The sequence below is a fragment of the Longimicrobium sp. genome, assembly GCF_048594345.1.
Taxonomy (GTDB): Bacteria; Gemmatimonadota; Gemmatimonadetes; order Longimicrobiales; family Longimicrobiaceae; genus Longimicrobium.
Genome location: NZ_JBMDXM010000035.1, coordinates 1 through 56,741, shown reverse-complemented (window position 1 = coordinate 56,741; position 56,741 = coordinate 1). Strand labels below are relative to the sequence as shown.

Annotated in this window: 49 protein-coding genes and 1 riboswitch (1 of these 50 running past the window's edge); of the genes, 23 read left to right on the top strand and 26 right to left on the bottom strand. The window is 69.1% G+C overall.

Annotation, left to right across the window (positions count from 1 at the left end):
- From ACOJUJ_RS03660 to ACOJUJ_RS03635, 6 genes are all read right to left on the bottom strand, one after another.
- Positions 1-678, bottom strand: the 5' portion of a protein-coding gene (locus ACOJUJ_RS03660; protein WP_420125489.1) for a DUF2911 domain-containing protein. Its footprint begins 495 nt before the window's first position; the window shows 678 of its 1,173 coding nt (coding positions 1-678); the start codon lies at positions 676-678; its stop codon lies beyond the left edge, outside the window.
- 566 nt (positions 679-1,244) lie between these two features.
- The gene (locus ACOJUJ_RS03655; protein WP_420125488.1) at positions 1,245-1,697 is read right to left on the bottom strand and encodes a hypothetical protein; all 453 of its coding nucleotides are present in this window, start codon (positions 1,695-1,697) and stop codon (positions 1,245-1,247) included.
- A gap of 152 nt (positions 1,698-1,849) precedes the next feature.
- Positions 1,850-2,275, bottom strand: coding sequence for a hypothetical protein (locus ACOJUJ_RS03650; RefSeq protein WP_420125487.1), 426 nt, complete (start codon positions 2,273-2,275; stop codon positions 1,850-1,852).
- 42 nt (positions 2,276-2,317) lie between these two features.
- Positions 2,318-3,421: an aminotransferase class I/II-fold pyridoxal phosphate-dependent enzyme gene (locus tag ACOJUJ_RS03645; RefSeq protein WP_420125486.1), complete on the bottom strand. Its 1,104-nt coding sequence runs from the start codon at positions 3,419-3,421 to the stop codon at positions 2,318-2,320.
- Positions 3,418-4,761, bottom strand: coding sequence for an APC family permease (locus tag ACOJUJ_RS03640; protein ID WP_420125485.1), 1,344 nt, complete (start codon positions 4,759-4,761; stop codon positions 3,418-3,420). Before ACOJUJ_RS03640 ends, ACOJUJ_RS03645 begins: the two co-directional genes overlap by 4 nt.
- A gap of 258 nt (positions 4,762-5,019) precedes the next feature.
- Entirely contained in the window at positions 5,020-6,426 is a 1,407-nt protein-coding gene (locus tag ACOJUJ_RS03635; RefSeq protein ID WP_420125484.1) for an ankyrin repeat domain-containing protein, read from the bottom strand.
- A gap of 217 nt (positions 6,427-6,643) precedes the next feature.
- Here ACOJUJ_RS03635 and ACOJUJ_RS03630 point away from each other — a divergent pair, with 217 nt between their 5' ends.
- Together ACOJUJ_RS03630 and ACOJUJ_RS03625 are read left to right on the top strand one after the other, a co-directional pair.
- On the top strand, positions 6,644-7,069 hold the full coding sequence (locus ACOJUJ_RS03630; protein ID WP_420125483.1) for a hypothetical protein: 426 nt from the start codon (positions 6,644-6,646) through the stop codon (positions 7,067-7,069).
- Between the two features lie 245 nt (positions 7,070-7,314).
- Positions 7,315-9,036, top strand: coding sequence for a right-handed parallel beta-helix repeat-containing protein (locus tag ACOJUJ_RS03625; protein ID WP_420125482.1), 1,722 nt, complete (start codon positions 7,315-7,317; stop codon positions 9,034-9,036).
- Between the two features lie 265 nt (positions 9,037-9,301).
- Here the strand turns inward: ACOJUJ_RS03625 and ACOJUJ_RS03620 are convergent, their stop codons facing one another.
- Together ACOJUJ_RS03620 and ACOJUJ_RS03615 are read right to left on the bottom strand one after the other, a co-directional pair.
- Positions 9,302-10,267, bottom strand: a complete 966-nt coding sequence (locus tag ACOJUJ_RS03620) for an aldo/keto reductase (RefSeq protein ID WP_420125481.1) — start codon at positions 10,265-10,267, stop codon at positions 9,302-9,304.
- 200 nt (positions 10,268-10,467) lie between these two features.
- On the bottom strand, positions 10,468-11,487 hold the full coding sequence (locus ACOJUJ_RS03615; RefSeq protein WP_420125480.1) for a DUF2332 domain-containing protein: 1,020 nt from the start codon (positions 11,485-11,487) through the stop codon (positions 10,468-10,470).
- 178 nt (positions 11,488-11,665) lie between these two features.
- Here ACOJUJ_RS03615 and darT point away from each other — a divergent pair, with 178 nt between their 5' ends.
- The 3 genes from darT to ACOJUJ_RS03600 all read left to right on the top strand — a co-directional run bounded on the left by darT (position 11,666) and on the right by ACOJUJ_RS03600 (position 15,629).
- Positions 11,666-12,355, top strand: a complete 690-nt coding sequence (gene darT / locus ACOJUJ_RS03610) for a type II toxin-antitoxin system toxin DNA ADP-ribosyl transferase DarT (RefSeq protein WP_420125479.1) — start codon at positions 11,666-11,668, stop codon at positions 12,353-12,355.
- Between the two features lie 12 nt (positions 12,356-12,367).
- Positions 12,368-13,459, top strand: coding sequence for a type II toxin-antitoxin system antitoxin DNA ADP-ribosyl glycohydrolase DarG (darG, locus tag ACOJUJ_RS03605; RefSeq protein ID WP_420125478.1), 1,092 nt, complete (start codon positions 12,368-12,370; stop codon positions 13,457-13,459).
- A gap of 340 nt (positions 13,460-13,799) precedes the next feature.
- A complete protein-coding gene (locus tag ACOJUJ_RS03600; RefSeq protein ID WP_420125477.1) occupies positions 13,800-15,629 on the top strand; it encodes a DUF885 domain-containing protein in 1,830 nt (609 codons plus the stop codon).
- A gap of 399 nt (positions 15,630-16,028) precedes the next feature.
- Here ACOJUJ_RS03600 and ACOJUJ_RS03595 read toward each other — a convergent pair whose 3' ends face one another.
- A complete protein-coding gene (locus ACOJUJ_RS03595) occupies positions 16,029-16,208 on the bottom strand; it encodes a pinensin family lanthipeptide (RefSeq protein WP_420125476.1) in 180 nt (59 codons plus the stop codon).
- A gap of 317 nt (positions 16,209-16,525) precedes the next feature.
- Between ACOJUJ_RS03595 and ACOJUJ_RS03590 the strand changes: the two genes are divergently transcribed.
- Positions 16,526-17,422: a DUF5715 family protein gene (locus ACOJUJ_RS03590; RefSeq protein ID WP_420125475.1), complete on the top strand. Its 897-nt coding sequence runs from the start codon at positions 16,526-16,528 to the stop codon at positions 17,420-17,422.
- A gap of 312 nt (positions 17,423-17,734) precedes the next feature.
- Here ACOJUJ_RS03590 and ACOJUJ_RS03585 read toward each other — a convergent pair whose 3' ends face one another.
- The 11 genes from ACOJUJ_RS03585 to ACOJUJ_RS03535 all read right to left on the bottom strand — a co-directional run bounded on the left by ACOJUJ_RS03585 (position 17,735) and on the right by ACOJUJ_RS03535 (position 28,323).
- A complete protein-coding gene (locus ACOJUJ_RS03585; RefSeq protein ID WP_420125474.1) occupies positions 17,735-19,270 on the bottom strand; it encodes an RtcB family protein in 1,536 nt (511 codons plus the stop codon).
- Between the two features lie 180 nt (positions 19,271-19,450).
- A complete protein-coding gene (locus ACOJUJ_RS03580; protein ID WP_420125473.1) occupies positions 19,451-20,563 on the bottom strand; it encodes a hypothetical protein in 1,113 nt (370 codons plus the stop codon).
- Positions 20,564-20,618: 55 nt separating this feature from the next.
- Positions 20,619-20,756, bottom strand: coding sequence for a hypothetical protein (locus ACOJUJ_RS03575; RefSeq protein WP_420125472.1), 138 nt, complete (start codon positions 20,754-20,756; stop codon positions 20,619-20,621).
- 348 nt (positions 20,757-21,104) lie between these two features.
- Positions 21,105-21,431: a hypothetical protein gene (locus ACOJUJ_RS03570; protein WP_420125471.1), complete on the bottom strand. Its 327-nt coding sequence runs from the start codon at positions 21,429-21,431 to the stop codon at positions 21,105-21,107.
- Positions 21,431-22,354: a site-specific tyrosine recombinase XerD gene (gene xerD, locus ACOJUJ_RS03565; RefSeq protein WP_420125470.1), complete on the bottom strand. Its 924-nt coding sequence runs from the start codon at positions 22,352-22,354 to the stop codon at positions 21,431-21,433. The genes ACOJUJ_RS03570 and xerD overlap by 1 nt, the downstream gene beginning before the upstream one ends.
- A gap of 630 nt (positions 22,355-22,984) precedes the next feature.
- The gene (locus ACOJUJ_RS03560; protein WP_420125469.1) at positions 22,985-23,638 is read right to left on the bottom strand and encodes a DedA family protein; all 654 of its coding nucleotides are present in this window, start codon (positions 23,636-23,638) and stop codon (positions 22,985-22,987) included.
- An 87-nt stretch (positions 23,639-23,725) separates the two neighbouring features.
- Entirely contained in the window at positions 23,726-24,247 is a 522-nt protein-coding gene (gene ispF / locus ACOJUJ_RS03555) for a 2-C-methyl-D-erythritol 2,4-cyclodiphosphate synthase (RefSeq protein ID WP_420125468.1), read from the bottom strand.
- 127 nt (positions 24,248-24,374) lie between these two features.
- The gene (locus tag ACOJUJ_RS03550; protein ID WP_420125467.1) at positions 24,375-25,172 is read right to left on the bottom strand and encodes a hypothetical protein; all 798 of its coding nucleotides are present in this window, start codon (positions 25,170-25,172) and stop codon (positions 24,375-24,377) included.
- Positions 25,173-25,842: 670 nt separating this feature from the next.
- Positions 25,843-26,694, bottom strand: coding sequence for a GNAT family N-acetyltransferase (locus ACOJUJ_RS03545; protein WP_420125466.1), 852 nt, complete (start codon positions 26,692-26,694; stop codon positions 25,843-25,845).
- Between the two features lie 520 nt (positions 26,695-27,214).
- The gene (locus ACOJUJ_RS03540; protein WP_420125465.1) at positions 27,215-27,484 is read right to left on the bottom strand and encodes a hypothetical protein; all 270 of its coding nucleotides are present in this window, start codon (positions 27,482-27,484) and stop codon (positions 27,215-27,217) included.
- A gap of 257 nt (positions 27,485-27,741) precedes the next feature.
- Entirely contained in the window at positions 27,742-28,323 is a 582-nt protein-coding gene (locus ACOJUJ_RS03535) for a hypothetical protein (RefSeq protein WP_420125464.1), read from the bottom strand.
- A 1,095-nt stretch (positions 28,324-29,418) separates the two neighbouring features.
- Between ACOJUJ_RS03535 and ACOJUJ_RS03530 the strand changes: the two genes are divergently transcribed.
- Genes ACOJUJ_RS03530 through ACOJUJ_RS03515 form a run of 4 tightly spaced genes read left to right on the top strand, consistent with a single transcriptional unit; the run spans position 29,419 to position 33,798 of the window.
- A complete protein-coding gene (locus ACOJUJ_RS03530; protein WP_420125463.1) occupies positions 29,419-29,844 on the top strand; it encodes a helix-turn-helix transcriptional regulator in 426 nt (141 codons plus the stop codon).
- Positions 29,841-30,251 (top strand): gluconate 2-dehydrogenase subunit 3 family protein, encoded by a 411-nt coding sequence (locus ACOJUJ_RS03525; RefSeq protein ID WP_420125462.1) that lies wholly within the window; start codon positions 29,841-29,843, stop codon positions 30,249-30,251. The genes ACOJUJ_RS03530 and ACOJUJ_RS03525 overlap by 4 nt, the downstream gene beginning before the upstream one ends.
- Positions 30,248-31,936 (top strand): GMC family oxidoreductase, encoded by a 1,689-nt coding sequence (locus tag ACOJUJ_RS03520; RefSeq protein ID WP_420125461.1) that lies wholly within the window; start codon positions 30,248-30,250, stop codon positions 31,934-31,936. The genes ACOJUJ_RS03525 and ACOJUJ_RS03520 overlap by 4 nt, the downstream gene beginning before the upstream one ends.
- Positions 31,933-33,798 carry an ABC transporter ATP-binding protein gene (locus tag ACOJUJ_RS03515; RefSeq protein ID WP_420125460.1) on the top strand — a complete coding sequence of 622 codons (1,866 nt, stop codon included), beginning with the start codon at positions 31,933-31,935 and terminating at the stop codon, positions 33,796-33,798. Before ACOJUJ_RS03520 ends, ACOJUJ_RS03515 begins: the two co-directional genes overlap by 4 nt.
- Before the next feature lie 382 nt (positions 33,799-34,180).
- On the opposite strand, the gene ACOJUJ_RS03510 is transcribed toward ACOJUJ_RS03515, so the two are convergent.
- Positions 34,181-35,221, bottom strand: a complete 1,041-nt coding sequence (locus tag ACOJUJ_RS03510) for a hypothetical protein (protein ID WP_420125459.1) — start codon at positions 35,219-35,221, stop codon at positions 34,181-34,183.
- A gap of 75 nt (positions 35,222-35,296) precedes the next feature.
- Complete coding sequence (locus tag ACOJUJ_RS03505) at positions 35,297-37,777, bottom strand: ABC transporter permease (RefSeq protein WP_420125458.1); 2,481 nt, start codon at positions 37,775-37,777, stop codon at positions 35,297-35,299.
- A gap of 274 nt (positions 37,778-38,051) precedes the next feature.
- On the opposite strand from ACOJUJ_RS03505, the gene ACOJUJ_RS03500 reads away from it, so the two are divergent.
- The 5 genes from ACOJUJ_RS03500 (at position 38,052) to ACOJUJ_RS03480 (ending at position 42,302) form a co-directional block, all read left to right on the top strand.
- A complete protein-coding gene (locus ACOJUJ_RS03500; protein WP_420125457.1) occupies positions 38,052-38,318 on the top strand; it encodes a PqqD family protein in 267 nt (88 codons plus the stop codon).
- Positions 38,305-38,757: a lasso peptide biosynthesis B2 protein gene (locus ACOJUJ_RS03495; RefSeq protein WP_420125456.1), complete on the top strand. Its 453-nt coding sequence runs from the start codon at positions 38,305-38,307 to the stop codon at positions 38,755-38,757. The genes ACOJUJ_RS03500 and ACOJUJ_RS03495 overlap by 14 nt, the downstream gene beginning before the upstream one ends.
- A gap of 16 nt (positions 38,758-38,773) precedes the next feature.
- Positions 38,774-40,702: an asparagine synthetase B family protein gene (locus tag ACOJUJ_RS03490; protein ID WP_420125455.1), complete on the top strand. Its 1,929-nt coding sequence runs from the start codon at positions 38,774-38,776 to the stop codon at positions 40,700-40,702.
- 127 nt (positions 40,703-40,829) lie between these two features.
- Positions 40,830-40,973, top strand: a complete 144-nt coding sequence (locus ACOJUJ_RS03485; protein ID WP_420125454.1) for a lasso RiPP family leader peptide-containing protein — start codon at positions 40,830-40,832, stop codon at positions 40,971-40,973.
- Positions 40,974-41,132: 159 nt separating this feature from the next.
- The gene (locus tag ACOJUJ_RS03480) at positions 41,133-42,302 is read left to right on the top strand and encodes a P1 family peptidase (RefSeq protein ID WP_420125453.1); all 1,170 of its coding nucleotides are present in this window, start codon (positions 41,133-41,135) and stop codon (positions 42,300-42,302) included.
- A 361-nt stretch (positions 42,303-42,663) separates the two neighbouring features.
- On the opposite strand, the gene ACOJUJ_RS03475 is transcribed toward ACOJUJ_RS03480, so the two are convergent.
- The gene (locus tag ACOJUJ_RS03475) at positions 42,664-43,608 is read right to left on the bottom strand and encodes an SMP-30/gluconolactonase/LRE family protein (RefSeq protein WP_420125505.1); all 945 of its coding nucleotides are present in this window, start codon (positions 43,606-43,608) and stop codon (positions 42,664-42,666) included.
- A gap of 292 nt (positions 43,609-43,900) precedes the next feature.
- Between ACOJUJ_RS03475 and ACOJUJ_RS03470 the strand changes: the two genes are divergently transcribed.
- The 4 genes from ACOJUJ_RS03470 (at position 43,901) to ACOJUJ_RS03455 (ending at position 47,913) form a co-directional block, all read left to right on the top strand.
- Positions 43,901-44,476: a hypothetical protein gene (locus tag ACOJUJ_RS03470; RefSeq protein WP_420125452.1), complete on the top strand. Its 576-nt coding sequence runs from the start codon at positions 43,901-43,903 to the stop codon at positions 44,474-44,476.
- A gap of 330 nt (positions 44,477-44,806) precedes the next feature.
- On the top strand, positions 44,807-45,445 hold the full coding sequence (locus ACOJUJ_RS03465) for a DUF4337 domain-containing protein (protein ID WP_420125451.1): 639 nt from the start codon (positions 44,807-44,809) through the stop codon (positions 45,443-45,445).
- 267 nt (positions 45,446-45,712) lie between these two features.
- Positions 45,713-46,417, top strand: a complete 705-nt coding sequence (locus ACOJUJ_RS03460; RefSeq protein ID WP_420125450.1) for a hypothetical protein — start codon at positions 45,713-45,715, stop codon at positions 46,415-46,417.
- A gap of 422 nt (positions 46,418-46,839) precedes the next feature.
- Complete coding sequence (locus ACOJUJ_RS03455) at positions 46,840-47,913, top strand: PA0069 family radical SAM protein (protein WP_420125449.1); 1,074 nt, start codon at positions 46,840-46,842, stop codon at positions 47,911-47,913.
- Positions 47,914-48,456: 543 nt separating this feature from the next.
- Here ACOJUJ_RS03455 and ACOJUJ_RS03450 read toward each other — a convergent pair.
- The gene (locus tag ACOJUJ_RS03450) at positions 48,457-50,034 is read right to left on the bottom strand and encodes a hypothetical protein (RefSeq protein WP_420125448.1); all 1,578 of its coding nucleotides are present in this window, start codon (positions 50,032-50,034) and stop codon (positions 48,457-48,459) included.
- Positions 50,035-50,069: 35 nt separating this feature from the next.
- Positions 50,070-50,145, bottom strand: a riboswitch (cyclic di-GMP riboswitch).
- Positions 50,146-50,550: 405 nt separating this feature from the next.
- Between ACOJUJ_RS03450 and ACOJUJ_RS03445 the strand changes: the two genes are divergently transcribed.
- Positions 50,551-51,360: an IS5 family transposase gene (locus ACOJUJ_RS03445; protein WP_420125447.1), complete on the top strand. Its 810-nt coding sequence runs from the start codon at positions 50,551-50,553 to the stop codon at positions 51,358-51,360.
- A gap of 491 nt (positions 51,361-51,851) precedes the next feature.
- On the opposite strand, the gene ACOJUJ_RS03440 is transcribed toward ACOJUJ_RS03445, so the two are convergent.
- Positions 51,852-52,610, bottom strand: a complete 759-nt coding sequence (locus ACOJUJ_RS03440) for a hypothetical protein (protein ID WP_420125446.1) — start codon at positions 52,608-52,610, stop codon at positions 51,852-51,854.
- A 134-nt stretch (positions 52,611-52,744) separates the two neighbouring features.
- On the opposite strand from ACOJUJ_RS03440, the gene ACOJUJ_RS03435 reads away from it, so the two are divergent.
- The 3 genes from ACOJUJ_RS03435 (at position 52,745) to ACOJUJ_RS03425 (ending at position 55,687) form a co-directional block, all read left to right on the top strand.
- Positions 52,745-52,933 (top strand): hypothetical protein, encoded by a 189-nt coding sequence (locus tag ACOJUJ_RS03435; protein WP_420125445.1) that lies wholly within the window; start codon positions 52,745-52,747, stop codon positions 52,931-52,933.
- A 105-nt stretch (positions 52,934-53,038) separates the two neighbouring features.
- Complete coding sequence (locus ACOJUJ_RS03430; RefSeq protein WP_420125444.1) at positions 53,039-53,995, top strand: YihY/virulence factor BrkB family protein; 957 nt, start codon at positions 53,039-53,041, stop codon at positions 53,993-53,995.
- A gap of 513 nt (positions 53,996-54,508) precedes the next feature.
- Positions 54,509-55,687: a hypothetical protein gene (locus tag ACOJUJ_RS03425; RefSeq protein ID WP_420125443.1), complete on the top strand. Its 1,179-nt coding sequence runs from the start codon at positions 54,509-54,511 to the stop codon at positions 55,685-55,687.
- 255 nt (positions 55,688-55,942) lie between these two features.
- Here ACOJUJ_RS03425 and ACOJUJ_RS03420 read toward each other — a convergent pair whose 3' ends face one another.
- Positions 55,943-56,329 (bottom strand): hypothetical protein, encoded by a 387-nt coding sequence (locus ACOJUJ_RS03420; RefSeq protein ID WP_420125442.1) that lies wholly within the window; start codon positions 56,327-56,329, stop codon positions 55,943-55,945.
- Positions 56,330-56,741 lie beyond the last annotated feature (412 nt).

The window sequence follows — 56,741 nt, the reverse complement described above, 5'->3', positions numbered from 1 at the left end:
CCAGCGCGTGGCCACCCCGTCGATCTCCACCCACGGCTGGCGTGTGACGATCACCTTGCGCGTGGTGCCGGCCGCGTCCAGCGAACGCAGCCGACCCTGCGCGTCCACCTGCGCCACCGACGGGCCGCGGAACGGGTGCGTGAGCGTCCAGCCGCCGCCCTGCGTAGGGGTGACGGTGTAGGCCAGCGGCCGCCCGCCGGAGAGGAGAGGCGCCGCGCCTCCCTGCCCTCCCCGGGCGCGCATCAGCACCAGTTCAAACGGCCAGTGCACCAGGTCTACCCACGGCAGCGACTCCGCGGGCGCTTCCACGCGCGCGGTCGCCACGGAATCGCCCTGCGACAGCGTGCGCGTCCACCCGTCCTCCGCGGCCTCGTACACGTCCGTGCGCACGGGTGCGCCGCCCGCCTGCGCGGGGTCGAAGGTGCGCTCCTCGAAGCGCCGCATGCGGCCGTCCGGCGCCAGGTCCAGCACGTAGCGGCGCACGGTGGTGCGCGGCGAGCGGACCACCGCCTCGGCCGTCACGCGCTCAGGCGTGCGGACCCAGCGCTCCAGCGCCAGCGTGTCGCGCCCCAGCACGGTCACCAGCGCGGCGCTGTCCACCTGCGCCGCGGCGGGGGCGGCGGCAAAAAGCCCGGCAAGCAGCGCCGGGCGCAGACAGGCGGTCACCTTCAGTCGCATCGTTGGGCTCCTCATCCTTCGCGGGTCCTGGTGGGTGTAGCCCCGCAACCTAAGCGCACGGGCCCGCCGCACAAGCCGCCACGGCCCCGCGGAGCCTGTCCGAGCGGGTGCTGCCCCATTTCCCGGTTGTTGATTTCCCGGACGAGGCGCCGCGCCGCGGCCCCTCGGTACGATGCCACCCGGCGCCGACAACCATGGGGCTGGCCTCCGCTTTCCGAAGCCAGCCCCGCGATGAAGCAGACGAGGTCATTCGCCGCGCGCAAGCGATTGCGCACGTGACAATTCGGTGCGGCGCTCCCGCAGGGGGATGCCACCCTCGCCTGCTTCCACCAGCCCCACTGTCATCCTGAGGGAGCGCACACCCCTAACTTTCATGAACACAAATACTTGTGCGCGACCGAAGGATCTTTGTCGGGTCGCGCAAAGCCCAGCCCCCGGAGCCGTTCAGGCTGCTCAGTCAGGCAGACGAGATCCTTCGGTCGGCGCCAATGCTTTGCGTGAAAGCAATCTGCGGAGCGGCGCCTCCCTCAGGAAGTCAACGTTGTTGACGGTGTTGGCAACACCTCTCAGGAAATCAACGCGCTGGGTCCAGGATCCGCCAACGCCTTTTCGGCGCCGGACGAGGCGCCGCGAGGGTAGCGGCTGCGCAGCGCGATCGTGGAGATGCCGAATCCGGCCATGCCGTAGAACATCGCGACCACCGGGTCGGCGGTGACGAGCAGGCCGATCCCGCCGCTCACCAGGGTGCCGAGCGTGCTGCCGCCCACGGCCACCCCCAGCGGAACGTGCCGCATCAGCACCCAGGCGGAAAGCGGCCCCAGCACCGCGCCCAGCCCGCCCCCGAAGAGCATGCTGGCCTGCAGCACCACGCTCAGATCCGCTGGCGTGAATCGGATCATGTCCCCACCGCCGATCTGGTTCCACGCCAGCAGCACGGCCATCCCCGTGATCGTGCCGAAGACCGCGCCCGCCACCGACAGCCCCGCCGTCACGGCGGCAATCCGCGTCCACCGCTGCATAGAACTCCTCCGCTCGTAGTACGAAATGGATTCGAATGAGCACCGCCCCGCACCTGTGGCGCGGCGATGATTTCGTAGTTGGTCCCGGTCAAGGGGTGGCGTTCAAACGCGTTTCGTTGGACGTGGGCGACTGGCGCCGCACCGCGCGTCGGTCACGGCGCTGGCTGGAATCGTTTGAGGCGCTGCAGCCCGTAAATCAGCGTGCCGAGGAACACGCCTGAGAGCAGGCTTCCCAGGAGCCAGATCTCCAGCCAGTAGCCCAGGGACCAGCGGGCGAAGTCGTCGACGTCACCCCCGTTGAGCGCAAGGAACAGGGCCCAGGCCAGGCACATGCGCAGCCATCCTTTGGGAGGCCAGCCCACCGCGTAAATCCCGGCGCCCACGCACGCACCCGCAACGACCCGGATGGTCAGGTAGTTCACCCACGCCTGCCCGGTTGGGAGGGGGGCATCAGCGATCCGGAGCCCGATGTAATATCTGGAGAGCAAAGCGCCGATGACCGACACCGCAATCCCCGCAACGACGGCAAGGGGAAGCGAGCGAAGCACGCGCACGGGCGGATCGGGCCGGTGTGTCATCTGCTCTCCTCCGGTGGATGTGGCAGCGGGTATCTCCCCGTTTCACCTGCGCGACCGTGGACTCCCGGACAGCTCCTCCAGGGCGCGGGAGACGCGATTCAGCCCTTCGGCAAACGTCGTGGGATCCACACCCAGGCCGATGCGGATATGGCCGGGCGCGCCGAAGAAGCGGCCCGGGACCACGGCGGTGTCGTAGCGGTCGACGAGCACCGTGCAGAGCGCGTCCGCATCTTCCCCGCGCAGGCGGGGAAAGCTGACGGTGCCGTGGACGCGCGGCATGGCGTCCAGCTCCGGGCGCGCGGCGTAAAAGGCGTTCAGCGCGGCTGCGTTGGCGTCCAGCACCGCACGCGAGCGCCGGGCGATGGCGTCCAGATTCTGGAACGCGATCACACTCATCCGCTCCGCCACGTGCACGCCGATGTTGTTGAACAGCTCCGTCATCCGCCACATCCGCTCCGCCAGCGCCGGCTCGGCGAGAACCCATCCGCAGCGCAGGCCGTTGAGCCCGTACACCTTGGTCAGGCTGTTGGTGGATATGAACGCCTTGCCCAGGTGGAACGCGGTGCGCGGCGCGGGCTCCCACAGCGCGTCCAGGTACACCTCGTCCACGATCACGCGGGCGCCGGCTCGGGCCGCGATCTCGCCGACTTCACGCAGCGCGTCGTCGTCCGCCAGCGCGCTGCTGGGGTTGTGCAGGTTGGTGATGACGACGGCGCGCGTGTGGGGCGTCATCCCCCGCTGCACCGCCGCCGGATCCAGCCGGAAGCCGTCATCCGCGCGACGGGCAAAGTGGCGCACCTCCGCGCCCAGGTGGCGCGCGGCGGCGATCAGTGGCTCGTAGGTGGGGTGCTCGATCAGCACCTCGTCGCCGGGGCGGACGAGCGCGGCCAGGGCCAGGTAGTTGGCCATCGACGTCCCCATCGCCGCGACCACGCACGCGTCGTCCACGCGGTAGCGGGCCGCGATCGCCTGCTGCAGCGCGGGATAGCCGTACGCGCCGGTGCCGCTGATCTCCAGGTCGTCCAGCGTGACCGGCAGCTCGCGCAGCGGCAGGTAGGGCACGCCGCTGGAGGTGAGGTCCCAGCGGGCCGGCGTGCGCGTCTTGGCCCAGCGCAGGTACTCCGAGCCGAACGGGTCGTCCGTCATGCCGCGCGCCGGCGCCAGATCAGGTAGATGGGGACGCCGGTGAGCATGATCCCCAGCCCGATGGCGCTGTCCACCGGCGCCGCCAGCACGGTGCTGATGACGATGAGCGCCGCCGCGGTGATGAACAGCGCCGTGGTGAGCGGATGGCCGGGGACGCGCGCGGCGCCGTCGTCCGCGGCCCCGCCCCGCCGCCGGAAGAGGAAGATGGCGCCCGCCGTAAGCCCGAAGAACACCCAGTCCACCGCCACCACGTAGCTCAGGATCTGCTCGTAGCTGCCGGTGAGCGCGATCAGCAGCGACAGCGCGCCCTGCAGCACCACGGCCACCACGGGCGCCTGCGTCCGGGGCGACACCCACGCCACCTGGCGAAAGAACACGCCGTCTGCCGCCATGGCAAAGTACACGCGCGGCGCCGTCAGCATCCCCTGGCTCAGGAAACCCAGCGTGCTGATGGCGATGCCGGCGGCGATCAGCGTAGCCCCCACGTCGCCAAAGGCCAGGCGCATCACGCTGGATGCGGGCGCCGTCGTCTGCGCCAGCCCGGAAGCGCCCAGCGCGTGGATGCAGGCCAGCGTAACGCCCACGTACAGCGCGATCACCCCCAGCACGCCGATCAGCAGCCCGCGCGCCAAGTCCCGCCGCGGGTTGCGCATTTCGCCGGCGACAAAGCTGGCCGTCTGCCAGCCGCCGTACGAGAACATCACCGGCGTCATCGCCGCGCCAAACGCCAGCAGCAGGCTTCCTTCCGGCGGCGCGGGGGCCGGCACGAAATCCTTCCACGGCGTGGAAAAGGCCAGCCCCGCGCCCACCAGTGCGACGATGGCGACGATCTTCAACACCATCAGCGCGTTCTGCACGGTGCCGCCGCTGCGCACGCCCAGGCAGTTGACGGCCACCAGCAGCGCGATCCCCATCCCCGCCACCACGGGTTCGGCCAGCGGAACCTGCGTCACCTCGCGAAAGTAGCGCGCAAAGGTCACCGCCACGGCCGCCATGCCGCCCGTCTGGATCACCAGCAGGAGCGCCCAGCCGTAGACGAACGCCACGGCCGGATGATACGCGTCGCGCAGGTACGCGTACTGGCCGCCCACGTGCGGGCGCCGCGCCGCCAGCTCGGCATAGACGAACGCGCCCGCCAGCGCGATCAGCCCGCCCGCCAGCCACACGCCCACGATGAGCGCCGGCGTATTCACGTGCCGCGCGACCACTGACGGCGTGACGAAGATGCCGCTGCCCACGATGCCGCCCATCACGATCATCGTCGCGTCGAACAGCCCCAGCCTGCGGGCCAGCTGCGGCGCGTCCGGCTGCGCGGGTGCGGCGGGTGTCGGGTTCGCCATCGGGTGGGGGATGCGGGGATGGGGATGGATCGGCGGGATGCGGAAGAATCAGGCGAGCGCGGCCCCGCGGCAAGGCCCCCTCCCCGCTCGTTCCTCGCGGAGAGAGAATCCGGTCGCGCGTCGACAAAGCCGGCCGAGCGCCACAACCCCTCCCCCGAAGTTGGGGGAGGGGTCGGACGCCGTCGCGAGGAACGAGCGAACGGCGGTCCGGGGGAGAGGGCCCGCGGGTCGCGCCGGGCCCGCCCCTGCGGGGCCCTGCTACCCCGGCGTACCCTCAGCGATGTGCGCGGCGAGCAGTTCGTCCACCGCCGCGTAGCCGGACGGATACGGCACGCCGCCAATCGATGCGCCAGCGTCCAGCAGCGCGCGCACGGAATCGGGCGAGCGGCGGTGGGTCCAGTACGAGTCCACCGTGGCGCGCACGGCCAGCATCAGCGCCGTGCGGCCCCACCCGTCCAGCGCGTCCACCGCGGCCCCCCGGCCGATGAGCCGCCGCACCACCGCGGGCCATGCGCGCCACGCCGCCACGTGCAGCGCCGTGCTCCCCGGCGCGATGGCGAAGTAGCCGTCGCCTTCCTCGTATTCGGCGGTCACGGGGACGCCCAGGTCCAGCAGAAGCCGGACGCCCTCCGCGTTCCCCGTACCCGCGAATTCCGCCAGCAGCTGGCCCCCCTGGGCCCGCATCTCCGCGAGCGCCGGCGGCTCCGCCTCCGCGATGGCGCGCGCGGCCGGCTCGTCGCCTTGCGCGCAGGCCGCGATCAGCGCGTCGGCGCCGCGCAGGCCGATGGGGATGCCGCGCCGCTCCAGCAGGCGGAGAACGTCGCCGCGGCCGCGGCGCGCGGCCAGGGCGGTCGCGGAACGGCCGTGTACGGGGACGGCGGGGTCTGCGCCGTGGTCCAGCAGCAGCGCGATGGTTTCCAGCGCGTTGTCCCGCGCGATGGCGTGATGGAGGGGATTCCACCGCCGCGGTGCGTTGAGGTCGATCTCCTGCTCCAGCACCAGCCGGACGCCCTCCTCGTCATGCCAGTCGTGCTTGCGGACCAGCATGACGGCAAGGCTGTCCTGCGTGAGCCTGCCGGAATCCAGCAGGGCCTTCAAGACGGCGTTGTCGTAGCTTTCGGGGGCGTGGTAGGGGACCTCGTGGTCGTTGGGATCGGCGCCGTGTGCCAGCAGCAAGCGTGTAAGCTCCGCGTGGTGCGCGACGCCCGCGGCGCCGTACAGCGCACTCTCCCACTCCGGCGTGGGGTGGTGATTCGTTTCCCACCAGCCGGTGTTCGCGCTAGCGCCCGCCTCCAGCAGCGCCGCCGCCGACCGGACGAAGCCTTGCGAGCGCGCTGGATCCAGCCGCAGGTATCGCGAGAAGCACAGGTGCGTGAGCGCGTCCCACGCGCGCGGGCCACCCTTCGCCGTCGCGTTCGCGGGATCCTGCGCAAGGAAGCGGCGCACGGGATCGTCATCGCCCAGGATCGCCGCCGTGTGGACGCTGCTGGCCGCGACGGACGGGTGGGCGGCGAGGATGGCGTCGGCCTCCGCGAGCGTGCCGGATACGTGCGCGCGGTCCAGCGGCACGCAGGCAGCGTGGATGAACGCCGCCGCGGGATCCTGGAGCTCGCCCGCGGGCGTGGAGGCGGGCGGGACGGGACGATGGGGATCGATGGAGGTCATCGGGGTGGCATCCCGAGGTCCGGCGCATACGGCTGGTGCTGCATGCTAGCACCGGAACGCGCACTCCGCACGTTCGTACAGGCGGGCCCCGTCGCCAGGAACGAGCGAAAGGCCGTTCGGGGGGGCGGCCCGGCGGGGACGCGCCCACTCTGTTGTCGCACGCAGCCGCGACGTACCATGTGTTCCCTCCGCCGACTTTTCCTCACCACCCAGGCCCATGCGCTGGCTCCTCGACGACATTCTGGCTGTCAGCCGCCAATGTGACCTTGAAGTCCGACTTCTCGCCGCCGCGGATCGAGATCGCCTTCGCGAGCGGGTGGGTGTCCGCTGGGGCGCTTCGAGCCGGATCTGGGAACGGGCTCCTGGCTGCGAATCCGTTCAGGACGAGGATGGATGGCAGTGGATATCCGGCTTTGTGGGCGCGCGGCCGTGTATCCTCTTCTTCAATGCGGACGAAGAAGTTGAGATGGCCGAAGTTTCCTCCGGAGATGCGTTGCGGAGCCTGCTCGCAAACAGCTATCACTTCGAGTTCTATGTGACGGACGTCGACGCGAGCTACCTGATCTGCTTCAATCACCACGACTTCGTCATCGCCTGGGGAACCGCCTGTCCATGGCTGCGGCAACTGAAAGCGGCTCTCTGACGCTTTTCTGCGAGTTTGGGTCGCGCCCGTAGTGAGACAAACAATTGCGGGCGGCGGCGGGTTTGGTTATCCTTCGGTCACGCGAGCGGCCGCCCGATAATCGGGCGTGCGTCGCGCGCCGTCCCTCCCCGTGCTGGTCTCTCCCGTTCATACCGCGCCGTCAGCCGCGCAGCCGCACCGCATCCCGGGCCCGGCCGCCGTTCTTGCGCGCGACCTTCCAAGCCCTTTCATCGAGTTGACCGGTCATGCAGAACCCGACAGCCATACTCGTGCGGACCACCGCCGTCGCCCTTGTCGCGGGCGCCGTGCTGGGTGGATGCGACGCGCCCACGGCGCCCGGCGCACGCGCATCCGCCCCCGGCGGCCCGTCGATGCTCATTACCCCTGAATGCGCCGGTACGGGCGGAGAGGTGCACCCTGGCGGATCCATCACCACGCCGCAGACCTGGAGCCGCAGCGGCAGCCCGCACCGGGTGACGGGTACCATCGTGGTAAGCCCAGGTGGGCGGCTGAACATCGCGCCCGGCGTGACTGTATGCTTCGAGCAATACACGGGCGTGTACGCCGACGTGGGACAAGTGGTGGCGCGGGGGCGCGACACGGCGCGCATCCTGTTCACGGCGAGCGATCCCGCGTCCGGCTGGGCCGGGATGTCCTTTCACGGCAGCGCCGCCGCGCCCAGCTACCTGACCAACGTTCGCATCGAGCACGTAGACCACGACTACGTGGCCATTACCACCGGCGACGAGCATCCCGTGTACGTGGACAGCTCCGTCATCCGGCAGAGCGGGCGCGCCGTGGAGTTCGGGTCACCCGGATCGCGGATGATCCGCAGCCGCGTAGACACCACGACCTCCAGCAACTTGCCGGCGGTGACGCTCGCCACCGGCAGCCTGGAGAGATCGGTGGTGCGCGGCGCGGCCGGCGTGGGCGTGCGCGTGACCGGGCCCGGCGTGCTGCTGCTGGGCGGGCGAATCGAAGGGAGCGGCGACGTGGGGCTGCAGCTGTCGAACCTCACCCTGAACGGCACCAGCCGGGCCTTGCGGATCGTGGGCGGACAGTCGCATGCGGCGGAGATGTCCGTGGCCACGCTGGCGAAGCTGTATCCCACGCCCGCCGAGCAGGACAGCCTTCGCGGCAACGCGAGCGACAGCATCATCGTGTGGGGCGGAACGCTGCGGTCGCAGCTCACCGTCGACGAACGGCTCCCTCTGCGCGTAATCCTCCCCATCACCGTGGACTCGGCGGGCATGCTGGCCGCCAGGCCCGGAGCGAGGATGATCTTCGGGCGGGCCGTGTTCATAGTGGCCACCAACGGAGGCCGGCTGCAGTTGCGGGGGACCGCCGCGGCCCCGGTGCTGCTCACCGCCGCCGATCCCGCCGTGCGATGGGGTGGCCTGCGGCTCGATGGGCCGGTGGCCAGCACGAGCTACGTGACCAACACCCGCATCGAACACACCGCGCTGACGCACGCGGCGCTGTCCACCAACTGGAACCACCGGGTGATCGTGGACAGCACGGTGTTCCGCCTGGGTGGCGCCGGAGTGGACATGGACAGCCCGAACTCCCGCCTGAGCCGCTCGCGCGTGGACTCCATGATGAACAGCGAGCTTCCCGCGGTGCAGCTGGGGTGGAACGTGCTTCTCGAGAGCACGCTCATCCGCGCGTCGGCCGGGACGGGGCTGCGGGTCCAAGGGTATCAGACGGTGGTGGCGTCGTGCGGGGTGCGGGACGGCGGCGGTGACGGGATTCAGCTGATCGCCCCCGTCACCGTCAGCAACTGCAACCTGGTGAACAACGCCGGCGTGGGCTTGCGGTACATGTTCGACGGGCCGGCCGCCACCGCGACCGGCAACTGGTGGGGGAGCACGGGCGGTCCCATGGGCGCGGGCGGCGACGGCGTAGCCGGCAACGTGAACTACACTCCCTGGCGCACCACCCCGAACGTGCTGAAGTACGTGCGCTGAGGGCCTGCCCGGGACCGGGAACGCTGATCATCGAAAGCCCCGTCGGCCAGTTACGGCCGGCGGGGCTTCGTCGTTATGTGGGCAGGCGATCATCGACGTTCCGGCATGCCGCCCCCCGACCTTTCGGCTACCCAAACCTCCCCCAGGGTTTTTTGGGGAAGGTGCGAGCCTCAGCGAGCGGAGGGGGCACCGGCCGACACAGCGTGATGCGCCCACTTCTCCCAGAATCCGTCCCGCTATTCCCTATTCCCTATTCCCTGCCCCTCTACTCCGAGCCCCGCAGCGCTTCGATCCGCGCGATCTCGTCGTCCGACAGGCGGAAGTCGCCGCCGCTCATCACGCCCGCCACCTGCTCGGCACTGCGCGCGCCGACGATGGCGCCGGTGACGGAGGGCAGGCGCAGCGTCCACGCGATCGCCACCTCGCCCGCCGAGCGGCCGTGCGCCTGGCCGATCTCGCGCAGCGCGTCGGCGATGGCTAGATTGCGGGAAAGTCGGGGCTCCCGGAACTCGTCACTCCTGCTCCGCCAGTCGTTCTCGGGCAGGCTGGCCGCGCGCTCGCGCGTCATCCCGCCGGTCAGCAGGCCGCTGCCCATCGGCGAGTAGACGATGGTGCCAATGCCGTTCGCCTCGCAGAACGGCAGGATCTCGCGCTCCACCTCGTCGTCGATCAGCGAGTACGGGGGCTGCAGCGAGGTGACGGGGGCGATTTCCTGCGCCATCCGCAGCTGCGGCACGTTCCAGTTGCTCACCCCGATCCAGCGCACCTTTCCCTCGCGCTGAAGCTCCGCCATCGTCCGCCACCCCTCGGCGTCCTCGTCGGGATCGTTGGGCTCCGTGGGCCAGTGGATCTGGTACAGGTCGATGGCGTCGGTCTTGAGCCGGCGCAGGCTGGCCTCGCACTCGCGGCGGATGGAATCGGCGCGCAGGACCTTGTTGACCTCCGCGTGTTCATCCCACACCAGGCCGCACTTGGTGAACACGTATGGCCGCGCGCCCGACCATCCCTCCACCGCGCGCGCCACAACCTCTTCGGAGTGGCCCAGGCCGTACACGGCGGCGGTGTCGATCCAGTTGACGCCCATGTCAAGCGCCTTGTGGATGGCCTCGACGGATTGCTGGTCGTCCTGCGGTCCCCACGCAAAGGCGTAACCCGTTCCGCCGATGGCCCACGAGCCGAAGCCGATGGGCGTGATCTCCAAATCGCTGTTGCCCAGCTTGCGTGTCTGCATCTGCGTGCTCGATCCTTTTGCAATGACGGACCCCGGCTCCGGGACGAAGCCGGGCCGGGGTGCCGCCTGCGCGATCCATGCCGATCGCGGCGCAGCGCCGTGTGCTCAGCGCGGCGCTTCCTGAGTCCGTATCCACGTCGTCGTCGTCCATCATCCCTGACGATGCACTGCGTGATGGCGACGCGGACTCAGCGTGGGGATCACGCGAGGGAGCCGGCGAGCGGGTCGGGCGATGCGGCGATCCAGTCGATGGACTGGCCGTGGCCGCCGGTAAAGGCGACGGGCTCGCCATTGACGGCCAGGATGAAGCGGTCGCTGGGCGGCGGGCCATCCAGCTTGACGGCGATCTCGGGGAACACGCCGGGGCCCTCGTTGCTGATCCACACGGCGCCCAGGTCACGGACGGTCTGGACAAAGCGCTCCCGTTCCCTGGGATGGACGTAGTTCAGGACGGCGGAGTGAAAGATGACCAGCGTGGCGTTTTGGGGGGCCCGCGAGGCGTGGATGCGCAGGTCCTGCTCGCGCGTCAGATCACCACGGATCACATCGCCCGAGTACCGGCGGGCGATGTGGATGGCGGCGTGCAGGCGTTCGGCGCGGGCTTCCTGCCCGGGCCAGACCAGCGTCTGCAGCCACGCCGTGTCATCCGTGTTGAACACGTTGACCGGGTTCAGCTCCAGGCCCCCCCGCCAGGCAATGGGCGGCATCCGCTCCGGCAGCGGCGTGGCGTCGTTCGCGCGGCACGGAAAGACGGGCGCCGGGTAGCCGACGTCGATCTCCGGCTCCAGCCTGGCGCGGCCGTAGTCGTAGGCGTAAAGGTCGGGGAGCAGGCACAGCCCGGCCGACGCGCCCACCTCCAGCAGCGCCAGGGGCTGCGGAAGCCGCGCGAACACCGGCAGCACCACGGCGCAGCGCCCGGGCTCGTTGGTCTGCGTGGCCCGCGCCATCACGACGGCGCGGATGGCCTCCGCGTGCTCCGCGATGAGCGCGTCGAGGTGACCCTCGTCGCGCGGCGTGCCGTACAGGTGCCGCACCGCCGCGAAAACCAGGTTCGGCTGCTGCTTGGGCCCCGGCAGCGACGCAATGAACGCGAGCATCGCCTCCGACTCCGCGACGGCGCGGGCCAGCGCCTCGTACAGCGGCGACACGCCCTTTGCCTCGTTGTGGGCGAACTGGCGGTAGCGGGCGCGTAGCTGGGTGTGAGCGTCTTTCTGATCCACGGGATGCTGCCTGATTCGGAGGATTCGGCGCGCCGCCTCAACGACGACGGGTTACGCGCGATGCCCACCGCAGGTTTCTCCCCCCCAGCTGTTCGCGGGAGCCATGGGCGGCTCGAACTCGGGACGCGCACTTGCAGGCGGCGGGAGCGGTGCCCATCTTCGCCGTGCTGGCTGGTGTATGCGGCTGCCCGAGTTCGACGAGAGAACGGTGACTGGTTCTGATGCGGGCCCGCCCGACAGGTGGCTCTACCGGATCGTCCACGCGGACAACATCCCGACGCTGCTGCAGAGGGGCGGGCTGCACGCGCCCACTGCCACACCGAACGACGGTCTTGTCTACCGCACCATCCACAACACCAACGTCCAGGCGAGCCGAAGCCTCCGCGCCATCCCGTGCGGACCTGGCGGCACCATCCACGACTACGTTCCTTTCTACTTCGGGCCGCTGTCCGTCATGCTCCTGAACCTGCACACGGGGCGGGTAGCGGGGTATGATGAGGGACAAAACCCGATCGTGTATGTGGTTAGCTCGATTGACAGGGTCGCGGCGGCCGGTCGCCCCTGGGTTTTCTCGGACGGGCACGGCCTCGCTGCCCTCACCAACTGGTACGACGATCCGGCTCGGCTCGACGAGGTGGACTGGGATCTCGTGGGTGCGCGCTACTGGGCGGACCAACCGGAGGACAACGACCGGAAGCGGCGGAAGCAGGCGGAGTTCCTGGTATGGGAGCACCTGCCGTGGTCAGCCGTGGCGGGCATCGCCGTCCTGAACGCTCCCATGAAGACGCGGATCGAGGCCGTTATGGCCCCTTACCCGATTGCTGCCGACATCAAGGTCGTGGTAAAGCGGGACTGGTATTACTACTGACGGAGCAGGAACGTGATTCGGATTGCACGCGGTAATCTGCTGGAAGCACCTGTCGAGGCCCTGGTCAACACTGTCAACTGTGTCGGCTACATGGGCAAGGGCATTGCCCTGCAGTTCAAGCAGGCGTTTCCGGCGAACTTCAAGGCCTACGAGTCCGCGTGCAAGCTGGGCGAAGTGACACCCGGCAAGATGCTGGTGCATGACCACGGGATGTTGATCGAACCGCGGTTCGTCATCAACTTCCCTACCAAGCGGCACTGGCGCGGCAAGTCGAAGATGGAGGACATCGAGTCGGGGCTGGCCGCGCTGGTGGAAGAGGTGCGCCAGCGTGGTATCCGGAGCATTGCGATACCACCGCTCGGTTGTGGGCTCGGAGGCCTGGAGTGGAGCGAGGTACAGCCACGGATCGAGGCCGCCTTTGCGGCGCTCCCCGACGTGGACGTGCATCTCTACGCCCCGGCTGGCGCTCCCGCCGCGAAGGCAATGCCGGTGCGGACGGAGCGGCCCAGAATGACCCCGGCGCGTGCGCTCTTCATCAAGCTGATGGAAACCTACGCAGCGCTTGATTACAGCCGCACGCTGCTCGAGGTACAGAAGCTCGCGTATTTCCTGCAGGTTGCGGGCGAGCCGCTTAAGCTCCGGTACGAGGCGGGAATCTATGGGCCTTATGCCCACAACCTGAACAAGGTTCTTGAGGCGCTGGAGGGCCATTACATCCGGGGCTATGGGGACAGCCAGCGCCCCGATGCAGAAATAGAGCTCCTTCCCGGCGCGGTCGAAGCGGCCGAGTCCTTCATCGATCAGGATTCGGAATCGCGGTACCGGCTGTCACGCGTCGCGGAACTCATCGAGGGTTTTGAAACCCCGTATGGAATGGAGTTGCTGGCGACGGTGCACTGGGCCGGCACGATCGGCAGCCGCGACGGCGCACCGCCGGCGCGCATGGTCGAAGAGGCGGTGTCGATTGTCCATGCGTGGAATCCGAGGAAGCAGCGTATTTTCAAGCCTCGACACGTGCACAAGGCGTGGGACCGGCTGACCAGCCTCGGCTGGTTCGAAAGCGACGTGGAACCCACAACCTCACCCGGAAACCGTCTGCTATGAGCCGGCTGCACTGACCAGCCCGGCGAGGGTGGTCATTGCAGCCACGCAGCGCTGGGCGAAATAGAGTGGCGTGCCACCGGGCTTCGGGGGCACGCCATCTTTTCGCGTTGAGGCAGCGGTCCTCACTCCTTCACCTCCGAACTCGCGGCTGCAGACATTCACTCGTTGCCGCGAAGCCATTCGCCCTTGCCCGCCGGACGGGATCAATTCTGGCGTCCGTCCCCGTCGCGCCCATCCGCCCCGCCGGCATCCGTTGCCGGCTGTCCGTCAGATGCTACTATTCTCGCACGTCTCACATCGCACGAGACCGCTGGTCCACGATCCCCAGGAGCAATCCGTCTTGAGAACGTACGTTTCCCTTGCCGCCCTGTGCCTGGCCGCCGCCGCGTGCGCCACGCAGCAGGCGGCCGAGCCCGCGTCCCCCGCCCCGGCGTCCGCCATGCCGGCGGGGAACGCATCCGCTGGCGCCAACCAGCGGCTGGACTCGCTGGCCGAGGCCTACTTCGAGGCGGGGCTGGCGCTCAGCCCGGTGGGGGCCACCTCGCTGGGCGACAACCGCTACAACCACATCTACACCGTCGGCTTCAGCCCCGACATCCGCAACCGGGCCCGCGCGCTCACCCAGGCGTACGAGCGGCAGCTGCAGGCCATCGACCCCGCGTCGCTGGACGCCCAGCACAAGCTGACGTACGAGATCTTTCGACGCGAGCTGGAGGAGAATCGCGAGGGTGAGCGCTTTCCTCAGCACCTGGTCCCGCTGAACCAGTTCTTCAACTTTACCGCGGGCTTCGTGCAGATGGGGGCCGGCAACGGCATCCATCCGTTCCGCACGGTGGATGACTACGAGGACTTTCTGGGCCGCATCCGCGGCTTCGAGCAGGCCATCGACATCACCATCGCCAACCTGCGCGAGGGGATGGCGGCGGGCATCGTGCAGCCGCGGGTGCTGATGGAGCGCGTGCTGCCGCAGCTGTCCGCGCACCTGGTGGACGATCCCACGCAGAGCCTGTTCTACGGCCCCATCACCAACCTGCCAGCCGACTTCAGCGCCGCCGACCGTGCGCGGCTCACGGCGGAGTACACGGCCGCCATCCGTGACCGCGTGATCCCCTCGTTCCGCAAGCTGCACGACTTTGTGCGCGACGAGTACATGCCGCGCACGCGCACCACGGTGGGCCTTTCCGCGCTGCCGGGCGGCCGCGAGTGGTACGAGTTCCAGGTGCGCTCCGTTACCACCACGGACCTTACCCCCGAGCAGATCCACGACATCGGCCTGTCGGAGGTGGCGCGCATCCATCGTGAGATGGAGACGGTGATGCGGCAGGTGGGGTGGACGGGCGACCTGAAGTCGTTCATGCAGCACATGGTGTCGGATCCGCGCTTTCGCTACAGCACGCGCGAGGAGATGCTGGCCGACTACCGCGCCGCGCAGGCCCGCATCGACGCGACCACGGACCGCCTGTTCGACCTCAAGCCCAAGGCCAACTACGAAATCCGCCCGGTGGAGCCGTTCCGAGAGCGCAGCTTCAGCGGCGGATCGTACACGGCGGCGGCGCTGGACGGCAGCCGGCCCGGCGTCTTTCACCTCAACACCTACGATCCGCCCAGCCGGCCGCGCTACGGGATGGAGACGCTGCTGATCCACGAGGGGTCGCCGGGCCACCACTTTCAGATCTCCATCGCCCGCGAGCTGGAGAACCTGCCCCGCCTGCGCCGCTTTGGCGGATACACGGCGTACGTGGAGGGATGGGGGCTGTACGCCGAAACGCTGGGCAAGGAGCTGGGGGTGTACACCGACCCCTACCAGTACTTTGGCTACCTGTCGTCGGAGCTGTGGCGCGCCATCCGGCTGGTGCTGGACACCGGCATCCACGCCAAGGGGTGGACGCTGGAGCAGGCGGCGGAGTACGCGCGCCAGAACTCCGCCAACAGCGAAACCAGCACCCAGTCCGAGGTGGAGCGCTTTGCCGCCATCCCCGGCCAGGGGCTGGCGTACAAGGTGGGCGAGATGAAGATCACCGAGCTGCGCCGCCGGGCCGAAGCTGCGCTGGGGCCGCGCTTCGACATCAAGGCGTTCCACCGCGCGGTGCTGGAAGACGGCGCGCTTCCGCTGGACGTGCTCGACGACAAGATCGACCGCTGGATCGCCGAGCGTCAGGCCGCCCGCTGACGCGGGGAAAAGCGGGCCTCACACGGAGTTAACGGAGTCAACGGAGTTTGTTCGATGCGGCTCCGCCCGCTCCGGAGTTGGCCGCGAAGCGGGCGAAACAGGGAGGATGATCCCCTCCGCGCATCTGTCATTTCGAAGGGAGGCGCCGCGCGGATCCGCCCGCCGCTCCAAGCTCCGGCGCCGACGGGGAAATCTACTGCCGGCGACTCGTGGGAGGTTCCACGCGACGTCCCTTGAGGACGGTTGCTTTCGTTCGGATGAATACGGAGCGCCGCCAGCGATGGCGGCGCTCCGTCGTTCCACCGATGGGTGATCGCCAGGGACCGCGGTGGCGGATACGAGAAAGCCCGCGCGGCGCAGGAGCCGTGCGGGCTTTCGGTGCCTATGCGCGCGGCCCGCTCAGCAGAGGTTGGTCGAGCAGGTGAGCCGCGTGTTGCAGCCGGGGACGCAGCCGGGCAACTGCGTGATGGCCAGCCCCTGCTGTCCGTGGCCGTTCACCGTACCGGCGGCCGCCTCCGTCTCGCTGGTCGCGAACGAACTCACCTGCAGGTCTTCGACCGTGAGCTTGATCTTGTCCATCGGTGCCCCCTTGTGGAGAGATGTCGCTCGCCCGTCCGCTGCACGCGGCGGCCAGCAAGAGTACTCATTCAAATAATAGGTCTAGAATTGAACGTGCACAAGGCTGCTTGCCGCTCGCGTCGTTCCGCGGCTCACGACCAGGATTGGCCGGATGGCGAAGAAGATCGTGTTCCGTCTCGCGGTCCTGGATGGGGGCACGCCCCGGCAAGCCGAGGTGGGGTCCGCCGCGTGGTGCTTCGCATGACGAGGTGTGGCATGCATCTGGCTCCGGCGCAACGCGCTGCCACCACGGAACATGCGACGGGACGACGTACGCGATGCGGATGCTGAAGGCTGCGGTGCTGCTCACATTCTCCACGTTCGTGGGCGCTTGCGGGGGCGACGAGCACAAGGGCTACGTGCGCGAGGCCAGGGAGGCTCCGCGTACGGCGCAGCAGCCGGCAGCGCGGCCCGCCCCGCCGCCGCGCCCCATGACGGCCGCGGATTCCGCCACGGTGCGCACCCGCATTGCGGCGGAGAGCACGACGGTGGCGGCGGCGTTCGCAAAGGTGCCGCGGCTCAAGGCGCGCGAGATCGGCAACCTGCGGCTGGACAAGAACGCCAGGCAGGTGGCCAGCGCGCAGCGCCTGGGCCTGCAGGTGTCGGGACAGGCCGAGATCGACCGCATGGTGCGGCAGGGCCGCCTGGTGCCGCTGGGCGACAGCACGCAGTACTGGATCCTGCGCCCCATGGACCACGCGGCGCCGTACGTTACGCCGGACACAAAGGCGATGCTGGAGGACCTGGGCCGCCGCTTTCACGCGCGCCTGGACGCGGCGGGGCTGCCGCGCTACCGGTTCAAGGTGACCTCGGCCATCCGCACCGCGGATGCACAGGTGGACCTGCGCAAGACCAACTCCTACGCGGCCAGCACCACCAGCGCCCACCAGTTCGGCACCACCGTCGACGTGTCGCACGAGCGCTTCGCCGTCCCCGCGGGCCCGCGCGCGGCCGCCGGCGCTGCTTCGGCGCCCGTAGCCGGTGCGTGGGAGCTGGAGGCGGAGATGCTGGAGCAGGTGGGTAAGGAGCACGCCCGCGCCCTGCAGGCCGAGCTGGGCCGCGCGCTCACCGAACTGCGTGAGGCGGGCGCCGTGCACGTGATGATGGAGAACAAGCAGCCCGTCTACCACTTCACGCTGGCCAGGCCCTTCGCGCGCGCCAGCGCGTTGAGGTAGCGGGTGTGTTCGCCAATCTGCCAGGAGCCTGATTTCCTGAGAGGCTGTTGCCCAACCTCACCTGATGCCATCTGAGCCCACCTGAGCCCACGTGTCATCCTGAGGGAGCGCACACCCATAACGTTCTTAGCCACAACCGCTTGCGCGCGACCGAAGGATCTTTGTCGGGTCGCGCAAGGCCCAGCCCTCGGAGCCGTTCAGCCTCTTTAGTCAGGCAAGCAAGGTCCTTCGGTCGGCGCCAACGATGGACGCAACAGGGTCCCGGCACCGCGTGCGGCGTCGGGACCTGTCTTCATCCATCGAAAACGGCCTTCAGCCCTTGATGGTCATCAGCGGGGTCAGCTCCACCACGGGGCGCGCCAGGCCGGCACCCGCGAGCGTATCCACCACCGGGCCGATCCCCTTGTAGGCGTGTGGCGCCTCCTGCTTGATCTCGTCCAGCTTTCTCTGGACGATGTCGCGGCGCAGGCGCACGTCCGGCCGCCGCAGGTCCAGCGGGCTCACCACCCGGAATCGCTCCAGGAAGCGCTGGAACTCGTCCTCGTGCCCGCGGATGGCGTCGCCGCGCGACATCATGCGGCCGGCGCCGTGGCTGGCGCTGGAAAGCGCCTCGGGGTTCCCCTGCCCCGCCAGCACAAAGCTGCTGGCGCCCATGGACCCGGGCACCAGCACCGGCTCGCCGTAGTACTCGAACGGCGTTCCCGCCATTTCCGCGAACCCGCGGGCCGGGCAGCTGCCCTTGCGGTGGATGGCCCACTCCTCGCCGCCGCGCTCCTCGCGCCAGATGAAGTTGTGCGGCGCGTCGTACAGCAGCCGGAAGTCGACGCCGTCGCCGCACACGCGGCGCAGGCCGGCCAGCGCGGTGAGCGCCAGGAACAGCCGGTTGGCAAAGGCAAAGTTGCCCGCGTTGTGCAGCGAATCCCAGAACAGCCCCGCCTCGTCGGCGTACCGCTCCCCCTGCGGCAGCACGAAGATCCCGTTCTCCGGGTGCCGCAGCGTGGGCGGGTAGATCTTCCGGACGACGTCGCGAAAGTAGCCGCCGCTCAGGTGGCCAACGGAGACGGAGCCGGTGTGCACCATCACCGTCACCATCCCCGGCTTAAGGCCCCACGCGTGCGCCGTGGTGCCGTCCAGGACCTTTTCGACCCGCTGAATCTCGACGAAGTGGTTGCCGCCGCCGATGCTGCCGATCTGGCTGTCGCGGCTCAGCTGCCCCGGCGGCCCCATCCAGTCGTCCAGTCCGAAGATGCGGCCTGCCTCCAGCGTTCCCCTGCGATCCACCCGCGCCAGCTCGCCCTCCATGTCCAGCTCGTGAAAGAGGGACCATACCCCCTCCGTCAGCGAGCGCGGCGCCGAGTCCAGCAGCCCGGTCAGTCCCTGCGTGAGCATGGCCGCGCGCTGCTCGCGGGTCATGGGAATGTTGCGGCCGCCTTCGAAGAACAGGTGTCGAAAGGCGGTGTCCAGCTCTTCGGTGCGGCCTTCCAGGTCCTCGGCCTGCAGGCTGGTCAGGTGCAGCCGCATTCCGCAGTTGATGTCGTTGCCGATGGACTGCGGGACGAGGAATCCGCGCGTGGCCAGCACGGTGCCCACGGGAATGCCGCGGGCCTTGTGAAAGTCCGGCGTAACGGCCACCTGCGTGACCGCCGGCTCCGTCTCGAAGCTTTCCGGCGAGTTTGCGGCAAAGCGCTCCACCGTGCGGCTCAGGTCCAGCATCTGGACCAGTTCCGTCACGGCCGCGGGCTCTACCGGAACCGATGGGTTGGCGAAGAGTACGGCGTCGATGCCGTAGGGGTTGTCGATTCGCACCCGGTTTTCGTCCAGGCGCGACAGGCGTGGATCCAGCGTCATGAGGGTTCCATGGTGCAAACAATAGCGACCATCCCGGTCAGCGCCCCTTGTTGGGCACCGGCGGGAAGGTCGGATACGGTCAGCACCGCGGACATCTATTGTCGCACATTGCCGGGATTTGCGCAACCCACAGATGGGCTGGTCAACACAGATGCTGAGTGCCGCAGTGCGCATGACACCTCATACGAACGAACGGATATGCGCGGGATTAAGAATGTCTCGGCGCAGGTCAGTCAATTGGCGGTAAACATTATCCCTCTGGCCCGTGTCTTTGCGGAGCGCTTCCTGAACAAGGTTGATCAGAAGACAACTAGCTGCCGCGCCAATGGCTATTTCAGGCTGGTCGATGACCTCAGCTCCCACCGTCAAGAGTCCTCCTAGCCCAATTGGAATCCACCGAGTGAAATTGCGGTTCGCTTTGGCACTCCGAAACTTTTCACACTCGTTGTGGAAGTGCTGCGCAGCACCCAAAACCTTCTGCAACACAACGTGAGAATTGCCACTAGCGCTAAGCTGGTGTACGGAGGATAGCTGGGTAGTCACTTCCGCTAGAGCTCCCCGAATATCCATGTACGAATACCTTAGCTGAGCGTATTGTTCAGCACTGAGAGTCTGTACCTCGAGTGGGATTTCGAGTTGGATAATCGCGCTGAGCAAGGATCCACGAACCCGTCCTTCAGGATGCACTTGCAAACCATCCAATGCATTTACAGCAAAGGCGATCGGCGCATCTGTGGCTGTGTTGCATCCCAGTCGTCGGGCAATGTTATCTGCTACATAGGAGAGGACGAGATCACTCGCGGCTGCGGGAACAACAAAAACGTCGTCCCTACCGATTTCTCTAACCAATGATGTGGAGACGTCATCAATTAATTCGTTTTCCTCTAATAATCGCGAGACTTCGCGGGAAAGTTTGCTTTCATGGATCCAAACCTTACCTGGGAGTTCAATCGTTCCGCCCGGACCCACAATCACTTCAATTCTGTCCAGCCCTGATGAGGTCTCGCGGATGTGGGACAGCGCTTTGCTTAGCCGCTGTAGATTGACCGCGTCAAGAGAGGTATCGTTCGCTCCTGGTGACTCTCGCACGATTGCACCGGGCAGTACTGATCCAAGTCGTTCGACGTACTCTGGATCCTGATGTCCAGCATCGTTCGGGATGATGCGGATCACCTGATCCGTGACGAGGAGCATCGCACGCAGCCATCGCTCATCGGGATCAAAGCTCGGGTAGTAAATGACTTGTGTAGGAATCACACGGGTTTCCTGAGGGAAAAGGGTGTGCGAAGACATCGGAGGCCAATGCGACCCGGCATCTCCCAGAACAGTCGTCAAGTTCGCGTCGCCTTCAGCCAGCTTCCCAGGTAAGGTGCGGATCGAAGCCGTGCTCCGCGTAGTAGCGCGCGGCCTGGAGGACCGCCTCGATGTCGAAGCACATGTGGCGTGCGCGGTCTCCGTACCCCTGGTCGCTCTCCCAGACCCACACTTCCTCCTCGCCCTGCTCCGGAAATCGAGCCGCCGATTGAAGAATCCATTCAGGTTCACCGAGATGAAATAGGCTCCACGGCCACCCATCACCTGAAAGACCTCGCCCTCTTCGGAGCGGTCGTGGTGTGCTTCGTCGCTGGAGGGCCACAGCCGCAGGAACGGATAGCGGTTCCTGTCCAGGCGCCGGATATAGGGTTCAATGTCCTCCCACGCCTGAACAGGCACCTTTTCCGAGTACCACGGCTCCCCGTTTCCCGCGTACTCGGTGAACTCCAGCACCTTCACGTGCATGGGACCTCCGTTCGTCCGTGCGAGCGCGAGTTGGTACTACCGGACGTGGGCGATCCTACATCTCCCACGGCAGCTCGTCCACGAACCTGGTGTCCCCCGCGGCGAAGCGCAGGAACAGCGCGAGCGTGGCTTCGCGTGTGAGTGGCTGAGGAAGGACGATCACGGCGGGGCCTCGTTCGAACGACAGGTAGAACTCGCCGATGTCCTCCGGCTTCATGAACATCTCCGTGGCGGCAGAGGTCCCCAGCACGTCGCCCGTGGCCGATTGTAGCTCGATGGAGGCGCCGTACCACAGTTCGGGCTGGTAGAACGCGGCACGGATCGCGTCCGGGGTGGCGGGATCCACCACCGTATCCTCGTTCGCCTGGATCAACAGCCGCATCACTTCGCCCGCGGGTGATGGGCACGGTGCTCTTGCGCCAGGTAGTGGCGATCCACGTGCGTGTAGATCTGCGTGGTGCCGATGTCGGCGTGGCCCAGCATCTCCTGCACGGCCACCAGATCGGCGCCGCCTTCCAGCAGGTGCGTGGCGAAGGAATGGCGCAGTGTGTGGGGAGTGACGCGCCGTTCGATCCCCGCCGCCTTTACGTGCGCCTGCAGGATCTTCCACACGCCCATGCGCGTGAGCGGGCCGCCGCGTGCGTTCAGGAACACGCGGCCGTCGGTCTTGCCGCGGTCCAGCCGCGGCCGCGTCTCGCGCAGGTAGATGGCCATGGCGCCGATCGCCCGCCGCCCGACGGGCACCAGCCGCTCCTTGGCCCCTTTGCCATACACGCTGGCGAACTCCTCGTCCAGGTGCAGGTCGCGCACGCGCAGGTCCGTCAGCTCGCTCACGCGCACGCCGCTGGCGTACGCGAACTCCAGCATCGCGCGGTCCCGCCAGGCCAGCGGGTGAGACAGGTCCGGTGCCTCCACCAGCCGCGCGATCTCGTCCACCGACAACGCGTCGGGAAGCTTTTTCCAGGCCTTGGGGGTGTCGATGCGCTCGCTGGGGTCCGCCACCACCAGGTTTTCGCCCAGCAGAAAGCGAAAGTAGGTGCGGATGGCGGCCAGGTTGCGAGCGATGGACGACGGCGCCAGCCCCATGTCCTTGAGCAGCAGGATAAAGGCGCGCAGGTCCGCCGTGGTGATGTCGCGGGGCCCCGCCCTGCCCTGCGCCCGCGCGAACGTCGCCATCCGCGCCACGTCGTGCTCGTACGCGTCCAGTGTCTGGTCCGAGAGCCCCCGCTCGAAGCGCAGATGGTCCAGGAACATCTCGACGGCGAACGCCAGTGGCGGCGCGGGAGTCTCGGCGGGTGCGGCCACGGGGGAGTACGGAAGTACGGGGTACGAAAGTACGAAAGTACGAAAGTACGAAAGTACGAAAGTACGAAAGTACGAAGAAGCCTTGTTGGCTTTGTCCGCCGGCGGTGTGATGTCGCAGACCACGCTCTGGGGCGGTTGAAACCGCGGCTACGACGGCACAAAGTCCGCCTGCGCGGACTCAGCGGCCGGGCCATGTGCGGGATTCCAAGCACCGGCGCGTCCGCAACCGGCATGCATCGTCCGGCTGCGTCGTGACGCGAGTTCAGCGCGGGCTGCCGCGTCTGCGTTCGAGCAGTCGGAGGCTGGATTCTCCGGCCCTGCGACCCCTTGCGCGAGCGGACGATTCAACGTGGCCGGGCCTCAGATGACAGGCGCTGGCGCAATTCAGATTTTCGCCATCACCCCGACTGTCATTTCGAAGGAGCACCGCGCCGAACCCTGCGGCTGCCTGCAACCAGACGCGCGACCGGGAAATCTACCGTCCGACGGCCCGTGGCTTGTCGTAGCACCCCAAACCCGCGGCTACAATCCGCGCAGGCGGATTTCGTGACGTTCCAGCCGCGATTTCAATCGCCAAAGATGACGCCTGCTGCCAACGCGAGGGAAACCAGAATCACGAGCGTCCCGCCTTCAATCCTTGTCCGGCTCCACCAGTTCCTCGACCACCTCTTCCTCGCCGCGGGTCTTCCACCAGTACCAGGCAAGGACAGCGAAAATGATGGCGGCGGCGATGCCCAGCCAGCGGCCGGAGGATTCCACCGCCGCGCGGATCCGGTCCCAGTTGCGGCCGGCCGTGGCGCCCAGGTACACGATCAGCCCGTACCACAGCCCCGACGCCAGCGCGATGGGGATCGCCGCGCGGATGAAGCCCATGCCGCTGGTCCCCGCGAAGATGGGCACCACCGCGCGAAAGCCGGGAAGGTAGCGGCTGAAGAAGATCACCTTGCCGCCGTGCTTCTGGTACAGCGCCGAAAGGCGGCTCATCTGCTTTGGCTGCAGCAGCATCCTGCCGATCTTGCCGCGGAAGAACGCGGTGCCGTAGCGGCGCCCCACCCAGTACATCAGCAGCGCCGTCCCCACGTTGCAGATCCACACCACCAGAAACGACAGGACGGGATCCGTCACCCCGCGGCCCGCGAGAAATCCGCCCGTGAGCGCCACCACGTCCGCCGGCACGGGGGGAAAGATGTTCTCCAGCCCGGCCATGGCGCCGATCACCACGTACACCAGCGCCTCAGGCAGGCTCTCCATCCAGGCGATCAGCCGGTCGACCAGTCCTCCCATCCCTCGCCCCGGTAAAGGTTCATCCCACCTTCCCGTCCGGTCCCCTCACCACTACGCCACTCTCGCACTTTCGCACGCTTGCACTCCTCAGAGGCTGGCGTCGCGCCGGTGCCGCGCGTGCAGGGCGTCGATGTCCTCCAGGCTGTCGATCAAGGCCACGGCAAAGGCGGCAATTCCCTCGCCACGGCCAATCCATCCCAGCCCCTCGTTGCTTTTGCCCTTGATGGAGATGTGGTCCGGCCCAATCCCCAGCACCGACGCCAGCCGCTCCTGCATGGCCTGCGCGTGCGGGCCGATTTTGGGCGCTTCGCACACCACCGTCACGTCCACGTTCACCACCTGGTAGTTGCGCCCCTCCAGCAGCCGGACCACGCGGGCCAGCAGCTGAAGCGAGTCGGCGTCCTTCCACTGCGCGTCGCTGGGGGGAAAGTGCCGGCCGATGTCGCCCAGGCCGGCGGCGCCCAGCAGCGCATCGGTCACCGCGTGCGCAACGGCGTCGGCGTCGCTGTGGCCGTCCAGCCCGCGCTCGTGCGGAATCTCTACGCCGCCCAGGATGAGCCTGCGCCCCTGGGCAAAGCGGTGGGAGTCGTAGCCGTGGCCGATCCGCATGTACGTTCCGGTGGATGAAAACGCGCGCCGCCACCGGACGGAATGCCCGGCGGCGGCGGTACGATACGGGGGCGACCGGGCGTGCGGCAACCGTCCGCCCCGCGAGGCTCCCTGGCCTGCGTCAGATCTACGCGGCGCCGGCGGCGGCGCGCACCGGCTCCGCCTGCTCCACGCGCATGGACGTGCACTCCACCTGGACGATGACGCCGGTGACGCTCACCTCCTGCTCCGTGCCGGCGTAGCGGCGCAGCACGCTCCCCGCGCGCCCGTTGCCCGCGCTCAGCCGCAGCCGCTCCTCGCCGTCGGCGGTGCGCGTCACCAGCTCGTACTCCGCGCCGTCCTGGCAGTAGCTGATCTCGCTGGTGATCACCTCCACCGTCCCCTGCAGCGTGGTGGTGGGCTCGCCGCTGCCCGGCCGCGCGGCGGCGCCGGCCAGCGTGGCGGCAGAGGCGGGTGCGGCGTCGTACACGTCCATCCGCTCGCACTCCACGCGGCGGATGTACCCCGACACCGTGATTTCCTGGTCCGTGCCCGCGGCGTCGGCCAGCACGCGCTCGGTGTCGGGGTTGGTGGCGTTCAGGCGCAGGCGCTGCTCGCCGTCGTCCGTCCGCGACACCAGCTCGTACATCGCCCCGTCCTGGCAGATGCTGATCTGCTCGCGGATGTCCACCACCACCCCCGTGCGCGAGGTGGGCACCTCGAACACGGGCTCCTCGCCGCTACCGCCGTCCCTGCCCTTGGCCGCCTGCGTGACGGCAAAGATGCGCACGTTCACCTGGTTGCCCACGAAACCGACGACCCCGTCGATCGAGGCCAGGCGCCAGGGCACGCCGTGCCCGGCCTGGGCGATGGCCCCGTCCAGCGCTTCCTGAAGGCTGCCGTTGTTGGAGGTTCCGGTAAAGACCTGCTGGTTCGGCTTGCTCATTGTTTCGATTCCTGTGGTTTGATGAATAAACCCGCCGGCCACACGCCGCGCGGGGCACTGCACTGATGATCGGTGGATGGATGGTGCGAACGGGCGGGCCAGTGCTCCTAAAAGATGAGTTCCCTCAAAACTTCGCATAGAAAATTACTTCAATGGATCTGTATCCGCGCACTGACCCGCCGATCCACACCGTTCCATCTACAGAAGCACCCGAACCCGCGTCGAACCGTACGAGTGCCGCTCGAAGCCTGGATATGGCAACGGCTGGACCGCCGTGCCAAACAGGTTGAAATTCATACGCAAGCTGTTGGGAATAGCCAACCTGGATCCCAACACTTGCGTATTCCTCACCTTACCTCTGAGTGTGGCGGGCAGGTCCCAGATGGGACATGGAGCCGCTATAATATGTCCTCAAAATGGCGCCAGGATGGTCGAGGCTGAGGCGGCCCGGTCCTTCAATCAGGCCAGGAACTCACTGCGAACTGTATAGCGCTGATTTCTGAAGAAGCATTCCGGGGGAGGGCCAAGCTGCATCGCACGAGCACGTTGCGCAAAGACGACTCCCCTCGGGGAAGCAAACGCTTCGGGTCGAGGCGCACAACAGGGCATGCCTTCAATACGGCCGGCGGGCGAACCGACTTGGTGGCTATGCGATGGTTCCGAATCCCGGCTACCCGCCCAACTCCAACCGCATCTCGAACTGGCTGATGCCCTGCCGCTCCCAGCCGGCGCGGGCAAAGAACTCCGGCGCCAGGTTGTCGGGGACGATGGCGACGGCCTGCATCGGCTTGCCGGGGAGCGCGGCGGCCAGGGCGCGCAGCATTCGCGTCCCCCATCCCTGCCGCCGGTGCGCGCGCGGAACCACGAGCGCGGAGAGGGACAGCGTCTCCGCGCCGGGGTTGCCGATCAGTGCGTACGCGCGGTCCCCCAGCGCAAAGGCGCGGGCGGGCGCGGTGGCGGCGGAGAGCGTTTCGGGCGCCAACTGCCATGGCAGCTCCGGTTCGCCCTCGCGCAGGGCGACGCGCGCCAGCTCCAGCGGGTCAATCTCCCGCGGCGCATCCACGGCTCCTGGGATCGGTGCCGGATCCCAGCGGTAGCCCACCAGCCGCCGAGTCATCCGGAATCCCAGCGACTTGTAGAGCTTCACCGCGGGCGTGTTCTGCTCGATCACCTCCAGCAGCAGCGCGCGGTCGCCGCGGGCGCGGGCGTCGTCGATGGCGTCGCGCATCACCCGGCGCCCCAGGCCCCGGCGGCGCGCGTCCGCGGCGACGGCCATTCCGCCCACGCGGCTGGTCCACCCGCGCCTGCAGATGAACAGCACCGCCGCCGCCTGCCCGTCGTGCTCGTAGATGCGGCTGGCGAACGGGTCCAGGTGCTCGCCGCGAAAGCGCCGTTCCCACGACTCCGGCGTGGTGCGGACGGGGACGAGGTATCCCTTGAAGCAGCGCTCCATCGCCGCCGCCGCGACGGCCACGGGCACTTCGGCGAGGGGCCGGGCGATGATGTCGTTCGAGTCGGGCACGATCTGTCGGCCAGGAAACAAGGGAAGATGGAGCGGATGATGATTCCAATCTACACATCACGATCCAGTTTCGCGCGAGTCTCGCATCGGCGGTGACGTGAGGCTGGCAAAGCGGATCGTCGGAAGGCGGGTGCGGGTGGGGCGCGTTTTCGCGGGCCCTCTCCCCCGGACGACCTTTCGCTCGTTCCTCGCGACGGCGTCCGACCCCTCCCCCAACCCCGGGGGAGGGGTTGTGCGTGCGCGCCCAGCTTTGTCGCAGCGGGATCGAACCTCCCCCTCTCCGCAAGGGCGAACGGGGAGGGAGCTCCACGTTGTCGTAGCTCGATACCGGCCGCGGCGCGATCGAATTCTCCCCTCTCCACGAGGCACGACGAGCGGGGAGGGGCCGGGGGAGGGGCAGCGTGCGGGCGCAGTTCGGTGCCGTTCGCAGCGGGATGTGAATCCGCCGCCAACAGAAAAGGCGAGCCCCCCGGTCAGGGGCTCGCCTTGTCGATCGTCTTCGAAGTTCTCGCCGGGAAGCTCAGTGGCTCCGGCGTACCTCCCGCAGGCCGGGGCGCAGGTTGGCCATGGCCAGCTTGCGCGGCCGGGTAAGGGTGCGCACCAGCCCCAGCGTCAGCATCGCGAGCCCCAGCGTGGCCGCGGCGATCTCGGGGCGCCCCAGGAGCAGTGCCAGCAGGCACGCCACCATCAGGGGCAGGGTGTGAAGAAGGGTGATGCCCCAGGCGGTCGCGCGCTCGCGCCGGGCCCGGGCAGCCGGATGCCACTGCAGTCGTCGTTCTCGGTCGTCCATCGTACGGGTCGTGTTGCCGGCGCGCGGTCCGCGGGCCCGCAAAGGGGCCCCGCCAGCGGAGTGTCGGTTGTCGTCGGCAGGTAGCTGGGGCGCGGCAAACGCGCGTTGGGCCGGACTGCCAGGACCGCGGGAAGACGCGCCGGTGCGGCCGCGCCTTCGTCACGTCGCCCCGCACGCACAGCGCGCCGCCGGGGACGGACGGAATCATAGTACCCTCATCCCCCCGCCGGGTTCAAGCCCCTTGTGAAGGAAAGGGGTCAGCGACGGCGGGCGGGCGGCGCCAGCGGGCACCAGGGCCACCCTTCCTGGACCCGCCGCGCCAGACTGTCGGCGATGGCGGCGCGGCGCCCGCCGGGGGCGTTGGTTTCCTGGATCGGGGTGCGGCGGGTGCGCTCCGGGTTGCGGGCGCGCTGCTCCGCCTGCATCTCGCAGGCAATGGTGCGCTGAGCGTCGGTGAGGGTGTTCTGCACCAGCAGCCCGGCCGCGCGGTTGTTGCGGGCGATCTGCATCAGCGCGGGGCCGGTGCGCTCCCACATGGCCCCGCCCCGCCCCGGCCGGTCGCCGTCCCACGCCTCGCGCACGCTGCGGCGCAGCGAATCGTTGGCGGACGCCAGCACCATGGCGATGGAGTCCAGCGTGGTGGCCTGCGCGCCGGTAAGGCGCAGCCGCTCCCGCTCGCCGATCAGCCCGCGGATGGGCGGGGTAATGTTGGCGCCCACGTCCAGCGCCACCTGCCCCTCCGGCCCCTGCTGCACGGCGGGCACGTCCTGCGTTTCCGGCTGCTGGCCGCCGCACCCCACCAGCGCCAGCACCCCCAGCATGAACATCGTTCGCTTCACGGCCGTTCTCCATCGGTAAGAAGGCGTGCTCGATCCGCCGGCACGCCGCGGCGCGCGTGTGGCTCGAGGGCGACGGCAGACCGGGGCCTCACATCCCCGCCGCGTCAGTTCCCTGAATCGTACCTTTCTGCCCCCGCATCACGCCAGTTCCTTGTCGCGGGGCAGTGTACGAGCCGTAACGCACGGGGGGCCCACAGACTGACACGCGGCGGTGCCGAGGGCCCCTACGCGGCGCCGCGGATTGCGTCCGGCTCGATCCACCGCGGGTGCGTAGCCGATCCCCCCGCGGCACGAGAGTGTTGTTTAAGAATCTGATCTTCAGGCAACCCAACGTTTGATTTCCTGAGGGAGCGCGCCTCCTCAACTTGAATCCACTCAACCGCTTACGCGCGACCGAAGGATCTCGTCTCGGCGATCGCGAGGCAGGCCCGGCGGCACAGGTCCAGCCCCCAGGTGCTGCCAGCGAGATCCTTCGGTCGGCGCCAAGTGTCTTTGTGGCAGCAGGTTCGGAGCGGCACCTCCCTCAGGAAATCAAGCCCCTGGTCGATTCTTAAACACACTCTGAGTCTGAGAGAATGCCCGGACACTGCCTTCGCGGAAACTACGAGGAAGTTTTCGTGACGCGCACGGTGCGGATCCCCCGCGAACGCACTTTTTTGCTCCGCGCGTACGGGGGAGCCCGCGGCGCACTCGCGCAAGAAAATCCACAAAAGCGGGTGATGCGGATCGTTGGCTCCTGGGCCGGGCGCAGGAGACCGCCGCCCGTGCCGGAGGCGGAGGATGAACTCGATCCGCCTACGGCGGAAACGTTGTCGGCTGGAAGAGAAAAGATTCTTTGGTGTGGACCGGGCACCCCCGGACTGAGTGTGCAGGGCCCCTGGAATTACGTAATTCTCCGGTAGGAACGCGTGGATAAGGGCAATACGTTTTATCGCAAATTTTTTACTTGACTCTCGTATCCGGGCGTAATATGCATGCATCAGCGCCCCGGCGCGCCTCCCTCTGAACACCCTTCGAGTCACAACCCTCCCTCGCGCAACCTTGTCTTCGCCGCGCCCCGCGGCAAGCGGCCCCCTTCCGCATCCTGGAGACGCGATGAGCAGACAGCAGGAGATCGAATCGGAACTCGAGCGCGTTCGCCTGGAGCGCGTGCCGCCCACCCGGGGCAGGTCCTGTCACGTGCGCGACCTGCTGCACGGGATCCATGCGTCGCCGTTCGATCCCGCCCTCAACGTGCGCTCGCTCAAGATGCGCTGCCGCATCCGCGACAACAACGTGGCCTACCACTTCAAGTACGAGACAGGGCTCTCCATCAAGGAATACATCGAGGCACTGCGCATGGCGGCGGCGAGCGAGCTGCTGCGCGGCGGCGTCTTCAACAACTGGGAGGTGGCGCGGGCGGTGGGATACACGCACCTGCAGACCTTTTACCGCGCCTTTCGCCGCCACCTGGGGTGCACGCCCGGGGACTTCCGGGATCATCCGGTAGCGGACGACGCGCTGGCCGGCTGCGAGGGGTGACGCCCGGAGAGCGGCAGACGCTGGCCGCCGCCATGGACCGCGTGCTCCCCCCGGAGCCCGGCCCCGGCGCGTCGGACGCGAACGCCATCGGCTACGTGGATTGGCTGATTGGGACGGAGGGCCGCTCCGGCGCGGCCCTGGGGCCGGGGCTGGCGCTGCTGGACTCGATCGCGGAGGGCACCTGCGGGCGTCCGTTCGCGGCATGCTCGCCCGCGGAGCGTGACCAGGTGCTGGCGCGGATGCAGGACGTTCCCCATCCCACCGCGCAGCGCTTCTTTCGCTCGCTGGTGATGATGACCGTGACCGGATTTCTGTGCGCGCCGCGCCACGGCGGCAACCGCGGGCGGGCGGGGTGGAACGCCATCGGCTTCGTCCCGCACCCGCTGACGGACGCGGAGGCGCCATGAGGGACGCGGTGATCGTGGGCAGCGGCGCGGGTGCGGGGCCCCTGGCGCTGCGGCTGAGCCAGGCGGGGTGGAACGTGCTGGTGCTGGAAAAGGGGCCGCGCTACACCCCCGCCGACTACCGGCACGACGAGCTGCTCTTTGCCGAGCGCCCGGGGTTCTGGACGCCGCGGGTGGAGGACGATCCGCACGTGCTGGTGGACCACACCGCCGGCGACGCCCGGCCCGTGCTTTCCACCCTGGGATGGATCGCCTGCTGCGTGGGCGGGGGGACGGAGCACATGGGCGCCACCCTGTACCGGTTTCACCCGGACGACTTTCGGCTCAGGCGCCGCTTCGGCGAGTACCTGGAGGTGGCCGACTGGCCCTACGGCTACGACGAGCTGGAGCCGTGGTACGCCATGGCCGAATGGGAGGTAGGGATCTCGGGAGAGGGCGGCGCCAACCCCCACGAGGGACCCCGCTCCCGTCCCTACCCCATGCCCCCCCTGCCCTGCCACCCCCGGGCCGCGCGGCTGGACGAGGCGGCCCGGCGGCTGGGGGTGCACGCCTTTCCCACCCCGCGCGCCATCAACTCGCGGCCGTACGGGGGCCGGCCGGCGTGCAGCGACTGCGACTTTTGCGCGGGGTACGGCTGCCCCACCGGCGCGCGGGGTACGTCGGGCTGGGCGCTGCTGGCGCGCGCGGAGGCCACCGGCCGCTGCACCGTGCGGGCGAACGCCATGGTGACCGAGGTGACGGTAGGGCGCGACGGGCTGGCCAGCGGCTGCGTGTACCTGGACGCGGAGGGCACGGAGCACCGCGTGCGGGCGCGCCTGGTGTGCGTCTGCGCATCCGCGGTGGAAAGCGCGCGGCTGCTGCTGCGCTCCCGCTCGCCTCGCTTTCCGCAGGGGCTGGCGAACGGCTCCGGGCGCGTGGGCCGCCACCTGCACCTGCACGCGGCCTCCGCCGGGCGGGGGCGCTTTCGCCGCGACCGCCACCCGGCGGCGCTTCTGGACGCGCGCACCTCCATCCTGGGCCGCTCCGTGATGGACCACTACTTCCTCCCCGCGGGCGTGTCGGACTTTCCCAAGGGCGGGCTGCTTCGCTTCGACATGGAACGCCCCAATCCCATCGGCGGGGCGCAGCGCGCGGCGCGCGGGGACGACGGACGCCTGCTCTGGGGCGAGCCCCTGGCGCGGCGGGTGCGCGAGCACTTTCGCGACTGGCGCGAGGTGGAGTTCGAGGTGTTCCAGGAGTTCATCCCCAACGCCGGCACGCGCGTGGAACTGGATCCCGCCGTCACCGACCGCTGGGGGCTCGCCGCGGCACGGCTGCACCTGTTCGAGCCGGAGCACCACCGGCGCGCCGGAGCGTGGGTGACGGAGCGGGGGCTGGAGCTGCTGCGGGCCGCGGGGGCGGACGAAGTTGCCGCCCGGGGCATCGGCTACACGGTCAAGGTGATGGCCCACGGCACCTGCCGCGCGGGGACGGATCCGGCCACGTCGGTGCTGGACGGCTTCTGCCGCGCCCACGAGGTCCCCAACCTGTTCGTGGTGGACGGCAGCTTCATCCCCACGGCGGGTGGGGCGCCGTCCACGCTCACCATCCTGGCCAACAGCTTTCGTACGGCCGCGTACATCCTGGACCGTGCGCCCACCGGTGACCTGGCCCGGCGCGCGGCCACGCCCGCCCGGAGCGCGCGATGAGCGCGGCGACCGGAGCGGCGCCCGGCTGGCGCGAGCGGCGGGAGGCGCTGCGCGCGCTTCCCCGCTTTCTGGGGCTGGTATGGGACACCCACCGCGGGTTCACGGCCGCGCTGCTGGCGCTGCGCCTGGCGCGGGCGCTGGTGCCGGTGGCCACGCTGTGGGTGGCGCGGCTGCTGCTGGACGCGGTGGTGGCCGCGTCGCGCGGCGACGGCGACGCGGCGGCCGTGTGGCGGCTGCTGGCGCTGGAGGTGGCCATCGTGGCCACGGGCGACCTGCTGGGCAGGCTGTCGGTGCTGGTGGAAAGCCTGCTGGCGGACCTGTTCGCCACACACGTGGGCGGGCGGCTGCTGGAGCATGCGGCCACGCTGGACCTGCAGCAGTTCGAAGATCCCGTGGTGCAGGACCAGCTGGAGCGCGCGCGCGGGCAGACTGTGAACCAGATCGGCCTGCTGGCGCAGCTCAGCGGGCTGGTGCAGGACATCGTTACCCTGACCACGCTGGCGGGGGCCGTGCTGGCGTACGACCTGTGGCTGGGCGTGCTGCTGGCGGCGGCGGTGCTTCCCAGCTTCGTGGGGCAGACGCACTACGCGGGGCTGGAATATTCACTCCTTTTTCGCTGGACCCCGCAGCGCCGCAGGCTGGCGTACCTGCGCTCGCTGGGAAGCAGCGACAGGTCGGCCAAGGAGGTAAAGGTCCTGGGGCTGTCGCCGTGGATCGCGGAGCGCTTCCGGGCGCTCTCCACCCGCTTCAACGCCGAGAACCGGCGGCTGGCCGTGCGCCGCACGGCAGGCTCGTGGCTGCTGTCGCTGGTGGGGCTGGCGGGGTACTACGGCGCGTACGTTTCCATCCTGCGCGCGGCTGTGCGGGGGGTGGTCACGGTGGGCGAGCTCACCTTTCTGGCCGCCGCGTTCGCGCGCAGCCGCGAGCTGGTGGAGCGCATTCTCCAGGCGGTGGGCAAGGTTTCGGAGCAGAGCCTGTACGCCCGCGACCTCATGCTCTTTTTCCAGATCCGCCCGCTGATCGTCTCCGCGCCCGGCGCGCTTCCGGTGCCGGCGGAGCCCCGGGAAGGGATCGCGTTCGAGAACGTGGGCTTTCGCTACGCCGGGCGCGAGGTGTGGGCGCTTCGCAACGTGACCTTTCGGCTGCGCCCCGGCGAGTGCCTGGCGCTGGTGGGGGAGAATGGCGCCGGAAAAAGCACGCTGGTCAAGCTCCTCTGCCGGCTGTACGAGCCCACCGAGGGGCGCGTGACGCTGGACGGGCGAGACCTGCGCGAGTACGACCTGAGTTCGCTTCGCTCCGCGCTCAGCGTGGTGTTTCAGGACTACGTGCGCTACGACATGCCGTTCGACGAGAACATCGCCGTGGGCGCGGTGCGGGATGCGGCGCTGTATCTGGACGAGGTGGACCGCGCGGACGAGGGCGCCGCCCCGCCCCCGCCCCGCGCGCTGGTGCGGGCGGCGGAGCAGTCGCTGGCCGCCTCGCTGCTGCCGCGGCTTCCCGGCGGGTACCGGCAGATGCTGGGGCGCTTGTTCGATGGTGGCGTGGAGCTTTCCGGGGGCGAGTGGCAAAAGGTGGCGCTGGCGCGGGCGTACATGCGCCAGGCGACCGTCCGCGTGCTCGACGAGCCCACGGCCGCGCTGGACGCCCGCGCCGAGTACGAGATCTTTCGCCGCTTTCGCGATCTGACCACGGGGTGCATGTCGGTGGTGATCTCGCACCGCTTCTCGACCGTGCGCATGGCGGACCGCATCCTGGTGCTTTCCGGCGGGCGCATGGTGGAGCATGGTTCGCACGAGGAGCTGCTGGAAACCCCGGGTCTCTACGCCGAGCTCTTCGGTATCCAGGCGGCCGGGTATCGCTAGGACCAGCAACAGAGGTCAGGGTACAGAGGAACAGACGACAGCCGGAGGAACAGAGGACGGAATGCGGATCACCTCTGTTCCTCTGGCTGTTCTCGGTCCCTCTGTACCTTCAGATGTTGGTTTTCCGGGTTCCGTATCATCATCATACCGTTTCCCACGGTTCGTTGTGCACTCGTGGTGATTCCGGGTGAATACCAGCTGCACCTCCAGAACCGATATCTCACACGGGGTGAACGGGGTCAACGGTTTTGATCTTTACCGTTGACCCCGTTGACCCGTGTGAGACGAGTCTTTTCCAGGACCGGGATCGAGTGCACAGTGATCAGCGAGCCGCACCGCGTGCTCAGCCCGATTTCATGTACCGCGCAGGGATGGGCGGCGGTTACGGCGAGCCGTGCTGGTGTCGGGTCTGCGGCTGCGGCTGGCCGGCGGGAGCGGTGTACGAGCCCTGCCCCTGCGCCTGGCCCGCTTCCCGTGCCGCGCGGGCGGCTTCGCGCCGCAGTGACAGGTGGACGGAGCGCACGAAGGCCTCGGGGGTAACGGGGCCCTGGCCCCAGCGGGCGTCGAACTCCGCCGTGGGGCGTGCCGCGACCACCTCGTCGGCGGTGCGGCCCGCGGCCACCATCGGCTGCACCCGGTCGCGGACGGCCACCAGCATGTCGCGCCAGGTGCGCAGGTCGGCAAAGGTGGCCAGCGGGCCCCGGCCGGGGATGATGGGCTCGATCCAGCTGGGATCCGACTCGTAGTTTTCCAGAAACTCCGAGGCGGAGCGGATGAGCCCCGCCAGCGACCCCTCCCTGGCCACGTCGATGACCGGGTACCCGTCGCTGGTGAACAGCGCGCCCAGGTACAGGAACTTCTGCGTCTCGAAGTGCACGATGGCGTCGGCGTTGGTCGATCCGTTGGGGTGATGCACCACGTGGATCTCCTCCCCGTTCGTCTCCAGCTGGATGACGTGGGAAAAGCCGTATCGAGGCGTGCCGCCCACCACCACCGCGCCGCGGGGACGCCGCACCCGCTTGCGGATCTCTTCGTGCGCGAACACCGTGGCCCCCTGCGCCGACCACCCGCCGTCGGCCCAGCGGACGGCGCTGTCGCCCGACATCACCAGCACCCAGCGCACGGGGCCGGCGTTGAGCGAATCCATCAGCGTGCGCACCTTCGCCAGCCCCGACGGCTCCTGCACCCCCACCACCAGGGTGCCTTCCGCCCCCGTCCCCACCACCAGGTTCCCCGCCGAATCGGGGACGAAGTAGAACCCCGGCGCGATCTCGGGAAAGCGCCCGGTAGGCAGGGGCGCCGGCGCCGCGGGACCAGCCGCGGGGCCGGGCCCGTGGTCGTGCTGGTGCTGGGCGGCCGCGGGGGATGCGGACAGGACGGCCAGGGCGGCGAGCCGCCCGAACAGGGGGGAGCGGATGTGCATGGGGACGTCGTCGGGGGGAGAGGGAATGTCGGAACGGATGCCGGGCCGCCCCGCGGGCCGCCCGGCGCACTGCGTTCACTCCGCGCGGAGGGCGCGGAGCGGGTCGGTGCCGCCCGCGCGGCGGGCCGGAAGCCAGCTGGCCGCCACCGCCACGGAAAAGAGCAGGACGGACATGGCCCCAAAGGCCAGCGGATCGCTGGGGCTCACCTGGTACAGCAGCCCGCGCAGCAAACGGGTAACGGCGAACGCCGCCACCACCCCCGCCACCACGCCGGCGCCCGCCATCACCGCGCCCTGGCGCAGCACCAGGCGGTTGAGCTGCGCGGGGGTGGCGCCCAGGGCCAGCCGCACGCCAAACTCCGGCATCCGCTGGCTGACGGAGTACGAGACGACGCCGTAAATCCCCAGCACGCCCAGGAACACCGCCGTCCCGGCCGCCACCAGCAGCAGCAGTGTCGTGAGCCGGCTGCGGGCGGTGGCCGCCGCGACCACCTCGTCCAGCGCGCGCACGTTGGCCACGGGCACCTTGGCGTCCACCTCACGCACGGCCCCGCGCACGGCATCCGCCACCGAGGCGGCGGGGAGCGACGAGCGCACCACCACCGTCAGGTCGCGGGGCACCAGGGTGGGCGCGGTGCCCTCCCCCAGCGGGTCCGCCAGGACCGGAAGGTACAGCGTGCGTGCGGGGCCGGCGGCCACGTTCTCGCCCGCCACGTTTCCCACCACGCCCACGATGGTGTACCAGGCGCCGTCCTCCGCGCCCTCCTGGCCATCGTCCAGCCGCACGCGGCGCCCCAGCGGGTCCTCGCCGCCCAGCAGCCCCCGGGCCAGCGCCTCGCTCACCACCACCGCCGGGGCCCCGCCGGCAAGGTCGCCGGAGCGAAAGCCGCGGCCGCGAAGCAGGGGGATGCGCAGCGCCTCGAAGTATCCGGGCGTCGCCAGGTTGTAGGCCACGGAGGGACGCACCTCGCCCGGGCGGGGCGGCTTTCCCTGCACCTCTACCCCGCCGCTGAACGAGGCCAGCGTCTGCGTAAGGGGAAGGGTGAACGTGGCTTCGGCCGAGGTGACGCCGGGGTGGGCGCGCAGGCGCTCCAGCACCTGCGCGTAGAACCGTGACGCCTCGCCGTAGCCGCGGTACTGCCGGTTGGGGAGCGACACCTCGGCGGCGACCACCTGCCGCGCGCCAAAGCCCAGGTCCACCTGCCGCAGCGCGCGCAGGCTCTGCACCATCACGGCCGAACCGATGAGCAGCGCCAGCGCCAGCGCCACCTGCATGGCCACCAGGAAGCGCTGCGCGGCGTGCCATCCGCGCCCGCCCGTGGCCCGCCCGCCGCCGCCCTTGAGCCCCTCGCCGGGCGCGGTGCGCGCCGAACGCGCCAGCGAGACGGCGCCGAACGCCACCCCGCTCAGCACCGCCAGGGCAACCCCCACGCCCAGCGCGGCGCCACCCAGGCGCACCTCGTCCAGCCGCGGCACCTGTCCGGCCCCAAAGCCGAAGCGGGCGCGCACGGCGCCCGCGGCCAGCACCAGCCCAAGCACCCCGCCCGTCAGGGCCAGCAGCAGGCTTTCGGACATGAAGCCGCGGGCCAGGTCGCGGTCGGTGGCGCCCAGCGCCCGCTCCACCGCAACCTCGCGCGAGCGGCCGGCGGTGCGCACCAGGAACAGGTTGGCCACGTTGGCCAGCGCCACCAGGAGCAGAAAGCCCACCGCGCACGCCAGGATCACCAGCGCCGGGCGCACCGCGCCCACCATGCGCTCCTTGAGCGGCGTGACCCGGGGCTGGAATCCCGCCTGCGCCAGCACGGGCGCCGGCGCGTCGGGGTACGCCTCCGGCAGCGTCCCCGCCAGCCGCCGCAGGTCGTCGCCTGCCTGATCCACGGTTACGCCGTCGCGCAGGCGGGCCACCGCGCTCAGGTACAGGTCCCTGACCCCCGCCCCCGCGGGCTCCACACCCATGCTGACGTACAGCTCCGTCTCGCGCCTTGGAAAGGCGAAATCGGGGGGAAGGATCCCCACGACTTCCCGTTGCGAGCGATTGACCTCCACCGTACGCCCCACCAGCCCCGGGTCGCCCCCGTACCGGCGCTTCCACAGGCCGTGGCTCACCAGCACCACGGGCGTGGCGCCCGGCTCGCCGTCGGCGGCCGTGAGCGCGCGCCCGTGCAGGGGGCGCACGCGCAGCGCGCCGAACACCCCCGGCGTGGCCAGCGCCACGTGCACCCTCTCCGGCTGCTCGGTGTCCGTGAGCGTGACCCTGTTCTCCAGGTACGCGCCCATCTCCGAAAAGACGCGGTTCCCCTGCTGGTAGTGCAGAAAGGTGGCGTCGGACTGGCCGCCGTCGGTGATCTCGAACCCCGGGGCCACGTGGCGCAACTCCACCAGGCGGCCGGCGTCGGCGTAGGGAAGCGGGCGCAGCAGGACGGCGTCCACCAGCGCCAGGATGGCCGTGGCGGCGCCGATGCCCAGGGCCAGGGTGAGCACCGCGGTCCCCGCGAACAGCGGCGAGCGCAGCAGGCGCCGGGCGGCGCGGGCGACGGGCGGAGGGAGCAGGGCCATGCGGATCCTTCCGAGGGTGAAGGGCCGGGACGCCGATGACACATGATTGCTGTCGGGATGAGATCATGTCAACCGTTTCTCCCCCGGCCCCTCCCGCCCCTCTCGATCCGTCCGCTCGCCGCCGCGCCGCGCCCCCGCTGAACGGAAGACGGAACGTGCAGATGGAACGCGCCGGAAAAATTTGAAGACAAAATGCAATTTACGTCGGATAACAGGTCGTTATCTTCGAAGCCACGGCCCACCTGGTCTCGGCGGCACTCACACCGGGGATTCCATGCAGCGCATCCACATTCACCCCCACGTCCGTTCGGTGATGGATCCCGACGGCGCCGTGCTCCTGGACCTGCGCCAGGGCCGCTACTACAGCCTGAACGGCGTGGGAGCCCGGATCTGGTCGCAGATCGAGTCGGGGCGCACCGTCCCCGAGATCGAGTCGCACCTGGTGGGCGCCATGGGCGCGCCGGCCGACGCCGTGGGGGCCGACGTGGCCGCCTTCGTGAACGACCTCGTGGCCAAAAAGCTGGTCGATGCCCGGGGCTGAGCTCCCCTTTGGCGAGGCGCTGCCTTCCACGGCGGCGCCGGCGGCGTCCCTGGGCGAGGGGGTGCTGGTGGCGTCCGGCTGGTTGATGCTGGCCTTTGTGGACGTGGCCCTGCGGCTGGGCGGGTTTCACCGCTTTTACCGCATGGTCGAAGCGTGGCCCGTGCGCCGCCCCCTCCCCGCCGACGCCCGGACGGAAACCGTCCGCCGCACCTGCGCCGCGGTGGACCGGGCACGCGTCTACTACTTCAAGCGCGCCTGGTGCCTGCAGCGCGCCGCCGCGTCGGTGTGCCTGCTGCGGCTGCGCGGCGTTCCCGCGGAGCTGGTGATCGGGGTGCGCAAGATCCCCTTCTCCGCCCACGCGTGGACGGAGGTCGACGGCGGGGTGGTGAACGACCCCGCCAACCTGCGCGCCGTCTACACGGAGATGTCGCGGTGCTGAGCGCGGGGAGGGCGCGGTGAGCGCGCTGGCCGGCGTCTGCAGCCGGCGGGGCGCGCCGCTTCCCGACGGCGCGCTGGAGCGGATGTGCCGCGGCATGGAGTGGCTGGGCCCGGACGGCGAGCACGCCGCCCGCACCCCGCCGGTGGCCATGGCCGTGCGCCCGTTCCACACCGCGCCCGGCGCGCCCGCCGCCCAGCCGCTGCGCGCCGCCGACGGGTCGCTGATCGCCTTTGCCGGCCGCGTGGACAACGCCGCCGAGGTGGCGGCCGACCAGGGCGCCGAAAGCCGCGCCGTCGCCGCCGGCGCGCTGGCGCTGGCCGCGTACCGCCGGTGGGGCGTGGAGGGGTTCGGCCGCCTGGTGGGCGACTTCGCCCTGGCGCTGTGGGACGCCCCGGCGGCCCGCCTGGTGCTGGCGGTCGATGCCCTGGGACGCGTTCCCCTGTACTACCACCCGGGCGCGGAGCACCTGTTCTGGGCCTCGCGGGCGCGGCCGCTGGTGGACGGCGCCGGGCTGGCGGGCACGGTGGACGAGGACTTTCTCGCCAACTTCCTGGCCAACCGCCCCTCCACCGGGAGTGCCTTCCGCGACGTGTCGCAGCTTCCCGGGGCGCACGCGCTGGTGATGGAGGGCGGCCGGGCCGAACTGCGGCGCTACTGGTCGTTCGACACCTCGCGGCGCGTGCGCTACGCCACCGACGCGGAGTACGAAGCGCACTTCCGCGCGCTGTTCGATCAAGCCGTGGCCTGCCGGATGGACACGGGCGGCCCCGTGTGGTGCGAGCTGAGCGGCGGCGTGGACAGCACCACCATCCTGTTCACCGCCGAGCGGCTGGTCGCCGAGGGCCGGGTGAGCGCCCCGGCGGTGCGCACGGCCTCCTACGTCTTCGACCGCGCCGCCAGCTCCGACGAGCGGGCGTGGATCCGCCTTGCCGAGGAGCGCCTGGGGCGTGCGGGGCTGCACCTGTCCGAGGACGCGTGCCCCATCCTTGCCCCGCTCCCCCCGGGCTTTCGCCCCGACCTGCCCACCAACCAGCTGTGCTACGTGGCGCGCCAGGACCGCCTTGCCCAGGCCATGGCGGACGACGGCGCGCGCGTGGTGCTGAGCGGCATCGGCGGCGACCAGCTGTTCTGGAGCGAGCCCCCCGAGGCGCTGGTGCTGGCCGACCTGGCGGCGGAACGGCGGCTGGGCGAGATGCTGCGCGCCTGCGCCACCTGGTCGCGCGCGCTGCACTGGCCCTTTCTCAAGACGCTGTGGGTGGGCGGATGCTTTCCCCTGCTGCCGGCGCGCTGGCAGGCGCGGCTGCAGCGGTTCAACCCCATGGGCGAGTGGCTGGACCCGGCGTTCGTGCGGCGCACCGGGCTGGGCGAGCGGCTGCTGGGCTCGCGCGACGACCAGGGGTTCGACGTGCCCAGCGCGTCGCTGCAGTACGCCATGGTGCGGCAGACCATGCGCAGCTACGCGCTGGAGCGCACGCACCACGCGCCGCGGGTGGAGGCACGCTACCCGTACCTGGACCGGCGGCTGGTGGAGTTCGCGCTGGCCATCCCCCTGGAGCAGAAGGTCCGCCCGGGCGAAACGCGCTCCATCGTGCGCCGGGCGTTTCGCGGCGCCATCCCCGACACGCTGCGGCGGCGGGCGGGAAAGTCCGGCCCCACCGAGGCGTTTCAGCGTGCCATCATCCGCGAGTGGCCGCGGCTGTCGGCCCTGTTCCGCGACTCGCGGGCGGCGGCGCTGGGAGTGATCGACGCACCCGCCTTTGTGGCGGCGCTGGGACGGGTGCGGCACGGGATGGTGGTGAACCCCGCGCAGATGCACCGCACCATCTCGCTGGAGCTCTGGCTGCGCACGCTGGACGCGCGGGCCGGCTCCGCGCCCGCCCCGGTGGAGGAGGCGCAGCCCCCGCGGCGCCGGGCGGAAGGCGCGGCCAGCATGCAGGTGGCATGAAGCGGCACCAGGACACGCGCACCGACGGAACCGGCACCGCCCGCCCGTCCGCAGATACGTCTCCCGGCATCCGCCGGGGGAATCCGTGCCGCCCGGAAGGCGGCGAACCCTCCCCAAAGGAGTTCCCATGTACGAGCGTCCCGAGATCCAGGAGATCGGCGCTGCCTCGGCCCTCACGCTGGGCCGTCCGAACCTGACCTGCGACGACAACTGCGAGTGCACCAAGTCGGCGGACGTGGACGTCGGCGACACCGTCGACATCTCCAACTAAGCTACGCGGTATCGCGACGGCGCCTGTCCCCACCCTCAGGGGGCAGGCGCCGCTGTCCGCGCCCGGCCGTACGACGCCCCGGATTGCGTGCCGGTGGAGCTCCGCGCACTTTGCGGGGCTTTCGCGTTTCCATCCACCCGCGCCGCCGGAGAACCGCTTGTGCGCATCGTCTTCCTCATCCTTCTCCTGCTCGTGATCGACACCCCGGCGCTGGGCGCGCAAGAGCGGCCGCGGGCGCGCGAGGCCGGCGTGGTGATCGGCATTCTGCCGCCGGGCCCGCTGAACGCCATCACCGACGTAGACGGCGTGCGCGTGGGGCAGACGACGGTGGTGGAGGGCGACTCCGTCCGCACCGGCGTCACGGCCATCCTTCCCCACGGCGGCAACGCGTACCTGGAGCGGGTGCCGGCGGCGCTGCACGTGGGCAACGGCTTCGGCAAGCTGCTGGGGGTGACGCAGCTGCGCGAGCTGGGGGAGATGGAAACGCCGATCCTGCTCACCTGCACCCTGTGCGTGTGGAACGCGGCCAACGCCATGGCCGACTGGATGCTGGCAAAGCCGGGGATGCAGGACGTGCGCTCCATCAACCCGATTGTCGGCGAGACCAACGACGGCGGATTGAACGCCATCCGCACCCGGCCGCTGCGCGCGGAGCACGTGGTGGCGGCGCTGGAGGGGGCGACTTCGGGGCCGGTGCGGGAAGGCGCCGTGGGCGCGGGAACGGGGACGGTGGCGTTCGGCTGGAAGGGCGGCATCGGCACCAGTTCGCGGCGGCTGCCGGCGGCGCTGGGCGGGTGGACGGTGGGCGTGCTGGTGCAGACCAACTACGGCGGCGTGCTGACGATCAACGGCGCGCCCGTGGGCCGCGAGCTGGGGCGCTACATCTTTCAGCCGCAGCTGGAGGGCCCGCGGGACCGCGGCGACGGCAGCGTGATGATCGTCGTGGCCACCGACGCGCCGCTGGACGCGCGCAACCTGGATCGGGTGGCGTCCCGGGCGCTCGTCGGCCTGGCCCGCACGGGGGCCACGATGACCAACGGGTCCGGCGACTACGTGCTGGCCTTTTCCACCGCGGTCCAGGTGCGGCGCGACCCTCGCGCCCGCGAGCCCGCCGCCGTGCGCGACCTGCCCAACGAAGCGGCGACGGGCCTGTTCCAGGCCGTCGCCGAAGCCACGGAAGAAGCCATCCTCAACTCCCTCTTCCGCGCCACGACGACGACGGGGAGCGGAATGACGGTCGAGGCGCTCCCCCTGGACCGCACGCTGGAGGTGCTGCGGCGCTACAACGCGCTGGGCTGGGACCGTACGCTGCCGCCGGGACGGCCGTAGATGTGAGGGTGTGAGGGTGTGAGGGTGTGAGGGTGAACGGGTGAACGGGTGAACGGGTGAACGGGTGAACGGGTGAACGGGTGAACGGGTGAACGGGTGAACGGGTGAACGGGTGAACGGGTGAACGGGTGAACGGGGGCCGCGCTCCTCACCTCACCTCTTGATCGCGAGATCAGTCATCCTGAGGGAGCGCCGCGCCGAACCGTAACCCACGCAACCATTTCCGCGCGACCGAAGGACCTTCTCTCTGCCACCGTGGGGCAGGCCCCGCCGCAGAGGGCCGGCCCGACGGTTCCGCGGGCAAGGTCCTTCGGTCGCCGCCATAGATCCTGCAAAGACAAGGATTGGCGCGGCGGCTCCCTCAGGATGACTGGTCGGGGTGTGTCGGTCTGGCCAGGTCTACGGCCCAGAGGCTTTCTTCGCCGGTGATGAAGAGGCGGCGCTCGCCGGGGCCAAAGGTGCAGTTGGAGCAGGGGTGCGGCGTGGGGATGAGGCCCAGCGGCTCACCATTCGCGGAAAACACCTGCACGCCGCTTCCGGAACTGCTCCACAGCCATCCCCGCACGTCCACGCAAAACCCGTCCGGCACACCGGGCTCGATCGTCCGAAACACGCGCCGGCCCGTCAGCGCTCCCTCCTCACCGACGTCGAAGGCGAGGATGTGGTGCCGCCCCAGGTCCGAATCCGACACGTAGAGCACACGTCCGTCCGGAGAGAACGCGATTCCGTTCGGCTGGACGAGGTCCGCCATGCGCGTCAGCGCACCCGTCTCGGGGTCGTAGCGGTAGACGCTGTGGTGGTCCAGCTCGGCCGGCGCCGGGCATCCCTGTTTGGGATTCTCGATGCCGTACGTGGGATCGGTGAACCAGATCGCACCGTCCGGCGCCACCACAAGGTCGTTGGGCGAGTTGAGCCGCCGGCCCGCAAAGTGGGTCACGAGCACCACCGTCTCGCCGTCCGGTCCCGTGCGGCTGATGCAGCGCCGGCCGTGCTCGCAGTGCAGCAGGCGCCCCTGCGCATCCACCGCGTTGCCATTGTTGAACGGCGTCGCATCCAGCACCACCTCCACCGCCCCGTCCGCACGCCATCCCAGTACGCGGCGCCCCTCGATGTCGCTCCACACCAGCATCTCACGCGCGGGCCACCACACCGGCCCCTCGCTGAACAGCGCCTGGTCGTAAAGCGTGAGCAGCTGCGCCTCCCCGCCCAGCACCTCCGCGAATCGGACGTCGTACGCCACGGGCGGGCCAGCGTCCTGCACGCGCGACGGCGGGCCGGGATCTCGCACGCGGCACGGTATCCCCACGGTCAACGGCACTCCCTGTGGATCTGTATCATCGTCCCTTTGAACTGATTCCGGTGCGTTTCGACGGCGGCGCCACACCATGCAAGAGGCGGGATGCGGCGCGTACCAGCACTGGGTGAGGGGCGCGGCAGGTGCCGGTTGCGTGGGTGGTGGATGGCTGGACCTTTCCGCGGCACCCTCATTCCGCGCACGAAAGTCTTGGATTGCGCCCTGCCCCGCCGCAGCTTTCACGGAGCCGGCGCGCCGGTCGCGCCGGATCTGAACAGCACGCTTTGTCAGCGGAGAAACCATCATGGCACGCAAGGGAATCGTCGGGCTGGCGCAGTGGGTGTTCGCCAATGCGGACCGGGTGCTGCGGCTGCTGCAGGGGCTTGTGGAGCGGCTTCCGGAGATCGGGGGGACAATGGAAAAGGCGGGGGCCGCGCTGGTTTCCGCGGGCGCTGCGCTGGGCGGCAAGGACGCGGCGGGCGGCGCCAAGGGAGAGGTGGAGCGCATCCGCGCCCTGCTGGAGCGCTACGAAACCGCGCTGGACGAGGCGGCGGCCGACCTGCGCTCCGCCAGCGCGTCGCTGGGCGCCATCAAGATCCCCTCGCTCTCCGCCGGTGAACGCAACGTGCCGCTTCCCGCGCGGCTGGGATCCATCAACATCCCCTCCGTCATCTTTTCCGACCAGACGCCGCTGCAGGGCGTTGCCGACATCATCAACCGGCAGATCACGCACCTGGAAGCGCTGGGGCAGCCGCTGCGGGGCGCGCGCGACGGCATCGGCAACCTGGGCGAGATGCTGGGTGGCACCGCGGCGGAACTGGGCGACGTAGGCCGCCTGCTGCAGACCAGCGGGAGCGAGCTGAAAGCACTGGCGGGGTGAGGGAGTGCGAGAGTGCCGGAGTGCGAGAGTGCGGGAGTGCGGGAGTGCGGGAGTGCGGGAGTGCGGGAGTGCGGGAGTGCGGGAGTGCGGGAGTGCGGGAGCGATTATGAGATAAGCGCGGGTGTGGGAGGGCCACGCGGTACGAGCGGTTTCGGCGATGGCGCCGGGACCGCTCGTCTGCGTTCGGGGCTTGGGAAAAATGTGGGATTGGGGTTGCGGGATCGCAGGATATTTTTAGAATCAGCGCCCTGTGTGCTACATCCTGCAGTTGCAGTATTCTGGAAAGAAGCCAACCGCCTCATCCCCACACCGCCACAACCGAGACGCACGATGGACGCAACGGATGCCGCCGAGCTGATCAGCGAGATCCGCGAAGAACGCGCGGAGCACCAGGCAGACGACAAGTTCCGCGACCGCGCGGCCATGCTCATCGCCCTCTTTGCCATGCTGCTGGCCGTCGGCAGCCTGGGCGGCGGCAACGTGGCCGAGGACATGATCCACAACAACATCAAAGCCAGCGACACCTGGGCGTTCTACCAGGCCAAGAACGTGCGCCAGACGCAGTACCGCATCGCCGTGGACCAGATGGAAGCCCAGCTTGCCGCCGACGCCGGGCTGCCCCCGCAGGTGCGCGCCGACATGCAGAAGACGGTCGACGACTACAAGGCCACCATCGCCCGCTACGACGACGAGCCCGACCCCGCCGCCCCCGCCGACACCCTGCGCGGCGAGGGCAAAAAGCAGCTGAGTGCCCAGGCCCGCAGCTACGAGGTGCTGCGCGAGCGCGCCAGCGCGCAGGACAGCAACTTCGACTACAGCGAGGTGGCGTTTCAGCTGGCCATCGTGCTGGGCTCCGTGGCCATTCTGGCCCTGTCGCACAGGGTCCTGTACATCTCCATCGGCCTGGGCGTGGTTGGCGCGGTGCTGATGATCAACGGCTTTCTGCTGATGTTTCCCCTGCCGTTCTGATCCGCGGATCCGGGATCGCGCCCACGTCCCGGTCCGGCCGCTCCGGGTGGAGGCGCGGAGAAAACGGAGCGCCGCGGAGAAAAGATCGAAATTTCTCCGCGACGTTCGTTTCCTGCTCCGCGTACTCCGCGTTGAAGGGGCTTCGAACCGCTCGTCCGCCTTCACCAGCCGCTCATCCCAGAATGATTGCGTTTGCGGACGGGGAGCGTAGGTTGGAGGAATGCCGGGCATCTCCGGCCTCCTCACGCGACAAACCACGGAGAAGCAATGCGCGGAATCATTGTCATGGCGTCACTGCTGGTCGCGGCCGTGCCGGCGGCGGCGCAGCACAACCACGGCGGACAGCAGCCGGCGGCGGGCCAGCACCAGCACGGAGCACAGCCGGCCGCCGGGCACGGCGACCACGCCGCGCCGCACGCCACCGGCATTCCCGAAGGCTGGCAGGCGCGGCTTGACCGGCCGGGAAGCACCGACGGCATCCACTTCATGCAGATGGATGGCCGGCTGCACGCCATCCTGGGGCCCGCCGGCATCTTCTACCAGCCGACGGCCACCGCCTCCGGCGCGTTCAGGGTGCAGGGCACGTTCACGCTCAACAAGCCGTCCGCGCACCCCGAGGCGTTCGGCCTGCTCCTGGGCGGGCGCAACCTGGACGCCGAGAACCAGGACTACCTGTACTTTCTGGTTCGCCAGGACGGCAAGTTCCTGGTCAAGCACCGCGCCGGCGACGAGACGCACACGGTGATCGACTGGACGGAGCACGCCGCCGTGCAGCGCCCCGGCGCCAACGGCAAGGCCGTCAACGCGCTGGCGGTGGAATCCAGCGCGACCGGCGTGCGCTTTCTGGTCAACGGCACCGAGGTGGGCGCCCTGCCCCGCGGCGTGAACACCGCCGGCGTCGTGGGCCTGCGGCTGAACCACAACATCGACGTCATCATCGACGACTTTGCGGTGGTGCCGGCGGGAAGCTGAACGACAGGATCCGAGTACCCAGGTTCAAGGTTCAAGCAACCTCTCCTGATGCGCCGCACACTTCGGCCGCTCGCCTTTCCCGGCGAGCGGCCGAAGTCATTTGTCCCGCTCAGGTTATCCATCTCCGCTTTCCGGCACCGTCTCTGGAGGACGTTGGTTACCATTTCTCTCAGTTCGTTGTGCAATCAAGGAGCAACGGAAAAGCATCACGCGGAGCCGCGGAGGAACTGATGAGGCGCGGAGGCGTCTTGGGCGTTCCCTCCGCGCCTCCGCGTGAAAGTCGTTCCCTTCACCGCACATCGAATCCGGGAGATGAAATAGACACTGGGCAGTTGATCCAGCCGCTCCCGTTCCGTTGATTTCGGGATTGTTTCGGGTTAGATTACAGGGTGTACGACCACCCTGATCTCAAGGGGTCCCGAATGCAGCAGCTGGTACAGCTCCGCGGACGCGGCGCGCCGCAGAACCCCAGAAACCGCTTTGTCGACGCGGAGTACGTCGCGGACGGCGACTGGCTGGACGCGCACGGCGACGACGAGCCGGATCCGCGCACCGAGTTCCTGCGCGACCACACGCGGGGGATCATCTCGCGCAACGACAGCCCCGACATCCCGTTCGAAACGAGCGTGAACCCGTACCGCGGGTGCGAGCACGGCTGCATCTACTGCTTTGCGCGCCCCACGCACGAGTACCTGGGATTTTCTGCCGGGCTGGACTTTGAGACGCGCATCATGGTCAAGCACGAAGCGCCGGAGCTGCTGCGCCGCGAGCTGGCCTCGCCACGCTGGACGCCGCAGCCGATCGCCATGTCGGGGGTGACGGATCCGTACCAGCCGGTGGAGCGCAGGCTGGAGATCACCCGGCGCTGCCTGGAGGTGCTGGCGGAGTTCCAGAACCCGGTGGCCATGGTCACCAAGAACCACCTGGTCACGCGCGACATCGACCTGCTGGGCGAACTGGCGGCGCAGCAGGCGGCGGTGGTGAACATCTCCATCACCACGCTCAACGAAAAGCTGCAGCGGGTAATGGAGCCCCGTGCTTCCACGCCCGCCCGCCGGCTGGAGGCGGTGCGCAAGCTGTCGCAGGCGGGGATCCCCGTGAGGGTGCTGGCGGCGCCGGTGGTGCCCGGGCTTACCGACCACGAGATGCCGGCGATCCTGGCGGCCGCGGCTGACGCGGGCGCCTTGGCCGCGTCGTACATCCCCCTGCGGCTGCCGCACGGGCTAAAGGGATTGTTCGAGGACTGGCTGCAGACCCACTTTCCCGACCGCAAGGACAAGGTCCTGAACCGCATCCGCGAGATGCGCGGCGGCAAGCTGTACGACAGCGAGTGGAGCACCCGCATGCGCGGCGAAGGGGTGTTCGCGGACCAGTACGAGGTCCTGTTCGGCGCCGCCTGTCGTAAACACGGGCTGGTGCGCACCTTCCCCGCGCTGTCCACCGCCGCATTCCGCCGCCCCCACGACCCGCGCGGCCAGATGGGGCTCTTCGACTAGCCCCCTCACCCGGCTCGTTCCTCGCCTGCCCTCTCCCACAAACTGCGTGGGAGAGGGGATACACGTCGCACAATCCTGCGTTGCGTCTCCGGACGGGCCGGCGCAGGCCCCCTCCGGGCGAGCACCACTCGCCCACCTTCCCCGGAACTGCCGGGGGAGGTTGGGTTGGGGCTGAGATCGAGGTGCTTCGGACGGGAGGGTGTGGGATGGTGGGCCGCCCCCTCCCCGACCCTCCCCCACAAACTGCGTCGGAGAGGGAGAGGTGAGGCAGCAATCGCGGCACGATGACGTTTTCTCGCGGACGGCTATCCAGGCGCGCAGGCCCCCGCCGACCTCGAGCAGGTGAAGCCCCGTTGGGCGAGTGCTACGAGCCGAGACGGGGCTTATCGCGTTCCCAGCAGCGGGTTTACCCGCTCATCCCCCGCTCACCCCACCGCGCCGCCCCGCCACAAACGAGAAGCCCCCGCGCGAATCGCTCGCGCGGGGGCTTCGTCATCACCCGTTCACCCGTTCACCCGTTCACCCGTTCACCCGTTCACCCGTTCACCCGTTGGCCTGGCCGCTCCAGCCGTAGGTCCGGCTGGACGCACCCTCGCACACCGTCTTCACGCCGCCGTACAGCCAGTACGGCATCTCGTCCTTGCAGGTGTAGGGGGCCAGCGTAACGGTGCCCTCGTCGAACGAGGTCAGCGGCACGGTGCCGCTCACCGGGATGCTGCCCACCAGGTCCCGCACGGTGATGTTGAAGCTGACGGCGCTGCCCAGGGGGCGCATCTGCCCGCCGCCGTTGTACGTCTCGTCGACGTTGTTCCAGCTGAACGTGGTCTCCACCCCCGCGATGGCGTCCCACTGGCGGTGGAAGGCGCGCGAGTGGTAGGTCACCGTGCCGGCGAAGCGGGTGTAGCCGAACGCGGTGGTGCCGGTGGCACCCGAGCCCGAGCTGCACAGGTAGAAGTGCGAGCCGTCAGCCGGGGACAGCTGGTCCACGCACGACTGGCCGCTCAGGTTGGGCACGGCCACCAGGCCGGTCCACTGCGCCGAGTGCCACACGCCCGCGTCGGACGCCACCTCGATGGACACGGTGGCCAGCGGGAAGGACGCGGCGCGGGCAAGGGTGCCCGTCATGGCGAAGTTCTGGGTGCGCGTGGCCTCACCGTTGTTCTGGTGGAACTCGCGGTCGGAGCCGTCCGGGTTCCACCAGGTCTCGTCGTACAGCCGCTCCTCGGCCACCGTGCGGTCCATTACCGACGCCGAGAACGAAGGCGTGGGGTTGGGATCCTGCGCGACCACCTCGCCCGAATCCGACGGCGGATCGGTGACGAAGGTCTGGTCGCCGGGGCCGGCGATCAGCCGCATCTCCACGTCGTGCGATCCGCCGGTGCGGAAGGTGTGCGTAAAGGCGCAGGTCACCACGTCGCCCGCGTCCACCCAGATGTGGTCGATGCGGTCCACCTCGACCCCGTCCACCACCAGCACGCACGAGGTGTAGGCGCCCACCTGCCCGTTGGTCTCGCGAACGGTGCCCGTGATGACGGTGGGCACGCCCGTGACCACCTGGGCCGGCGGGTCGATGGTCACGCCCAGCGCGGCGCCCAGCTTCACGGTTTCCGTGACCTCCACGACGTCCGTGCGGTTGCGGTCGATGCCGCGCACGTTGGCCTGCACGTCGATGCGCGTGCCGGCCGGCAGCCCCGGAAGCAGAAACTCGTACGAGCCGCCGCTGGTGGGCCGCTGAAAGTTCTGCGTCCACAGCTTGGTGCCGTCGGGGAGGTACGCCTTGAGCTGCACCTTGGCCAGCTCGCCCGGCGCCGCGGCCGGGTTGTCGACGCTGCCCGTGGTCACCAGCAGGCGCGTAACGCCGTCGGCGCCGCGAATGGCGCGCGCGGCCAGGCGGGCGCTGCCCGAACGGCCGGTGGCGTGCGGCAGGCCGCTGTCGCGGTACTTGCCGGTGTGCAGGTTGGACGGGACCGTCGGAAGGGATGGCAGCGGGGACTTCTTGAACGCCGCGTCGTCGGACGCGGAGGGAGAAGTCATGCCATCGGTGCACGCGGTGGCGGCGAGGAGCGCGCCCACGGCGGCGATGCGGGCGGCGAGCCCGCGGGTGAGGGAGAGACGAACCATGACCAGCCTTTGGGAAGAGCGATGGTTTGCTCTCCTTCGGCGGCCGGGCTGTCTCCGGGGAGACCCCTAGCTTTGCGGACCGGCCTCGCGACCGGGGTGCCGTTTCGGGATTACAGGAGGAACCCTGCGTAGGGTGCGTGACACACCCCGATGTAGCAGAGTGCGCTTAATATAACGCACCCGTTACCATGCACAAGGGTTTCATCCGCCGCGCCGCGGTACTGGACACGCCGTGCGGGCACCCCCGCTATCCTGAAATCACGATTGCACTTACGAAAACCGTGCCGCGCCGTCCATTGCCACGACGCAGGGCTCGTCTTGGCGCAATCGGCGGGTCAGATGGCCGACCCGACGAACGCGGCGGCGGCGCAGGTCGCGATGACGGCGGCGGCGGTCAGCATCTGGCGAAGCTGCGCGGCGACGGTGCTGCGGCGGGCGTATTCACGACGGCTCATCGGGTTTTCTCCTCTCAGAGGGTGTTATGCACTTTGTTTACTTGATGTTACATTTACCTTCATGTCCAGCCGTAAGCCATATCCGAGCGACGTCAGCGACGAGGAATGGGCCTTCGTCGCGCCTTACCTTGCCCTCATCAGGGTAACTTCGCCTCAGCGCGAACACTCTCTACGAGAGGTGTTCAACGGCTTGCGCTGGGCGGTCCGAACAGGAGCTGCGTGGCGCTACATCCCCCATGATTTACCACCTTGGGCGGCGGTTTACCAGCAGACGCAGCGCTGGATTCGGGCACGAGTGTTCGACCAGATCGTCAACGATTTGCGCGAACTTCTCCGGGTCCTCCAAGCACGGACGCCGCAACCCACCGCAGCCGTGTTCGACGCGAGGACGCTGCGCTCCACGTGGGAGAGCGGGGCCCGAGCGGGGAACGATCCGAACAAGAAGAAGCGCGGATCCAAGGTACACATCTCCGTGGATACGCTTGGCAATCTGCTTGGCTTGGTGGTCACCTCCGCCAAGGAGCAGGATCGAGATGCGGTCGCTGCGGTGGCCCGCGCCACTCAGGAAGCAACCGGCCAAAGCGTCGTCACCGCGTTCGTGGATGGTGCGTACCGTGGTCCGGTTGCACATGATGCGGCCCAGGAGCACGGCATTCGACTCGAGGTCGTGATGCTGCCCGAGACGTGCAAAGGCTTTGTGCTTCTGCCCAAGCGCTGGGTCGTCGAGCGGAGCTTTGGCTGGCTCAGCCGCTTTCGTCGTCTGGCCAGGGACTATGAACGATTGTCCAAGACTCTGGAAGGCATGCATTACATTGCGTTCGCATGCCTGATGCTCTCTAAAGCAAGCAAGCTCTTGGAGATCGGTTCATAACACCCTCTCAGGGCGGAAGCATCCACGTTGCACCCTGGCTATGGCGAGGAGCGTTCCCGACTGCATGTCAGATGCAAGTCTCAACAGGATAGTCGTTTAGCCGATTGTGCGCCGGATCGCCTATGCGAAGCAACTGTTCGGATTCCGGACGGGAGCAGGCGCTGGATAACGTACAATCCAGGCGTGGCGCGAGATTTCGGCCCGCTGTCCGAAATCCGAACGAAAAATGCAGGATGCAGGGTTCGGACGGGAGGTTGGGATCGATCCGAGTCCTTCAAAAGGAAACCCGTCCGCGAGATGGGAGAGCGCTGAGCATGTCACGAGCAGCCCGCGGATAGATTACTGAGTCGGCGCATCCTTAGAAATGACTCGTCGGGGGCAGCGGTCACGCACCGCGAGACTTACGTCCCGCACTTTACGCAGCGAAACACCCTCACACCCTCACACCCTGACACCCTCACACCCTCACACCCTCACACCCGCTCACCCGTTCACCCGTTCAGCCGATCGACGATCACCAGCTTCTGCCCGATCTTCGCCGCCAGGCCGGTGGTCAGCGCCTCCACCTCGTCCACGGCGGCCAGCACGACGGGGTCGTCCAGCGTCTGCGCGTAGAGCGCGGCCAGCTTGCTGTTGAGCGCCAGCATCTCGCTGCAGTAGTCCAGGTACCGCGAAAGCTCCCAGCGCGTGAACCTGCGGCGCGGTGACGAGGGGGTATCTTCAGAGACGGTGTCGGATCCGGTGTACCGCTCGGGGTCCTTGGTGAGCTGGTGCATGTCGACGATGTGGGCCAGCGCGCGGAGGTCGCGAAGGGCGCCCAGCGCCTTGCGCCGCTTGATGCGGCTTTCGGTGGTGGCAAGGAAAAGGATGGCGGCGCCCAGGAAGATCATCTCGTTGATAGCCGCCTCGACCGCCTGGATAGCCTCCACCACGTGCAGCCCGCCCGGCTGCAGGTTCAGCTGCAGCGCAATCCCCGCCACCAGCACCACAAGCAGCACGATGACCACCCCCACCGCCACGCGCACCCACAGGATGGGCCGCTGCACCCATTCTACCCGCGCCAGCGTGGTTCGCGCGATCACCAGCTGCTGGCGCGCCACCCGTCCCAGCCCGCTGCCGGGAAACCGCTCCTCGATGCGGTCGCACAGTACCTGGGTGGTTTCGATGATGCGCGATGGCAGCAGCAGCGGCGCGTCCGGAAGCGCCGGGTGCGAATCCAGGGCAGAGGCGGGGGAAAAGGCGTCGGGCATCGCTCGATGAACGTGGATTCAGAACGGTCGTACCCGGCAAGAATAGGCGCCCGCAGCCACCCGGGGCAACGGCGGCGCGGATGATGAAGAGCGGCCTGTGATCGTCATCCATCCACCAGACCATGGAGAGCCCGATGAACCACGACCGAAAGCACGACCTGAACGCCAAGGAAGCCGCCGGAGTGTCGGCGGAGGACCATTCCGGCGAGCGAAAGCCCAATCTTTCGGCAAAGAGCCTGGCGGCGCGCGGCGAGGCCCCGGACGGCAGCGAGGACGGCGTGGCGCGGACGGACGCGCAGGCGGACACCTCCGCCGAGGCGTGACAGCGAAGCGGAAAGCCGACGCTGGTAAACGGTTGATGGAACCATGCTTGCAAACGCGCGCCCCAACGGGGACGGCGCAACGTGTGACTTGGGGAGGGGCGGAGCATGAAGATGACGGGGATGATGGGGCTGCTGAAGGACACGTTCAAGGACTTTTCCGATGACGAGTGCCCGGTGCGGGCGGCGGCGCTCTCGTACTACATCGTGTTCTCGCTGCCGCCGCTGCTGATCCTGATCCTGCTGATCGCCAGCGCCGTGTTCGACCCCGCCGAGGTGCAGCGGGCGCTCGCCACGCAGATGGGCGGCTTCATGGGGCCCGAGGGGGCGCAGGAGATCGGCAACATCATGCAGGAGGCCGAGCGTCCCGGCGGCAAGGGGCTCAAGGCCGTGCTGGGCATCGCGGCGATCGTCTTTGGCGCCACGGGATCGTTCCTGCAGCTGCAGAGCGCGCTGAACCGTGCCTGGGAGGTGGAGCCGGACCCCAAGCAGGGCGGCATCAAGAACATGATCACCAAGCGCATCCTGTCGCTGGGGATGATCCTGGGGGTGGCGTTCCTGCTGCTGGTGTCGCTGGCGCTGAGCGCGGCGCTTTCCGCGGTGGGCGGGATGATCGGGCGGCTGATCCCCGGCGGTTCGGAGGTGGTGGCGCACATCATCAACTTCGTGCTGAGCTTTGTGGTGATCACGGGGCTGTTCGCCGCCATCTACAAGGTGCTGCCGGACGCCAGGATCAGCTGGAACGACGTGCGGGTGGGCGCGGTGGTGACGGCGCTGCTGTTCACCATCGGCAAGTTCCTGCTGGGGCTGTACCTGGGGCGCAGCAACCCGGGCGAGGCCTTCGGGGCGGCGGGGTCGCTGGCGCTGCTGCTGGTGTGGATCTACTACTCGTCCATGATCGTGCTGTTTGGCGCGGAGTTCACGCAGGCGTGGGCCATCCGCAACGGCGCCGGCATCGTCCCCAAGGAGGGCGCGCGCCGGATGAACGACGAGATCGGCGATCCCACGAAGTCCCCGCTCCCCGCGCCGCAGCCGCTGCCGGGGAACCGGGGGAAGAAGAAGTAGACTTTGATGCGCCGCGGCCTGGATCACGTTGCGTCCGCGGCGCCCCCTCCGCTCGCCTGGGCTCGCACCTCCCCCCAAAACCCTGGGGGAGGTTCGTGTCGCTTCTGGGACTGAGGCGCTTCGGAAGGAATCAAGTTGCGTCGGTCGGCGGCCCTCACCCGCTCGCTTAGGCTCGCACCCTCTCCCGCACGCGGGAGAGGGTATAAACTTCGCGAAAACCTGCTGCGCGTCTCGTTACCGGCCCGGCGGACCGGCGTGGCGGATGCGCCAGCACCGTGGTGTCGGCGGCTTGTGCATGGTGAAGTGCCCGTCGCCGCTGTTCCGCGGTTGACGCCGCGCGTAGTTTGCGGGACTTTCCGACGTTGCCGCGGCGGCTGCTGCCGCTCCTGCGCGAGTCGCGGCAACGATCCTGCGAAGGTGGCATCGACCGCACCATCGCCCCCAGCCAGCTTCATGGCGCGAGAAACCGTCTTCACCCCCTCATCACACACACCCGCGGCGCCGCTCCATCCGGTGCGCCGCCGGCCAGCGCGCGTTCAGCGGCGCCGCCGCGCGGCCGCGGTTGCGGGCGTGGTCGCGGGGCTGGTGGCGGCGGGGATGAGCGCGCTGCCGCGCCCCGGGATCCCCAGGCCGGACTGGGAGACGGGCAGCACGGAGCAGGGGCCGGTCGCGGACGGCGCGGTCGCGACCCGGTACGTGGGATCGCCGCTGCACCGCGTGCTGATGGGCGAAGGGTACCGCGACGTGTGGGCGGCACCGATCCGCGCGCCGGTGCTGAACCTGGCCTGGTTCCAGCCGTTGAAGGCGGGTGGCGGGCGGCAGACGCGTTCGCTGGAGCTGCGGGGGGCGGACGGCCGCGAATACCGGTTCCGCTCGCTGGACAAGGACCAGGCAAAGGCGCTCTCCCCCCTGCCCCGCCTGGTGATGGGCCGCATTCGCCAGGACCAGGTGAGCGCGCTACATCCCGGCGCCTCGCTGGTTGCCGCCGGGCTGCAGGACGCCGCCGGCGTGATGAACGCCTCGGCCCGGCTGGTGGCCATGCCCGCGCCGGCGAGCCTGGGCCAGTTCGGGGCGGACTACGCGGGGCTCCCCGGGACGATCCAGGAGTATCCGCGGGCGGGCTTCCGGGGGGTGGACCGGGTGGTCTCCACCGATTCGCTGTGGGCGGAGCTGCGCCGCCGGCCGGGAGACCGCGTCAACGTGGAGGCGTACCTGCGGGCGCGGCTGATGGACGTGTACATGGGTGACTGGGACCGGCATGAGGGCCAGCTGCGGTGGGCGCGGATGGCTCGCGGGGGGGCGGCGTCCTGGATCGTCATCCCCCGCGACCGCGACTACGCGTTCTCGGACTACGGCGGCGTGATCCCGGGGCTGGCGCGCCGGGTGGATCCCAAGATCGTGCGGTTCGATACGGCGTACCGTGACCTTCAAGGCTTGCTGGTCAAGTCGCGCAAGCTGGATCTGCGCCTGCTCTGCAGCGTTCCCCAGGCCACGTGGGATTCCACCGCCGCGGACCTGACGGTCCTTCTGGGTGACGACGCCATCGCCGGCGCCGTGTTCCGGATGCCGCAGGAATGGGTCCGGCGGTCTGCCGCGCTCGAAGGTACCCTCCGCGCCCGCCGCGACCGCCTTCCCGCCGTCGCACGCCGCTTTCGCCAGCACCTGCACGCTGGCGGCGGCTGCGCGAAATAGACGCGAGCGATCCCACACGAACAACAGCGGAAAGGTACGGAGGGACAGACCCAAACCAGAGAACCAGAGGACAATCATCATCCTCCGTATCTCTCGCTGTTCTCTGTTCCTCTGTACCTTCGCCGTGTTCGTCCTTCCGGACTTCCGGATTCAGGGTAAAAGAGAGTACGCGGAGGGGAGCCCCATCCGCGTACTCTCGCTTTCGGCTTCACGTACTCCGCGTTCAGGAACCGCCGTTCACGAACGCCGCGAGCGTCAGTGGCTGCGCACCGATTTGGCGACCAGGCCCAGGCCGCCGGCCAGCAGCGCCAGCATCATGATGGTGTTGAACAGGCTGGTGGGCTGAAAGTAGATGCTCATGTTGGCGATGATCCCGGCCAGGATGACCACCGCGCCCACGATCACCAGCATCCATCCAAAGAACGACCGGCCGTTGAAGAAGATCATCCCAATCCCCAGCAGCAACGGGATAAGGGTGAGGCCGAACGAGTTCTGTCCCCAGAAGTTCCAGAAACCGGTCGTCACCGTGACGCGCGAGGTGAGCAGGTACGCGCCGGCGCACGCCAGCGCCACGCCGATCACGAACTCCAGGATGCCGCCGGGGGTGCCGCCCGCGCCGCGAGCCGTGCTGCTGTCTTCCACGGGTGAACTCCTGACAGGGAGGGAATCGGTTGGTGGGCCGCCGCACCAATGTCCGCCGGCCCGCCGCGCCGCGCAAGCGTGGGAGCGTAACTGCTTTCCCCGCCACGTCTTCCGCAGGTCGTGGGATGCTGATACGGACGCCGCGCCGCAAGGTTTCGGCGGGCGGAGTTCAACTTTCCCTCATTGAGGTGAACGGGTGAACGGGTGAACGGGTGAACGGGTGAACGGGTGAACGGGTGAACGGGTGAAGGGGCGGGTTCGTCGTGACTCGCGGGGCCCTCTCCCCCGCCGACTTCGCCGCTCGTTCCTCGCGGCTCGCGGCGACCCCTCCCCCAACCCCGGGGGAGGGGTGGTGCTTCCTCAGCAATTGTCTGTACGAACAACCCCTCCCCCGCAGTTTGGGGGAGGGGTC

Coding starts and splice junctions, on each gene's coding strand:
- ACOJUJ_RS03510 (WP_420125459.1), bottom strand. CDS start 35,221: ATGCACATCCGCTCCCCCCTGTTCGGGCGGCTCGCCGCCCTGGCCGTC.
- ACOJUJ_RS03485 (WP_420125454.1), top strand. CDS start 40,830: ATGTACGAGCGTCCCGAGATCCAGGAGATCGGCGCTGCCTCGGCCCTC.
- ACOJUJ_RS03515 (WP_420125460.1), top strand. CDS start 31,933: ATGAGCGCGGCGACCGGAGCGGCGCCCGGCTGGCGCGAGCGGCGGGAG.
- ACOJUJ_RS03465 (WP_420125451.1), top strand. CDS start 44,807: ATGGACGCAACGGATGCCGCCGAGCTGATCAGCGAGATCCGCGAAGAA.
- ACOJUJ_RS03595 (WP_420125476.1), bottom strand. CDS start 16,208: ATGGACAAGATCAAGCTCACGGTCGAAGACCTGCAGGTGAGTTCGTTC.
- ACOJUJ_RS03635 (WP_420125484.1), bottom strand. CDS start 6,426: ATGACCTCCATCGATCCCCATCGTCCCGTCCCGCCCGCCTCCACGCCC.
- ACOJUJ_RS03445 (WP_420125447.1), top strand. CDS start 50,551: ATGTCCAGCCGTAAGCCATATCCGAGCGACGTCAGCGACGAGGAATGG.
- ACOJUJ_RS03580 (WP_420125473.1), bottom strand. CDS start 20,563: ATGTCTTCGCACACCCTTTTCCCTCAGGAAACCCGTGTGATTCCTACA.
- ACOJUJ_RS03430 (WP_420125444.1), top strand. CDS start 53,039: ATGAAGATGACGGGGATGATGGGGCTGCTGAAGGACACGTTCAAGGAC.
- ACOJUJ_RS03505 (WP_420125458.1), bottom strand. CDS start 37,777: ATGGCCCTGCTCCCTCCGCCCGTCGCCCGCGCCGCCCGGCGCCTGCTG.
- ACOJUJ_RS03550 (WP_420125467.1), bottom strand. CDS start 25,172: ATGAGCAAGCCGAACCAGCAGGTCTTTACCGGAACCTCCAACAACGGC.
- ACOJUJ_RS03650 (WP_420125487.1), bottom strand. CDS start 2,275: ATGACACACCGGCCCGATCCGCCCGTGCGCGTGCTTCGCTCGCTTCCC.
- ACOJUJ_RS03570 (WP_420125471.1), bottom strand. CDS start 21,431: ATGCGGCTGTTGATCCAGGCGAACGAGGATACGGTGGTGGATCCCGCC.
- ACOJUJ_RS03630 (WP_420125483.1), top strand. CDS start 6,644: ATGCGCTGGCTCCTCGACGACATTCTGGCTGTCAGCCGCCAATGTGAC.
- ispF (WP_420125468.1), bottom strand. CDS start 24,247: ATGCGGATCGGCCACGGCTACGACTCCCACCGCTTTGCCCAGGGGCGC.
- ACOJUJ_RS03470 (WP_420125452.1), top strand. CDS start 43,901: ATGGCACGCAAGGGAATCGTCGGGCTGGCGCAGTGGGTGTTCGCCAAT.
- ACOJUJ_RS03645 (WP_420125486.1), bottom strand. CDS start 3,421: ATGACGGACGACCCGTTCGGCTCGGAGTACCTGCGCTGGGCCAAGACG.
- ACOJUJ_RS03625 (WP_420125482.1), top strand. CDS start 7,315: ATGCAGAACCCGACAGCCATACTCGTGCGGACCACCGCCGTCGCCCTT.
- ACOJUJ_RS03655 (WP_420125488.1), bottom strand. CDS start 1,697: ATGCAGCGGTGGACGCGGATTGCCGCCGTGACGGCGGGGCTGTCGGTG.
- ACOJUJ_RS03530 (WP_420125463.1), top strand. CDS start 29,419: ATGAGCAGACAGCAGGAGATCGAATCGGAACTCGAGCGCGTTCGCCTG.
- ACOJUJ_RS03520 (WP_420125461.1), top strand. CDS start 30,248: ATGAGGGACGCGGTGATCGTGGGCAGCGGCGCGGGTGCGGGGCCCCTG.
- ACOJUJ_RS03440 (WP_420125446.1), bottom strand. CDS start 52,610: ATGCCCGACGCCTTTTCCCCCGCCTCTGCCCTGGATTCGCACCCGGCG.
- ACOJUJ_RS03455 (WP_420125449.1), top strand. CDS start 46,840: ATGCAGCAGCTGGTACAGCTCCGCGGACGCGGCGCGCCGCAGAACCCC.
- ACOJUJ_RS03500 (WP_420125457.1), top strand. CDS start 38,052: ATGCAGCGCATCCACATTCACCCCCACGTCCGTTCGGTGATGGATCCC.
- ACOJUJ_RS03585 (WP_420125474.1), bottom strand. CDS start 19,270: ATGACGCTGGATCCACGCCTGTCGCGCCTGGACGAAAACCGGGTGCGA.
- ACOJUJ_RS03495 (WP_420125456.1), top strand. CDS start 38,305: ATGCCCGGGGCTGAGCTCCCCTTTGGCGAGGCGCTGCCTTCCACGGCG.
- ACOJUJ_RS03450 (WP_420125448.1), bottom strand. CDS start 50,034: ATGGTTCGTCTCTCCCTCACCCGCGGGCTCGCCGCCCGCATCGCCGCC.
- ACOJUJ_RS03560 (WP_420125469.1), bottom strand. CDS start 23,638: ATGGGAGGACTGGTCGACCGGCTGATCGCCTGGATGGAGAGCCTGCCT.
- ACOJUJ_RS03640 (WP_420125485.1), bottom strand. CDS start 4,761: ATGGCGAACCCGACACCCGCCGCACCCGCGCAGCCGGACGCGCCGCAG.
- ACOJUJ_RS03620 (WP_420125481.1), bottom strand. CDS start 10,267: ATGCAGACACGCAAGCTGGGCAACAGCGATTTGGAGATCACGCCCATC.
- ACOJUJ_RS03540 (WP_420125465.1), bottom strand. CDS start 27,484: ATGGACGACCGAGAACGACGACTGCAGTGGCATCCGGCTGCCCGGGCC.
- ACOJUJ_RS03460 (WP_420125450.1), top strand. CDS start 45,713: ATGCGCGGAATCATTGTCATGGCGTCACTGCTGGTCGCGGCCGTGCCG.
- ACOJUJ_RS03435 (WP_420125445.1), top strand. CDS start 52,745: ATGAACCACGACCGAAAGCACGACCTGAACGCCAAGGAAGCCGCCGGA.
- ACOJUJ_RS03590 (WP_420125475.1), top strand. CDS start 16,526: ATGCGGATGCTGAAGGCTGCGGTGCTGCTCACATTCTCCACGTTCGTG.
- darT (WP_420125479.1), top strand. CDS start 11,666: ATGCGGCTGCCCGAGTTCGACGAGAGAACGGTGACTGGTTCTGATGCG.